58 protein-coding genes, 2 tRNA genes and 1 pseudogene (1 of these 61 only partly in view) are annotated in these 54,993 nt (G+C 69.0%); 33 read left to right on the top strand and 28 right to left on the bottom strand.

Annotated elements, in window-relative coordinates; translation table 11 throughout:
- Positions 1-1,290: the 3' portion of a protein kinase domain-containing protein gene (locus AC4NN1_RS13040; protein ID WP_491955546.1), read on the top strand. It extends 549 nt beyond the left edge of the window; the window shows 1,290 of its 1,839 coding nt (coding positions 550-1,839); the start codon falls outside the window, past its left edge; it ends in the stop codon at positions 1,288-1,290.
- An 88-nt stretch (positions 1,291-1,378) separates the two neighbouring features.
- Entirely contained in the window at positions 1,379-3,076 is a 1,698-nt protein-coding gene (pknB, locus tag AC4NN1_RS13035) for a Stk1 family PASTA domain-containing Ser/Thr kinase (protein WP_311859563.1), read from the top strand.
- A 10-nt stretch (positions 3,077-3,086) separates the two neighbouring features.
- Here pknB and AC4NN1_RS13030 read toward each other — a convergent pair whose 3' ends face one another.
- The 3 genes from AC4NN1_RS13030 to AC4NN1_RS13020 are packed head-to-tail and all read right to left on the bottom strand — an operon-like array spanning position 3,087 to position 4,674.
- Entirely contained in the window at positions 3,087-3,725 is a 639-nt protein-coding gene (locus tag AC4NN1_RS13030; protein ID WP_491955545.1) for an anthranilate synthase component II, read from the bottom strand.
- The gene (locus AC4NN1_RS13025) at positions 3,722-3,889 is read right to left on the bottom strand and encodes a hypothetical protein (protein ID WP_020097610.1); all 168 of its coding nucleotides are present in this window, start codon (positions 3,887-3,889) and stop codon (positions 3,722-3,724) included. The genes AC4NN1_RS13030 and AC4NN1_RS13025 overlap by 4 nt, the downstream gene beginning before the upstream one ends.
- Positions 3,889-4,674 carry a class E sortase gene (locus tag AC4NN1_RS13020; RefSeq protein ID WP_363455767.1) on the bottom strand — a complete coding sequence of 262 codons (786 nt, stop codon included), beginning with the start codon at positions 4,672-4,674 and terminating at the stop codon, positions 3,889-3,891. The genes AC4NN1_RS13025 and AC4NN1_RS13020 overlap by 1 nt, the downstream gene beginning before the upstream one ends.
- A gap of 55 nt (positions 4,675-4,729) precedes the next feature.
- Here AC4NN1_RS13020 and AC4NN1_RS13015 point away from each other — a divergent pair, with 55 nt between their 5' ends.
- Positions 4,730-4,966: a cell division protein CrgA gene (locus AC4NN1_RS13015; protein ID WP_018187816.1), complete on the top strand. Its 237-nt coding sequence runs from the start codon at positions 4,730-4,732 to the stop codon at positions 4,964-4,966.
- Between the two features lie 73 nt (positions 4,967-5,039).
- Here the strand turns inward: AC4NN1_RS13015 and AC4NN1_RS13010 are convergent, their stop codons facing one another.
- Together AC4NN1_RS13010 and AC4NN1_RS13005 are read right to left on the bottom strand one after the other, a co-directional pair.
- Positions 5,040-5,915: a rhomboid family intramembrane serine protease gene (locus AC4NN1_RS13010; protein ID WP_336125405.1), complete on the bottom strand. Its 876-nt coding sequence runs from the start codon at positions 5,913-5,915 to the stop codon at positions 5,040-5,042.
- Positions 5,916-5,922: 7 nt separating this feature from the next.
- Positions 5,923-6,480 (bottom strand): peptidylprolyl isomerase, encoded by a 558-nt coding sequence (locus tag AC4NN1_RS13005; RefSeq protein WP_018187813.1) that lies wholly within the window; start codon positions 6,478-6,480, stop codon positions 5,923-5,925.
- A gap of 100 nt (positions 6,481-6,580) precedes the next feature.
- Here AC4NN1_RS13005 and AC4NN1_RS13000 point away from each other — a divergent pair, with 100 nt between their 5' ends.
- The 3 genes from AC4NN1_RS13000 (at position 6,581) to AC4NN1_RS12990 (ending at position 8,364) form a co-directional block, all read left to right on the top strand.
- Positions 6,581-7,147: a hypothetical protein gene (locus AC4NN1_RS13000; protein ID WP_018187812.1), complete on the top strand. Its 567-nt coding sequence runs from the start codon at positions 6,581-6,583 to the stop codon at positions 7,145-7,147.
- Positions 7,140-7,637, top strand: coding sequence for an aminoacyl-tRNA deacylase (locus tag AC4NN1_RS12995; RefSeq protein ID WP_491955544.1), 498 nt, complete (start codon positions 7,140-7,142; stop codon positions 7,635-7,637). The genes AC4NN1_RS13000 and AC4NN1_RS12995 overlap by 8 nt, the downstream gene beginning before the upstream one ends.
- A gap of 73 nt (positions 7,638-7,710) precedes the next feature.
- The gene (locus tag AC4NN1_RS12990; protein WP_018187810.1) at positions 7,711-8,364 is read left to right on the top strand and encodes a hypothetical protein; all 654 of its coding nucleotides are present in this window, start codon (positions 7,711-7,713) and stop codon (positions 8,362-8,364) included.
- A gap of 16 nt (positions 8,365-8,380) precedes the next feature.
- On the opposite strand, the gene AC4NN1_RS12985 is transcribed toward AC4NN1_RS12990, so the two are convergent.
- The 3 genes from AC4NN1_RS12985 to AC4NN1_RS12975 form a co-directional block, all read right to left on the bottom strand.
- Positions 8,381-8,800 carry an NUDIX hydrolase gene (locus tag AC4NN1_RS12985; protein ID WP_018187809.1) on the bottom strand — a complete coding sequence of 140 codons (420 nt, stop codon included), beginning with the start codon at positions 8,798-8,800 and terminating at the stop codon, positions 8,381-8,383.
- Positions 8,801-9,096: 296 nt separating this feature from the next.
- Positions 9,097-9,169, bottom strand: a tRNA-Ala gene (locus tag AC4NN1_RS12980).
- A 14-nt stretch (positions 9,170-9,183) separates the two neighbouring features.
- A tRNA-Ile gene (locus AC4NN1_RS12975) sits at positions 9,184-9,257 on the bottom strand.
- A gap of 114 nt (positions 9,258-9,371) precedes the next feature.
- On the opposite strand from AC4NN1_RS12975, the gene AC4NN1_RS12970 reads away from it, so the two are divergent.
- On the top strand, positions 9,372-10,082 hold the full coding sequence (locus AC4NN1_RS12970; protein ID WP_116227800.1) for a VIT1/CCC1 transporter family protein: 711 nt from the start codon (positions 9,372-9,374) through the stop codon (positions 10,080-10,082).
- A 21-nt stretch (positions 10,083-10,103) separates the two neighbouring features.
- Here the strand turns inward: AC4NN1_RS12970 and AC4NN1_RS12965 are convergent, their stop codons facing one another.
- The 7 genes from AC4NN1_RS12965 to dnaA form a co-directional block, all read right to left on the bottom strand.
- Positions 10,104-10,511, bottom strand: coding sequence for a DUF3566 domain-containing protein (locus AC4NN1_RS12965; protein ID WP_018187807.1), 408 nt, complete (start codon positions 10,509-10,511; stop codon positions 10,104-10,106).
- A complete protein-coding gene (gene gyrA / locus AC4NN1_RS12960; RefSeq protein WP_116227799.1) occupies positions 10,508-13,084 on the bottom strand; it encodes a DNA gyrase subunit A in 2,577 nt (858 codons plus the stop codon). The genes AC4NN1_RS12965 and gyrA overlap by 4 nt, the downstream gene beginning before the upstream one ends.
- Positions 13,085-13,138: 54 nt before the next feature.
- Positions 13,139-15,181 (bottom strand): DNA topoisomerase (ATP-hydrolyzing) subunit B, encoded by a 2,043-nt coding sequence (gyrB, locus tag AC4NN1_RS12955; RefSeq protein WP_026302949.1) that lies wholly within the window; start codon positions 15,179-15,181, stop codon positions 13,139-13,141.
- A gap of 124 nt (positions 15,182-15,305) precedes the next feature.
- Positions 15,306-15,800 carry a DciA family protein gene (locus AC4NN1_RS12950; RefSeq protein ID WP_018187804.1) on the bottom strand — a complete coding sequence of 165 codons (495 nt, stop codon included), beginning with the start codon at positions 15,798-15,800 and terminating at the stop codon, positions 15,306-15,308.
- Positions 15,787-16,953, bottom strand: coding sequence for a DNA replication/repair protein RecF (recF, locus tag AC4NN1_RS12945; RefSeq protein WP_018187803.1), 1,167 nt, complete (start codon positions 16,951-16,953; stop codon positions 15,787-15,789). Before recF ends, AC4NN1_RS12950 begins: the two co-directional genes overlap by 14 nt.
- 54 nt (positions 16,954-17,007) lie before the next feature.
- Positions 17,008-18,150, bottom strand: coding sequence for a DNA polymerase III subunit beta (gene dnaN, locus AC4NN1_RS12940; RefSeq protein ID WP_018187802.1), 1,143 nt, complete (start codon positions 18,148-18,150; stop codon positions 17,008-17,010).
- 452 nt (positions 18,151-18,602) lie between these two features.
- Complete coding sequence (gene dnaA, locus AC4NN1_RS12935; RefSeq protein WP_018187801.1) at positions 18,603-20,027, bottom strand: chromosomal replication initiator protein DnaA; 1,425 nt, start codon at positions 20,025-20,027, stop codon at positions 18,603-18,605.
- A 304-nt stretch (positions 20,028-20,331) separates the two neighbouring features.
- Between dnaA and rpmH the strand changes: the two genes are divergently transcribed.
- From rpmH to AC4NN1_RS12885, 10 genes are all read left to right on the top strand, one after another.
- Positions 20,332-20,469 carry a 50S ribosomal protein L34 gene (gene rpmH, locus AC4NN1_RS12930; RefSeq protein ID WP_026302947.1) on the top strand — a complete coding sequence of 46 codons (138 nt, stop codon included), beginning with the start codon at positions 20,332-20,334 and terminating at the stop codon, positions 20,467-20,469.
- Between the two features lie 9 nt (positions 20,470-20,478).
- Positions 20,479-20,817, top strand: a complete 339-nt coding sequence (gene rnpA / locus AC4NN1_RS12925) for a ribonuclease P protein component (RefSeq protein ID WP_026302946.1) — start codon at positions 20,479-20,481, stop codon at positions 20,815-20,817.
- A 41-nt stretch (positions 20,818-20,858) separates the two neighbouring features.
- The gene (gene yidD, locus AC4NN1_RS12920) at positions 20,859-21,170 is read left to right on the top strand and encodes a membrane protein insertion efficiency factor YidD (RefSeq protein WP_018187798.1); all 312 of its coding nucleotides are present in this window, start codon (positions 20,859-20,861) and stop codon (positions 21,168-21,170) included.
- Between the two features lie 6 nt (positions 21,171-21,176).
- Complete coding sequence (gene yidC / locus AC4NN1_RS12915) at positions 21,177-22,274, top strand: membrane protein insertase YidC (protein WP_020097604.1); 1,098 nt, start codon at positions 21,177-21,179, stop codon at positions 22,272-22,274.
- 18 nt (positions 22,275-22,292) lie between these two features.
- Positions 22,293-22,799, top strand: a complete 507-nt coding sequence (locus AC4NN1_RS12910; protein ID WP_018187796.1) for a Jag family protein — start codon at positions 22,293-22,295, stop codon at positions 22,797-22,799.
- Positions 22,765-23,436 (top strand): 16S rRNA (guanine(527)-N(7))-methyltransferase RsmG, encoded by a 672-nt coding sequence (rsmG, locus tag AC4NN1_RS12905; protein WP_311858435.1) that lies wholly within the window; start codon positions 22,765-22,767, stop codon positions 23,434-23,436. Before AC4NN1_RS12910 ends, rsmG begins: the two co-directional genes overlap by 35 nt.
- A gap of 169 nt (positions 23,437-23,605) precedes the next feature.
- On the top strand, positions 23,606-24,535 hold the full coding sequence (locus AC4NN1_RS12900) for a ParA family protein (protein WP_018187794.1): 930 nt from the start codon (positions 23,606-23,608) through the stop codon (positions 24,533-24,535).
- Positions 24,535-25,518 carry a ParB/RepB/Spo0J family partition protein gene (locus AC4NN1_RS12895; RefSeq protein WP_028497429.1) on the top strand — a complete coding sequence of 328 codons (984 nt, stop codon included), beginning with the start codon at positions 24,535-24,537 and terminating at the stop codon, positions 25,516-25,518. The genes AC4NN1_RS12900 and AC4NN1_RS12895 overlap by 1 nt, the downstream gene beginning before the upstream one ends.
- 50 nt (positions 25,519-25,568) lie before the next feature.
- Positions 25,569-25,904: a tryptophan synthase subunit alpha gene (locus tag AC4NN1_RS12890; protein ID WP_491955543.1), complete on the top strand. Its 336-nt coding sequence runs from the start codon at positions 25,569-25,571 to the stop codon at positions 25,902-25,904.
- 50 nt (positions 25,905-25,954) lie between these two features.
- On the top strand, positions 25,955-26,962 hold the full coding sequence (locus AC4NN1_RS12885) for a hypothetical protein (protein WP_491955542.1): 1,008 nt from the start codon (positions 25,955-25,957) through the stop codon (positions 26,960-26,962).
- 62 nt (positions 26,963-27,024) lie between these two features.
- On the opposite strand, the gene trxA is transcribed toward AC4NN1_RS12885, so the two are convergent.
- The 4 genes from trxA to AC4NN1_RS12865 all read right to left on the bottom strand — a co-directional run bounded on the left by trxA (position 27,025) and on the right by AC4NN1_RS12865 (position 32,219).
- Complete coding sequence (gene trxA, locus AC4NN1_RS12880) at positions 27,025-27,348, bottom strand: thioredoxin (RefSeq protein WP_018187790.1); 324 nt, start codon at positions 27,346-27,348, stop codon at positions 27,025-27,027.
- 74 nt (positions 27,349-27,422) lie between these two features.
- Entirely contained in the window at positions 27,423-28,403 is a 981-nt protein-coding gene (gene trxB, locus AC4NN1_RS12875) for a thioredoxin-disulfide reductase (protein WP_028497428.1), read from the bottom strand.
- 100 nt (positions 28,404-28,503) lie between these two features.
- A complete protein-coding gene (murJ, locus tag AC4NN1_RS12870; RefSeq protein WP_491955541.1) occupies positions 28,504-30,120 on the bottom strand; it encodes a murein biosynthesis integral membrane protein MurJ in 1,617 nt (538 codons plus the stop codon).
- Positions 30,120-32,219, bottom strand: coding sequence for a DUF6049 family protein (locus AC4NN1_RS12865; RefSeq protein ID WP_491955540.1), 2,100 nt, complete (start codon positions 32,217-32,219; stop codon positions 30,120-30,122). Before AC4NN1_RS12865 ends, murJ begins: the two co-directional genes overlap by 1 nt.
- An 80-nt stretch (positions 32,220-32,299) precedes the next feature.
- Between AC4NN1_RS12865 and AC4NN1_RS12860 the strand changes: the two genes are divergently transcribed.
- Both AC4NN1_RS12860 and AC4NN1_RS12855 read left to right on the top strand, forming a co-directional pair.
- Entirely contained in the window at positions 32,300-33,823 is a 1,524-nt protein-coding gene (locus AC4NN1_RS12860; protein WP_491955539.1) for a DUF7059 domain-containing protein, read from the top strand.
- Between the two features lie 66 nt (positions 33,824-33,889).
- Positions 33,890-35,317, top strand: coding sequence for a CCA tRNA nucleotidyltransferase (locus AC4NN1_RS12855; RefSeq protein ID WP_018187785.1), 1,428 nt, complete (start codon positions 33,890-33,892; stop codon positions 35,315-35,317).
- 1 nt (position 35,318) lies between these two features.
- Here AC4NN1_RS12855 and AC4NN1_RS12850 read toward each other — a convergent pair whose 3' ends face one another.
- The 4 genes from AC4NN1_RS12850 to AC4NN1_RS12835 form a co-directional block, all read right to left on the bottom strand.
- A complete protein-coding gene (locus tag AC4NN1_RS12850) occupies positions 35,319-35,519 on the bottom strand; it encodes a helix-turn-helix transcriptional regulator (protein ID WP_020097595.1) in 201 nt (66 codons plus the stop codon).
- 2 nt (positions 35,520-35,521) lie between these two features.
- Complete coding sequence (locus tag AC4NN1_RS12845) at positions 35,522-35,998, bottom strand: hypothetical protein (RefSeq protein WP_116227790.1); 477 nt, start codon at positions 35,996-35,998, stop codon at positions 35,522-35,524.
- A gap of 78 nt (positions 35,999-36,076) precedes the next feature.
- Positions 36,077-36,469, bottom strand: a complete 393-nt coding sequence (locus tag AC4NN1_RS12840; RefSeq protein ID WP_116227789.1) for a DUF6992 family protein — start codon at positions 36,467-36,469, stop codon at positions 36,077-36,079.
- A gap of 93 nt (positions 36,470-36,562) precedes the next feature.
- Positions 36,563-37,210 (bottom strand): FMN-dependent NADH-azoreductase, encoded by a 648-nt coding sequence (locus AC4NN1_RS12835; protein WP_491955538.1) that lies wholly within the window; start codon positions 37,208-37,210, stop codon positions 36,563-36,565.
- A gap of 72 nt (positions 37,211-37,282) precedes the next feature.
- Between AC4NN1_RS12835 and AC4NN1_RS12830 the strand changes: the two genes are divergently transcribed.
- The 4 genes from AC4NN1_RS12830 (at position 37,283) to AC4NN1_RS12815 (ending at position 41,167) form a co-directional block, all read left to right on the top strand.
- Entirely contained in the window at positions 37,283-37,612 is a 330-nt protein-coding gene (locus tag AC4NN1_RS12830) for a winged helix-turn-helix transcriptional regulator (RefSeq protein ID WP_018187780.1), read from the top strand.
- A 68-nt stretch (positions 37,613-37,680) separates the two neighbouring features.
- Positions 37,681-38,991 (top strand): GAF domain-containing protein, encoded by a 1,311-nt coding sequence (locus tag AC4NN1_RS12825; RefSeq protein ID WP_491955537.1) that lies wholly within the window; start codon positions 37,681-37,683, stop codon positions 38,989-38,991.
- 228 nt (positions 38,992-39,219) lie between these two features.
- Complete coding sequence (exaC, locus tag AC4NN1_RS12820; RefSeq protein WP_311858423.1) at positions 39,220-40,770, top strand: acetaldehyde dehydrogenase ExaC; 1,551 nt, start codon at positions 39,220-39,222, stop codon at positions 40,768-40,770.
- A 10-nt stretch (positions 40,771-40,780) separates the two neighbouring features.
- The gene (locus AC4NN1_RS12815) at positions 40,781-41,167 is read left to right on the top strand and encodes a DUF779 domain-containing protein (protein WP_018187777.1); all 387 of its coding nucleotides are present in this window, start codon (positions 40,781-40,783) and stop codon (positions 41,165-41,167) included.
- Positions 41,168-41,218: 51 nt separating this feature from the next.
- Here AC4NN1_RS12815 and AC4NN1_RS12810 read toward each other — a convergent pair whose 3' ends face one another.
- Positions 41,219-41,761, bottom strand: a complete 543-nt coding sequence (locus tag AC4NN1_RS12810; RefSeq protein WP_018187776.1) for a hypothetical protein — start codon at positions 41,759-41,761, stop codon at positions 41,219-41,221.
- 198 nt (positions 41,762-41,959) lie between these two features.
- Here AC4NN1_RS12810 and AC4NN1_RS12805 point away from each other — a divergent pair, with 198 nt between their 5' ends.
- From AC4NN1_RS12805 to AC4NN1_RS12785, 5 genes are all read left to right on the top strand, one after another.
- Positions 41,960-42,937, top strand: a complete 978-nt coding sequence (locus AC4NN1_RS12805; RefSeq protein ID WP_231370911.1) for a glycosyltransferase family 2 protein — start codon at positions 41,960-41,962, stop codon at positions 42,935-42,937.
- A complete protein-coding gene (locus tag AC4NN1_RS12800) occupies positions 42,934-44,286 on the top strand; it encodes a polysialyltransferase family glycosyltransferase (protein ID WP_491955536.1) in 1,353 nt (450 codons plus the stop codon). The genes AC4NN1_RS12805 and AC4NN1_RS12800 overlap by 4 nt, the downstream gene beginning before the upstream one ends.
- Positions 44,283-45,449, top strand: a complete 1,167-nt coding sequence (locus tag AC4NN1_RS12795; protein ID WP_491955535.1) for a cytidylyltransferase domain-containing protein — start codon at positions 44,283-44,285, stop codon at positions 45,447-45,449. The genes AC4NN1_RS12800 and AC4NN1_RS12795 overlap by 4 nt, the downstream gene beginning before the upstream one ends.
- Positions 45,450-45,554: 105 nt before the next feature.
- Complete coding sequence (locus AC4NN1_RS12790) at positions 45,555-46,427, top strand: N-acetylneuraminate synthase family protein (RefSeq protein WP_018187772.1); 873 nt, start codon at positions 45,555-45,557, stop codon at positions 46,425-46,427.
- A complete protein-coding gene (locus AC4NN1_RS12785; RefSeq protein ID WP_491955534.1) occupies positions 46,424-47,770 on the top strand; it encodes a DUF6716 putative glycosyltransferase in 1,347 nt (448 codons plus the stop codon). Before AC4NN1_RS12790 ends, AC4NN1_RS12785 begins: the two co-directional genes overlap by 4 nt.
- Here AC4NN1_RS12785 and AC4NN1_RS12780 read toward each other — a convergent pair.
- Both AC4NN1_RS12780 and AC4NN1_RS12775 read right to left on the bottom strand, forming a co-directional pair.
- Complete coding sequence (locus tag AC4NN1_RS12780) at positions 47,760-48,932, bottom strand: hypothetical protein (RefSeq protein ID WP_491955533.1); 1,173 nt, start codon at positions 48,930-48,932, stop codon at positions 47,760-47,762. The two genes, AC4NN1_RS12785 and AC4NN1_RS12780, sit on opposite strands and share 11 nt — an antisense overlap.
- A 79-nt stretch (positions 48,933-49,011) precedes the next feature.
- Positions 49,012-49,476 carry a VOC family protein gene (locus tag AC4NN1_RS12775; RefSeq protein WP_116227780.1) on the bottom strand — a complete coding sequence of 155 codons (465 nt, stop codon included), beginning with the start codon at positions 49,474-49,476 and terminating at the stop codon, positions 49,012-49,014.
- 90 nt (positions 49,477-49,566) lie between these two features.
- Here AC4NN1_RS12775 and AC4NN1_RS12770 point away from each other — a divergent pair, with 90 nt between their 5' ends.
- The 5 genes from AC4NN1_RS12770 to rplI all read left to right on the top strand — a co-directional run bounded on the left by AC4NN1_RS12770 (position 49,567) and on the right by rplI (position 52,303).
- Positions 49,567-50,520 (top strand): helix-turn-helix transcriptional regulator, encoded by a 954-nt coding sequence (locus tag AC4NN1_RS12770; RefSeq protein WP_491955532.1) that lies wholly within the window; start codon positions 49,567-49,569, stop codon positions 50,518-50,520.
- Positions 50,521-50,632: 112 nt separating this feature from the next.
- Positions 50,633-50,998 (top strand): 30S ribosomal protein S6, encoded by a 366-nt coding sequence (rpsF, locus tag AC4NN1_RS12765; RefSeq protein ID WP_018187768.1) that lies wholly within the window; start codon positions 50,633-50,635, stop codon positions 50,996-50,998.
- A gap of 5 nt (positions 50,999-51,003) precedes the next feature.
- On the top strand, positions 51,004-51,531 hold the full coding sequence (locus tag AC4NN1_RS12760; protein WP_018187767.1) for a single-stranded DNA-binding protein: 528 nt from the start codon (positions 51,004-51,006) through the stop codon (positions 51,529-51,531).
- A 53-nt stretch (positions 51,532-51,584) separates the two neighbouring features.
- On the top strand, positions 51,585-51,839 hold the full coding sequence (gene rpsR, locus AC4NN1_RS12755; RefSeq protein WP_005054609.1) for a 30S ribosomal protein S18: 255 nt from the start codon (positions 51,585-51,587) through the stop codon (positions 51,837-51,839).
- A gap of 11 nt (positions 51,840-51,850) precedes the next feature.
- Positions 51,851-52,303 (top strand): 50S ribosomal protein L9, encoded by a 453-nt coding sequence (gene rplI, locus AC4NN1_RS12750; RefSeq protein ID WP_018187766.1) that lies wholly within the window; start codon positions 51,851-51,853, stop codon positions 52,301-52,303.
- 264 nt (positions 52,304-52,567) lie between these two features.
- Here rplI and AC4NN1_RS12745 read toward each other — a convergent pair whose 3' ends face one another.
- The gene (locus AC4NN1_RS12745) at positions 52,568-54,256 is read right to left on the bottom strand and encodes an LPXTG cell wall anchor domain-containing protein (RefSeq protein ID WP_491955531.1); all 1,689 of its coding nucleotides are present in this window, start codon (positions 54,254-54,256) and stop codon (positions 52,568-52,570) included.
- 97 nt (positions 54,257-54,353) lie between these two features.
- Positions 54,354-54,993 (bottom strand): annotated as a pseudogene (locus AC4NN1_RS12740) (hypothetical protein); the annotation flags it as partial.

Below are 54,993 nucleotides of genomic sequence, written 5' to 3'. Positions count from 1 at the left end.
GCGTCGGGTCACGCGGCATCCCCGTCGACCGACATCTACTCGCTCGGCATCGTCGCGTACGAGCTGCTGGCCGGCCGACGCCCGTTCACGGGCGAATCGCAGGTCGCGATCGCGATGGCGCAGATCAACGACACCCCGCCGCCGCTTCCCGACACGATCTCGGAGCCCGTGCAGCGCTTCGTGATGAGCATGATCGCGAAGAAGCCCGACGAGCGTCCGGCGTCGACCTCGGCCGTCGCCCGCGCTGCAGGTGCACTCCGCCGCGGCGATGTCGCCGGCGCGGCCGCAATCGTTCCGGCGATCGCCGGCGCCGTGTCACCGGATGCCTTCACGCAGCTCCTGACGTCCAACAACGGCACCGACGCGACGACCCGCCTGCTCCCCTCTGCGGGCGCGGCCGGAGCAGCCGCCGGCGTCGGCGCAGCGGCAGGCGTCGGGACCGGGACAGCCGCCCTCGCTACCGAGCAGCCCGCTCGCCAGCAGCCCGCCAAGAAGAAGCGCAGCCCGTGGACCTGGCCCCTCGTGGCCCTCATCGTCCTGCTGGCCGTCGTGCTGATCGGTGCCCTCGTCACCCTCTTCCAACCGACCGGCGAGACGGGACCGGCCACGCCGCCGCCCAGCAGCCCGGCCCCGGTCTCCAGCCCGCCGCCGTCCTCGCCGCCGCCGTCGACGCCCGCGGCGCCGACCTCGGCCGATCCCGAGTCCTTCGACATCGAGGGCAAGTCGTGCGAAGACGCGAGGCAGATCCTCAACGACAACGGATTCGCCAACGTCGTCTGCGAGCGCGGCGACCAGGCGAACACCGACGACCAGGTCGGCACGGTCTACAGCATCAACCCCACGGGCAACGTGCAGTTCGATCGTGAGATCACCCTGCTGTACTACGACAAGACGGCTCAGATGGAGACGCCCGCAGCGCCGAGCATCCAGGGCGGCAACGACGACGGAACCGTCACCGCCGGGTCGACCGTGCGGATCATGTGGGACAGCTACACCTGCCCCGCCGGCGCACCGCAGGCCACGAGCTACACGATGACCCTCTCGGGGGGCGTCTTCCAGAAGAACGGCGAGTCGACCGCGAGCTTCGCGATCGGCGACCGTCCGCAGGAGGTCGTCGTCGGCACGAACAGTCAGGCCCTTTCGGTCACCTACAACGTCACCTGCAACGGCGAGGGCACCGAACGGGTCTCGGGAGAGTCGTCGGAGGCCGCGGCATCCATCGTCCCCGCTCAGGAGGAGACCCCTCCCGCTGACGGTGGCGACGGCGGCGGCAACGGCAGCGACGGCTGATCACGACCGCATTCAGCAGGCTTTCGAACACGGTCGGATAGGCTGTCCGGGTTCCATTCCGGGGAGTGAATTGTCCGTTACGTCACGCGTGCTGTCGGGCCGCTACCGAGTCGATGACCTCATCGGCCGGGGTGGCATGGCTTCCGTGTACCGCGGACAGGACCTGACCCTCGGTCGTCCGGTCGCCATCAAGATCCTCGAGGCCGACCTGGCCGCAGACAGCGCCTTCCGCACGCGGTTCCGGCTCGAGGCGCAGTCGGCGTCGCGCATGTCGCACCCCGCGATCGTCCGTGTCTACGACGCCGGCGAGGAGACGAGGATGGATGCCGCGGGCCAGCCGCATCCCGAGCCGTACATCGTCATGGAGCTCGTCACCGGGCACCTGCTGAAGGACATCATCAGCGACGGCCCGGTTCCGCTCGAGGACGCGCTGCGGTACACCGACGGCATCCTCGAGGCGCTCGAGTACTCGCATCGCGCCGGCGTCGTCCACCGCGACATCAAACCCGGCAACGTCATGGTGACGGATGCCGGTCAGGTGAAGGTCATGGACTTCGGCATCGCGCGCGCGGTGTCGGACTCGTCGTCGACGGTCGCCGAGACCACGGCGATCATCGGGACCGCGTCGTACTTCTCGCCCGAGATGGCCAAGGGCGACCCGGTCGACGCCCGCGCAGACATCTACTCGGCGGGGATCGTCCTGTACGAGCTGCTCACCGGGCAGCCGCCGTTCCGCGGCGAGAACCCGATCGCCGTCGCGTACCAGCACGTCTCCGAGGCTCCCGTTCCGCCGTCCGAGCTGGTCGACACCGTCCCGCGCTCGCTCGACGCCCTGGTGCTCCGCGCGCTCGCGAAGGATCCGTTCCAGCGTCCGCAGACGGCCGTCGCGTTCCGCGACGCCCTTGCGGCCGCGACCGGACGCAAGGCTCCGAGCAAGCGCCGCGTCGAATCGCTCAGCAACGAGCTCTACGGCCCCGATCCGAAGCAGGCCGCCGAGACGGCGCGGTCGCTGCGTCAGCTCACGAGCGACGACACGATGCGCCGCACCCAGTCGGGACCGCCGGTCGCGTGGGTGTGGGCGGGCATCGCGATGCTCGCGGTGCTGCTGGTCTCCGTCTTCATCTGGGTGAACACGCTCCGACCCGACGAGGGCACGGTCACGCCCAACGCCCTGACGGTGCCCGACGTCGTCACCATGACCTGGGACCGCGCGGAGCAGGTGATCGACAAGGCCAAACTCGTTCCGCAGCAGGTCGACGAGACGAGCGCCGACGTGCCCGAAGGCGCCGTCGTCCGCACCGATCCCGTTGCAGGGACCACGGTCGCACCCGGCGAGCAGGTGACGGTCTACGTGTCGCAGGGCGTCGAGAAGGCAGCCGTCCCCGCGCTCGCGAATCTCACCGTCTCGGAGGTCACCTCCTCGCTCGAGCAGGCCGGCCTGAAGCTCGGCTCGATCACCCGGCGCAACGATCCGCGGCTGGCGGCCGACGTTGTGATCAGCGGGTCGGTGAACGGCGCCGCGGTGACCGACGGGCAGGAGATCCCGAAGGGGAGCGCGGTCGACCTGGTCGTCGCCACCGGCACGGTCACCGTCGAGGACTTCGCGCTCAACTACACGGTCGACAAGGCCGTCGAGATCCTCGAGTCCGACCAGTACAACCTCGATCCGGTGGTGCAGGAGGATCCGTCGTGCCCCGCGACCGACCCGCGGATGGTGAAGGTGCAGTCCGCGATCGGCGAGGTGCCGGTCGGGTCCGAGATCACCCTCACGACCTGCAGCGGCTGACCGCTCAGGCTCAGCCGACCGCCCGATGCGGGCTCAAGCTCGCACCCCGACGCGCGGCATCCGGCAGTCCGACGCCCTCCAGCCAGGTACCGAGCAGCTGGTAACCGCCTTCGGTGAGGACGCTCTCGGGGTGGAACTGCACCCCCTCGATCGGCAGTGACCGATGGGCCAGGCCCATGACGGTGCCGGAGTCGGTCCACGCCGTGACCCGCAGGTCGACGGGCAGCGACGCGCGCCCCACGGCGAGCGAGTGGTACCGAGTGGCGGTGAACGGCCGCGGCAGACCCGAGAAGACACCGGAACCGTCGTGGTGCACGAGCGACGTCCGCCCGTGCATCAGATCGGCCGCATGCGAGACGACCCCGCCGAAGGCGACCGCGATCGCCTGGTGTCCCAGGCACACCCCGAGGAGCGGGGTGGCCGTGCTCGCGCACCGCTCCACGATGGCGATCGACGCGCCCGCACCCTCGGGGGTACCGGGACCGGGAGAGATGAGCACGGCGTCGGCTGCACCGACGCGGTCGACGGCATCGGCGGCATCCGACTCGACCATGTCGACCTCGGCCCCGAGCTCTGCGAGGTAGCCGATCAGGGTGTGGACGAAACTGTCGTGGTTGTCGACGACCAGTACCCGGATGCCGCCGCTCACCCGCCGCCGCCGACGGTGGACTCCTCGCTGGGCCACACCGTCTGGAACACCCAGGGGAAGACGTAGAAGTAGAGCAGATACAAGATGATGGCCGCGAGGACCAGCAGGATCAGCACCCGTACCCACCACGGACCCGGGAGCACCCGCCACAATGCCGCGTACATCAGGCACCCACCCCGGCCGTCAGCGCGGCCGGCGGACCGGCGGCCGTGGGAGTGAACTCGTCGAAGACGGCGTAGGCGATGATGCGCTCCAGGGAGTTCAGCTTCGGCGCGCAGCTCGTGAGCGTCAGGTAACGACCGTTCGCGGCGACGCCTTCTTTGTTGGGGACAGGCAGGAGCACCTGGATCTGGGTGTCCTGCACGTATTCGAGGGACCGGAAGCGGTACGTGTACCAGCCGGCCTTGGTCTGGATGACGATGGCGTCGCCGATGACGAGCCGGTCGATCGGATCGAACGGCGCACCCGAGGTCCAGCGGTGCGCGGCGTAGACCGTGTTGCCCTCCGCGCCGGGCATGGCGGTGTCGGGGTAATGCCCGATCTCACCGCGGTCGAGGATGTCGGGGCGCGAGATGCCGGAGGCGATCTTGAACTGCCAGTCCTTGCCGAAGCGCGGCACCTTCATGATGCCGAACACCTCGGCGTGCTTCTGATCGCCCAGGATCGGGATCGCCGCCGGGTCGTCCGGCGCCGGCGTCGCGGGGGCCGAAGCGCCGGGGGTCGGGTCACCCTCGGCGGCCCACTGATCAGCCAGCGCCTGCGCGGCCGCATGCTGTTCGCCCTGCACGATCGCGTCACCGATCCACGTGTGCCACGTGACGTAGAGGAGGGTCACGACACCCAGCGTCAGCAGGATCTCACCGACAACGCTCAGGACGGTGGTGCGTGGGCGAGGACGGTTCCGACGAGTGCGTCGGGTCTGGTGCTCCGTGGGCGAGGAGGCGGTCACGATCGGAGTTTAGCCAGCGCAGGCTGAAACAGGGCTGGCAGGTAGACTTCTCGCCATGGCACGTGGAGACAAGGACGAGGACCGACTGGTCCAGCCCGAGGGCGACGCCGCCCCCAACCCGGTCTGGTTCAAGCCGATCATGATCGGGCTGATGCTCATCGGCCTCGTCTGGATCATCGTCTTCTACCTGAGCGGCCAGGCCTTCCCGATCCCCGACATCGGTCCGTGGAACCTCGCGATCGGTTTCGGCATCGCCTTCGTCGGCTTCTTGATGACGACGCGCTGGCGCTGAGCCGCGGCATCCCACCGACAGAAATTACACCGGTGTGATTCATCCCCAGCCTGGGGATGAATCTGTGGATAACTCAGAGGTACAGCAGAGCCGGCACCGTTGCGGTCAGCGCGACGAGACCCACACCGACAGCGACGAGCAGTGCTGCCTGCAACGGCTGACGCTTCTGCGCGCGCGTCCTCGAGAAGATGAACCCGATGAGCAGGCCCACCAGGCCGCCGCCGATGTGCGACTGCCAGGAAACACCGGAGCCCACGAACGAGAAGACCAGGTTGATCCCGAGCAGGATCGCGATCGGCAGGATGTTCACGCCGAGGTTGCGACCGATGATCAGCATCGCGGTGAGAAGCCCCCACACGGCACCCGACGCGCCGACGACGAAGGTACCCGGCGCGATGAGTGCGACCAGGGCAGAACCACCGATCGCACTGAGTGCGTAGAGCGCGACGAAGCGCGCCTTGCCGAGCAGCGGCTCGAGACTCCGGCCGAGCGCCCACAGCGCCAACATGTTGAGCGCGACGTGGAAGGGGAGCGGGGTCGAATGGACGAAGGCGACCGTGAGCATCCGCCACGGCTCGTACGGCAGACCCGTCCCCGGCACCGAGTAAGCGGGCACGAACGCGAGCGCACTCGTGACCGTCCCTCCCACGACCGGGATGAGCTGCACGAGGTACATCGCGATCGTGAAGATGACGATCGCGTAGGTGACGACGGGGCGGTCGCTGCGCATCTTGCGCGCGAACCGCCCCGGCATCCGCTTCACCTCAGCCGACCGCGCCCCCTTCTGCTGCTCCGCCAGGCACTCCGGGCAGATGACGCCGACGGGAAGCGGCGTCTGGCACTCGGGGCAGATGGTGCGGAGGCACCGCTGGCAGAGCACGAAGCTCTGACGGTCGGGATGCCGGTAGCAGAAGTTGTCCGGATTGGTCCGGGGGTCGGCTGAGGTCACGAAGGGGTCAGGCCTCGGTGATGTCGATCGACGAGATCACGACGGGCTCGACCGGACGGTCCTGCGCTCCGGTCGGAACGGCGGCGATGGCGTCGACCACGGCGCGCGAGGCGTCGTCGGCGACCTCACCGAAGATCGTGTGCTTGCCGTTGAGCCACGGAGTCGGGTCGGTCGTGATGAAGAACTGCGAGCCGTTGGTGCCCTCGGCCTTGCCGGTGATGGCGTTGCGGCGGAGGCCCGCGTTCGCCATGGCGAGGAGGTAGGGCGTGCCGAAGGTCAGCTCGGGGCTGATCTCGTCGTCGAAGTTGTATCCGGGTCCGCCGACGCCCTGACCGAGCGGGTCGCCGCCCTGGATCATGAAGCCGGGGATGATGCGGTGGAAGATCACATCGGTGTACAGGGGGCCCTCGCCGGGCTTGCCCGTGGCGGGGTGCGTCCAGGCCTGGGATCCGTCGGCCAGACCGATGAAGTTCTTGACGGTGCGCGGCGCCTGATCGCCGAACAGGTTGACGACGATGTCGCCGTGGTTGGTGTGCAGTGTTGCGACAGCGGAGTGAATCGGCATACTCATCATCCTCTCACTTGCAACCCCCCGCGCCGCCTGAATGCGTCTGGCAGTATGGACCCACTACGTCCCCGGATGAACCCCGAAAAGGGAGGGCCCCGTGAGCCTCAACCGCAAGACCAAGAAGGAACTCCGCAAGCTGCAGAAGCAGGCTGCGAACCTGTGGGAGTCACAGCAGGTGCTCGTCGGTCAGGCCGGTGACGTCGCCCGCGAGGCGGGTCGCCAGCTCGGCAAGTACAACCACGACCACGTCGTGCCTGCCGCCAAGGACTCCTACGAGCGCTACGCCGCACCGTACGTCGACCGTGGCGTCGAGACCGGCCGCAAGGTGCTGAACGGCGCGATCGTTCCCGCCGCCGGCGCGGTCGTCGGCACCGCGATGTCGGTGTGGGATGTCGCCAACGACCAGCGCCACCGCCTCTCCAAGGGCAAGGGCCTGGGAGGGTTCGATGCCGACTCGTTCCGCAAGAACGCTGCCAAGGCCGGCAAGAAGGCCACCAAGAAGCTGTCGGTCCCCGAGAAGAAGGGCCTCGGCGCCGGTGGCGTCCTCGCCATCATCTTCGGTGTCGCCGCCACGGCCGGTGTCCTCTACGCCGCGTGGCAGACGCTTCGTGCTGACGACGAGCTGTGGGTGGCGGACGACCCGCTGCGCGCACCGGATGCCTGAATCCACGCCCGTACCGTCGGAGCGCGTCGCTGAAGCGGCGCGCTCCCGGTCTTTGTCGGTGGAGTTCGTGGCTCGTCCGGCGGCGGAGAGCCTCGACGAGGCCGCGGAGCTTCTCGGACTCGCGGCATCCGACATCGTCAAGACCCTCGTCGTGAAACGCAGCGACGACACGTATCTGTTCGCCCTCATCCCGGGGGACCGCGCCATCTCCTGGCCGAAGCTGCGCGCCGTCGTCGGGGTGAACAAGCTGAGACTCCCCGAACCCGATCTGGCGCTTGCCGCGACGGGATTCGAGCGCGGGACCATCACACCGGTCGGCAGCACGACCGCCTGGCCGGTCTACGCCGATGCGAGCATCGTCGGCAAACGGATCGCGATGGGCGCCGGAGCGCACGGGTTCAGTCTCTTCGTCGACGCGGATGACCTCATCCGCTCTTATGACGCCCTCGTCGACGACATCTCGCAGCCGATGAGCGAACGACGGGCCTGACCCCTCTTTAGGGGACGCGGGGTGCCCGGCGCCAGCCTTTATCTTCAGCGGGGGCGTGCACCAGCATGAAGTCATGACTTCCGCCGTCTCGCGCAGCCTGTTGCCCGCCCTCGCCGTGATCGTGACCGCGCTCACCCTGGTCGGTTGTTCCGGCGCTCCGACGGCGACGGGTCCGGCTGCCGGCACGACGGCGTCCCCGTCGGCGTCGCCGTCGTCCACTCCCACACCGACGGTGTCGGCAGAAGACGCCGCCTTCACGGCCGAGGTCACGGCGAAGCTGCCCGAGGCCGACATGGAGACGCTCATCCCGATGGTGCATCAGCTCTGCGAGGACCTGTACGACGACGACAAGGGCTACATCTTGGGGTACGGGGTCTTCAACGACAAGATCCGGAAGCAGTACGGCGAAGACGCGGTGGACATCATCGTGACGCCCGCCGTCGAGACGTATTGTCCGGGAGACGAGCCCAAGCTCGTCGAGGCCTTCAAGCAGTACACGGCCAAGGAGTTCCCCGACGTCGACATCACCAAGGCCCTCGCGATCTCGCGGGAGTTGTGCGCAGACCTCGAGACCCTGCCGATGAAGGATGCGATCGACAACTTCATCGTCACGGCCGGCACATTCCTCGACAGCGAGAGCGCGTCCGGGATGGTCGGGATGGGGCCGGTCACGTTCTGCCCCGAGCGCGTGGACGACGTGCTCGCCTACATCAAGACGATTCAGTGACCCGGCCGGGTCGCGGTCAGGCGCCCAGGCCCGCCATCCGCATCGCCGTGTCGACGAGCCCGACCCGTGTGAGGGAGGGGACGTCGCTGAGGGGGAACCATGCGGCCTCGTCCGTCGAGCCGTCCTCTTCATTCCGGAGCGCGCCACCGACGACGTGCGCGCGGTAGACGATCCGCAGCGCCTGGATCGGTCCGCTGCCGTGGAATCGGTCCTTCTCGGCGATCACCTGCGAGTCCGTCCCCAGGATCCCGTCGAGTTCCACGTGGAACCCCGTCTCCTCCAGGACCTCCCGCACCGCGGCATCCATCGGATCCTCACCGGGATCCAATCCGCCGCCCGGCATCGTCCACGCGGGACGCGTGGGGCTGTTCCAATGGGCGAGAAGGATGCGGTCTCCGTCGGTGATGACGGCGTAGGCAGCGACGCGGATGTCCACGCGTTCACCCTAGTGGGAGCGGATGCCGGTGGGCGCGCGACTGCCTGGAGCGCGGGCTCCCCAGCCACGCGCCCCAGGCGAATGTCGCGAACACGATCCGCGTCCCCCGCGGGAGCCTGTGCTCATCGAAGGATCCGAGATTCGGGTCATCGGTTCTTTCGGCGACACGATCATCGTCGCCGCCTCGGCGCAACGAAGGCGCAAGGCCACCGCAAGAAAGCCGCAAGATCCGGCAACGAAACGATCACAGAACGACAGAACGCCGGCATCCGATGCGGATTCCGGCGTTCGTACTGTGGAGCCTAGGAGATTCGAACTCCTGACATCCTGCTTGCAAAGCAGGCGCTCTACCAACTGAGCTAAGGCCCCCGGTGCGGTGACGGTGGGGCTACCAGGACTTGAACCTGGGACCTCTTCATTATCAGTGAAGCGCTCTAACCGCCTGAGCTATAGCCCCGTCGTTGCCGGCTCACGCCTGCAACCTCCAAGACTTTACCCGACGATGGGCCTGTTTGACGAATCCGAGCGACGGGTGGGCCGCGGCATCCGCTCGTTCTGATTCACTGGGCTCATGAGCACGACGTTCCACACCGAACCGCAGGGCGCTGGCCTCGGGCAGCGCCTGAACTGGTTGCGCGCCGGAGTACTCGGCGCGAACGACGGGATCGTCTCCGTCGCGGCCGTCGCCGTCGGCGTCGCCGGCGCCACGACCGACCTCGGTCCCATCATCACGGCCTCCTCGGCGGCGCTCGTCGGTGGGGCGATCTCGATGGCACTCGGCGAGTACGTCTCGGTGAGCAGCCAGCGCGACACCGAGCGCGCCCTCATCGAGAAGGAGAAGCGCGAGCTGGCCGAGATGCCCGAGCAGGAATTGGCAGAACTCGCGGAGCTGTACCGCGAGAAGGGACTGTCAGAGGAGACGGCGCTGAAGGTGGCCGAAGAGCTCACCGCGCACGACGCGCTGGGCGCTCACCTCGACATCGAGCTCGGCATCGACCCGGATGACCTCACGAGCCCGTGGCAGGCCGCCCTGTCGTCGGCGATCGCGTTCACGCTGGGCGCCCTGCTGCCGTTCCTCGCGATCATCCTCCCGCCGGCGGAATGGCGCGTCCCTACGACGTTCGTCGCCGTGCTCATCGCGCTCGCGTTGACCGGGACGATCTCGGCCCGCCTCGGCGGCGCCGGCAAGCGTCGCGCCGTCACCCGCCTCGTCGTCGGCGGGGCGCTCGCCCTCGCCGTCACGTGGGCGCTGGGTCTGCTGCTGGGCACCTCCGTCGCGTGACGGGATGCCGCGGCATCCGACTCAGTTCGAGGTGAAGCCGACCAGCAGGCCGCCGGTGACCTTGACCATGAGGTTGTAGATCCCGGCCATGACCGCGCCCAGCACCGTCACGACGATGAGGTTGAGGATCGCCACGACGGCAGCGAACGCCATCACCTGCGGAAGGTTGATCACCGACGACAGGGTGAAGGAGTTCTCACCGTTGACGGCACCGAGGAGCTGGTCGACCTGGCCGATCAGGTTCGTCGAGCTGATCACGAGGTAGATCAGCAGCGTCGAGACCACCGTGACGATCGCGAGGGCAACCGCAGCGAGGAACGACAGCTTCACAGCCGACCAGAAGTCGACGTAGACGAGACGGAGGCGAACCTGCTTGGCGGTCGTCCGGCTCGAGGACTTCTTGGCGAGTTTGTCGGCAACAGAGCTCATGCGTCACTCTCTTCGGTGGTCTCAGGAGCCGAGGCGGCTGCGGGATCGGCCGGGGCTTCCGCGTCGGCCGCGGCTTCGGCCAGTCCACGCTCGCCGTTGCGGGCGATCGCGAGGATCCGGTCGTCGTCGTCGGGCCGGGCGAAGACCACGCCCATCGTGTCGCGGCCCTTGGCAGGCACCTCAGCAACGGCCGAGCGTACCACCTTGCCGCTGGCAAGAACCACGAGGACCTCGTCGTCCGCGCTGACGATCAGCCCGCCGGCGAGCTCGCCGCGATCGTCGTGCAGCTTGGCGACCTTGATGCCGAGGCCACCACGGCCCTGCACGCGGTACTGATCGACCGCCGTGCGCTTGGCGTACCCGCCCTGGGTGACGACGAAGACGAAGCCCTCATCACGGACGACGGATGCCGACAGCAGGCTGTCGCCGTCGCGGAAGGACATGCCCTTCACACCCTCCGTCGAGCGACCCATGGGACGCAGGGACTCGTCGCTCGCCGTGAAGCGCAGCGACATGCCGAGCCGCGAGACGAGCAGCAGGTCGTCGGTCGAGTCGACGAGCATCGCGCTGACGAGCTCGTCGCCGTTCTCCTCGTCCTGACCGCGCAGACGGATCGCGATGATGCCGCCCTGACGGTTGGTGTCGTACTCGGTGAGGGCCGTCTTCTTGATCTTGCCGTCGCGTGTGGCGAGCACGAGGTACTCGGCGGCGGCGTAGTCGCGGATGTCGAGGATCTGCGCGACGTCCTCACCCGGCTGGAGCGCCAGGAGGTTGGCGACGTGCTGACCCTTCGCGTCGCGCCCGCCCTCGGGGAGCTCGTAGCCCTTCGCGCGATAGACGCGACCCTTGGTCGTGAAGAACAGCAGCCAGTGGTGCGTTGTCGACACGAAGAAGTGCTCGACGATGTCGTCGGCGCGCAGCTGCGCACCCTTCACTCCCTTGCCGCCGCGGTGCTGCGAGCGGTAGTTGTCGCTGCGTGTGCGCTTGACGTACCCGTTGCGCGTGACGGTGACGACGATCTCCTCTTCGGGGATCAGGTCCTCCATCGACATGTCGCCGTCGTATCCGTGCAGGATGTGCGTGCGGCGCTCGTCGCCGAACTTCGCGACGATCTCGCCGAGCTCGTCGCCGATGATCGCGCTCTGGCGGTCGCGCGAGGCGAGGATGTCGTTGAGGTCGGCGATCTTGAGCTCAAGCTCGGTCGCCTCGTCGACGATCTTCTGGCGCTCGAGGGCCGCCAGTCGGCGCAGCTGCATCGTGAGGATCGCATCGGCCTGCGCGTCGTCGACATCGAGGAGCGACTTCAGTCCCTCGCGCGCCTCGTCGACCGTGGGGGAGCGGCGGATGAGGGCGATGACCTCGTCGAGCGCATCGAGCGCCTTGAGGTAGCCGCGCAGGATGTGCATGCGCTTCTCGGCCTCGCGCAACCGGTAGCGGGTGCGACGGACGATGACCTCGAACTGGTGCGTCAGCCAGTAGCTGATGAAACCGTCGATCGGCAGCGTGCGGGGCACGCCGTCGACGATCGCGAGCATGTTCGCGCCGAAGTTCTCCTGCAGCTGGGTGTGCTTGTACAGGTTGTTGAGGACGACCTTCGCGACGGCATCCCGCTTCAACACGATGACGAGCCGCTGACCCGTGCGGTCGCTCGTCTCGTCGCGGATGTCGGCGATGCCGCTGAGCTTGCCCTCGCGCACGAGTGCGGTGATCTTCGCCGCGACGTTGTCGGGGTTGACCTGGTACGGGAGCTCCGTGATCACCAGGCACGTGCGGTTCTGGATCTCCTCGACGTTCACGACGGCGCGCATCGTGATCGATCCGCGGCCGGTGCGGTACGCCTCGCGGATGCCCTTGGTGCCGAGGATCTGCGCACCGGTGGGGAAGTCGGGCCCGGGGATGCGCTCGATGAGCGCATCGAGGAGCTCTTCGCGGGAGGCATCCGGGTTCTGCAGCGCCCACATCACGCCGTCGGCCACCTCGCGAAGGTTGTGCGGCGGGATGTTCGTGGCCATGCCGACCGCGATGCCGACCGAGCCGTTGACCAGCAGGTTCGGGAAACGCGAGGGGAGGACGACCGGCTCGCGCGTGCGACCGTCGTAGTTGTCCTCGAAGTCGACGGTGTCCTCGTCGATGTCGCGCACCATCTCGAGCGCGAGCTGAGCCATCTTCGTCTCGGTGTACCGCGGGGCGGCGGCACCCATGTTGCCGGGGGAGCCGAAGTTGCCCTGACCGTCGGCGAGCGGGTAGCGCAGCGACCACGGCTGGACGAGGCGGACGAGGGCGTCGTAGATCGCGCTGTCACCGTGCGGGTGGTACTGACCCATGACCTCGCCGACGACGCGAGCGCACTTCGAGTAGCTCTTGTCGGGACGGTAACCGCCGTCGTACATGCCGTAGATGACACGGCGGTGGACGGGCTTGAGGCCGTCCTCGACGCGCGGCAGCGCACGCCCCACGATCACGCTCATCGCGTAGTCGAGGTAGCTCCGCTGCATCTCGACCTGGAGGTCGACCTGGTCGATGTTGCCGTGCTGGTAGCCGGCAGTCGGGTCGGGACGCTCTTCGTCAGCCATGTTCTCTCAGTCTTCGTTCGTCGTCGTCGGAGTGCAGGGGCGGATGCAGCGGACTCAGATGTCCAGGAACCGCACGTCCTTGGCGTTGCGCTGGATGAACCCGCGCCGCGCCTCGACGTCCTCGCCCATCAGCACGGAGAAGATCTCGTCGGCCGCCGCGGCGTCGTCGATGGTGACCTGACGCAGCGTGCGCGTCTCGGGGTCCATCGTCGTCTCCCACAGCTCCTTGGCGTTCATCTCGCCGAGACCCTTGTAGCGCTGCACGCCGTTGTCCTTCGGGATGCGGCGGCCCGCCGCCAGCCCGTCGCGCATCAGCGCGTCGCGCTCGGCGTCGCTGTACACGTACTCGTGAGGAGCGTTCGACCACTTCAAGCGGTACAGCGGCGGCTGCGCCAGGTAGACGTAGCCTGCCTCGACCAGTCCGCGCATGTAGCGGAAAAGCAGCGTCAAGAGCAGCGTCGTGATGTGCTGGCCGTCGACGTCGGCATCCGCCATCAGGACGACCTTGTGGTACCGGGCCTTCGCGATGTCGAAGTCCGGACCGATGCCGGCGCCGAACGCCTGGATCATCGCCTGGATCTCGGCGTTGCCCAACGCGCGATCGAGGCGCGCCTTCTCGACGTTGAGGATCTTGCCGCGCAGCGACAGGATCGCCTGCCGCTCCGGGTCGCGACCCGAGACCGCCGAGCCGCCGGCCGAGTCACCCTCCACGAGGAAGATCTCGCTGATGGACGGGTCCTTGCTCGTGCAGTCCTTGAGCTTCTCGGGCATGGATGCCGACTCGAAGACGCTCTTGCGACGCGCGGTCTCGCGCGCCTTGCGGGCGGCCATGCGCGCCGTGGCGGCTTCGATCGCCTTCGTGATGATGAGCTTGGCCTGCTGCGGGTTGCGGTCGAGCCAGTCCATGAGCTGGTCGCCGACGACCTTCTGCACGAAGGCCTTCGCCTCGGTGTTGCCGAGCTTGGTCTTCGTCTGGCCCTCGAACTGCGGCTCGGCGAGCTTCACGGAGATGACCGCGGTGAGTCCTTCGCGGATGTCCTCACCGGCGAGGTTCTCGTCCTTCTCCTTGAGAAGGCCCTTCTCCTTCGCGTAGCGGTTGATGTACATCGTCATCGCGGCGCGGAAACCCTCTTCGTGGGTACCGCCCTCGTGCGTGTTGATCGTGTTCGCGAAGGTGAAGACGTTCTCGGTGTATCCCGCGGTCCACTGCATCGCGAGCTCGAGCGAGATGTGGCGGACGGTGTCCTCGGACTCGATCTCGATGATCTCGTCATTGATCACCTCGGCCTTGCGGACCTTGTTGAGGTACTCGACGTAGTCGACGAGGCCGCGCTCGTACAGGAAGTCGTCGTGGCGCTGGGCCGTCTCGGACCCGCCCTCGGGCAGGTCGACGACGTCGAGGGCCTCGGGACGCTCGTCCGTGAGGGTGATGCGGAGGCCCTTGTTGAGGAACGCGGTCTGCTGGAAGCGCGTGCGCAGCGTGTTGTAGTCGAAGTCCGTCGCCTCGAAGATCGACCCGTCCGGCCAGAACGTGATGGTCGTGCCGGTCTTGTCGCTCTCCTCGCCCTTCGCCAACGGCGCCTCGGGCTTGCCGCCGCCCGAGAAGGTCTGACGCCACACGTGACCCTGGCGCGCGATCTCGACCTCGAACCGCGTCGACAGGGCGTTCACGACAGAGGAGCCGACGCCGTGGAGACCACCGGAGACCGCGTATCCGCCGCCACCGAACTTGCCGCCGGCGTGGAGGACGGTGAGCACGACCTCCACGGTCGACTTGCTCGGGTCGGACGAGTGCGGGTCGACGGGGATGCCGCGACCGTTGTCGACGACGCGGAGCCCGCCGTCTTCGAGGATCGTCACGTGGATCGTGTCGCAGTAGCCCGCGAGGGCTTCATCGACCGAGTTGTCGACGATTTCGTACACGAGGTGGTGGAGGCCGCGCTCACCGGTCGATCCGATGTACATGCCGGGCCGCTTGCGAACCGCTTCGAGACCCTCGAGCACCTGAATCTCGGAGGCGCCGTATTCGGCGGGAATCCGGGGTTCGGCGGGAGTTTCGGGTTCTTCGGGAACGGTGTCGGGGGTTTCTGACGTCATCGGTTTCGTGCGCTCCACATCCATCGTTCAGGCCTTCTCCCCAGTCTATCGGAAAGGGGGCGCGATGAGCGGCTGAACGGCGCTGTGAGCGCGTGAAAGCTTCCCGGATGGTGCGGGACGTGCCTCACCCGTAGGTATCGCGAGGGCCCCGCCCTGGAACGGCTCTGGGGCCCCATTTCCATGAGGGGACGTCCGGCCCCACGAAACGCACCGATTCGACGCCGGCCTCGGGGAATCGTCGGATGAGCTCCGTGACGATGGTCGACCGCATGAGGTGCAGGTTCTTCGCCCACGCCGTCGAATCGCACTGCACGGTGAGGACGCCGTCGCTGAGCGCGACGGGATCCGCGTGACGGGCGGTCTCTTCGCCGGCGACCTGGGCCCACTGGAGGACGAGGTCCTCCTTCGCGAGCTGCGCATCCCACCCGGACTGACGGGTCAGGTCCGCGAGCAGGTCGCCGACCCCCTTCGGATCGCGTCCCGACGTGAACGGCTGGTTCTCGTCGTCGTCGTTCCGGCGGCGCTTGCGGCGCTTCTTGGCGGCCGACGGCTCGAGTCCGCGCAGGCGCATGTACGTCGCGACCGTCTCCGGGATGCCGGCGGGATCAGACATCGGCATCCGTCACGATCGTGCCCGCTTCGACTCGGACGGTCCGCACTCGGAGCGCTTCGGGGACGTCGCCTTCGACGGCGGCCGTCACGATGACCTGCTCGAAATCCGCCACCACGCCGGCCAATCGCGCGCGTCGATCCGCGTCGAGTTCGGCGAAGACGTCGTCGAGGATGACGATCGGGTCGCCGAGCCGCAACTGGTCGCGCAGGAGCTGCGCGGACGACAACCGCAACGACAGTGCGGTCGACCACGATTCGCCGTGCGACGCGTAGCCCTTCACCGGCAGACCGCGCAGCCGAAGCAGGAGATCGTCACGGTGCGGCCCGACGAGCGTCACTCCACGCTCGAGCTCCTGCGAGCGCTTGGCAGTGAGTCCTGCGCGGAAGGATGCCGCGATCGCCTCGGCGCCGACGGCGGAACCGGCTTGTCCGACAGCGGATGCGTCGTCCTCGGGATCCGCGCCCTCGACGGTGAGCACCCACTCGAGCTTCGGGTCGTGATCCGCACCGGCGATCGCCTCGTAGGCGTCCCGCATGGGCTGCGCCAGATCCTCCGCCAGTCGCAGCCGAGCGAGGATGATCTCGGTGCCGAGCGAGATCAGTTTGTCGTCCCATACGTCGAGCGTCGTGAGCTGCTCGGCCTTGAGCCCACGGGCCCGCGCGGATTTCAGGAGTGCGGTTCGCTGCTTCAGCACGCGGTCGTAGTCGCCGAGCACGCCGCTCATGCGGGGCGAGCGTTGCACGAGCAACTGATCGGCGAACCTGCGGCGGGCCGACGGGTCACCTCGAACGATCTGCAGGTCCTCGGGCGCGAAGAGGACGACCTGCGCATAGCGCGGGAGTTCGGAGGTACGCACGGACGAGCCGTTGACACGCGCCTTGTTCGATCCGGAGCGGTTCAGCTGCGCTTCGAGCTGGATGCGCCGGTCGCCGTAGCCGAGACGCGCGCGGACGAAGGCGGCATCCGCTCCGTACCGGACCATCGGTGCATCCTGCGAGACGCGGTGCGAGCCGAGGGTGGCGAAATAACCGATCGCCTCGGCCAGGTTGGTCTTACCCTGACCGTTCCGACCGACGAAGACGTTGGGGCCGGCGACGAGGCTCACTTCGGCCGACGCGTAATTGCGGAAGTCGACGAGACTCAGATGCTCCACGATCATCAGATCACCCTCCTTCGAGGCACCGACACGCCTCGAGGTGGACGGACGACGGGGTCAGCGCAGCAGCAGGTTCGGCTGCAGCAGGTACTTGAACGTCTCGGGCGTGCCCGAGGTCTGCGGCGTGATGAGAACCGGGCTGAGCTTGTTGGCGTTCTCGCTCGAGGTGAACGTCACACGTGTGAACTCGCTCTTCACCGCGCCGAGGGCCTCGAGCAGGTACTGCGGGTTCAGACCCAGCGTGACCTCGTCACCGGCGAGCGTCGCATCGACCGATTCGGTCGCGCGTGCCTGCTCGGTGCCGGCGGCATCCATCGACACACCCTCGTCGGAGAACGTGAAACGCAGCGGCGCGGAACGGTCGAGCACGAGCGAGACGCGACGGACGGCCTCGGCGAGGTCGGCGGTGTTGACGACGGCGTAGTGCTCGGTCTGCGCGGGGAAAAGCCGCCGGACCGGGGGGAAGTTGCCCTTGATCAGGAGCGACGTGACGGTCTTGTTGCCCGCCGTGAAGGCGATGATCTCGCGGTCGCCCGACCCCGAGAACGACACCTGGATGTCGCCGGAGTGGGCGAAGGTCTTGCCGACCTCGGTCAGCGTGCGAGCCGGCACGAGTGCGGTGGTCGCCTCTTCGCGGGCGACGGCTCCACTGTCGAAGTTGATCTCGCGGAGCGCGACACGGTAGCGGTCGGTCGCGACGAGGCTCAGCTCGTTGCCCGTCACCTCGAGCTGGACGCCGGTGAGCACGGGGGTGACGTCGTCACGGGATGCCGCGAAGGCGACCTGCGCGATCGCGGTCGAGAAGTCGTCGCCCGGGACGAGTCCGGATTCTCCCGACACCTCCGGGATCGCCGGGTATTCGGCCACCGGCATCGCCGACAGCGTGAAGCGCGCGGATCCGCAGGTCAGGACGATCTCACCGTCGGCATCCTGCGTGATCTGGATCGGGGCGTTGGGAAGACGGCTGGCGATCTCGGAGAGCAGGCGGCCGTGGACGAGGATCGTGCCCGGCTCGTCGACGGTGGCGTCGATACGGGTACGGGCGGATGCCTCGTAATCGAATGCGGCCAGCGAGAGGCCTTCGTCACTGGCCTCGATGAGGACACCAGCCAGGATCGGCTGAGGGTTCCGCTGCGGGAGCAGTTTCACGACGAACGACACGGCTTCGCTGAATACATCGCGGTTGACGTGGAACTTCACTGATGCTCCCTTGACGGCGAGATGGGCCCTCTCATGCTAGTGCCCACGAGGAGCGGGTCCGGAAGCACCGATGACGAGCCGTCGGCCGCCGACCGCTCCCCGTGGGTGTGATCGGATCTGGCTCTCATTAGATAGTTCTCTGTCTTCTTGTTAACAGTTGTGGAAACTGTGGATAAGTCGGTGGATCCCAGTCGTCGAGCCGGAACCACATCCGTGTAACTTGTGCAGAGACTGCGGAAACACGCGGGAGAACGTTGGGGCCGTCGATGCTCGGTTCAGATCGTCATCCACAGGTTGTCGCCGTTCGTTCACATTCGAGGGCCGCCACCGCACAGTTATCCACAGGCTTTCCACACTGTGGGAAACCGCATTGTGAGGGTCTGCCCGGAGGCGTGTCAAGTACGCCGGAACACTCGGGCGTGTGCGAGCTTCAGCGTGGGTGTGTGCGAGCGTCAGCGTGCCGAACGGCCGAGCTGCGAGGTGATCTCTGACACCTGGTTGTAGATCGAGCGCCGCTCCTTCATGAGCTCGCTGATCTTCTTGTAGGCGTACATCACCGTCGTGTGGTCCCGGTTGCCGAAGAGCTGACCGATCTTCGGCAACGACAGGCTCGTGCGCTCACGGCACAGGTACATGGCGATCTGGCGGGCGGTCGCGACCGACTGCGAGCGGCTCGAGCCGTAGAGGTCGTCGACGGTGAGGCGGAAGTACTGCGCTGTGGCGGAGATGATGTCGGTCGGCGAGATGACGTTCGCGTCATCCTGGTCGACGATGTCGCGGAGGACGGTCTGCGCGAGGGAGATGTCGAGGTTCGACCGGTTGAGACTCGCGAACGCCGAGACACGGATGAGGGCGCCCTCGAGCTCGCGGATGTTGCTCGACACCTTCGTCGCGATGTACTCGAGCACTTCGTCGGGGACCTGCAGGCGTTCGGACTGCGCCTTCTTCCGGAGGATCGCAATACGGGTCTCGAGGTCGGGAGCCTGCACGTCGGTGATGAGGCCCCACTCGAAGCGGCTCCGCATCCGGTCCTCGAACCCGGTGAGGTGTCGCGGCGGCACATCGCTCGTGATCACGACCTGCTTGTCGTGGTCGTGCAGCTGGTTGAAGGTGTGGAAGAACGCCTCCTGCGTCTCGGCGCGACCCTGCAGGAACTGGATGTCATCGATCAGGAGGATGTCGACATCCCGGTAGCGGGCCTGGAACGCGGAGGCGCGGTTGTTCACGATTGAGTTGATGAAGTCGTTCGTGAACTCCTCGCTCGAGACGTACCGGACCTTGATGCCCGTGTAGAGGTTGATGGCGTAATCGCCGATCGCGTGCAGCAGGTGGGTCTTCCCGAGCCCCGAGTCTCCGTAGATGAAGAGCGGGTTGTAGGCCTTGGCGGGCGCCTCGGCGACCGCGACGGCGGCGGCGTGGGCGAAGCGGTTGGACTGCCCGATGACGAAGCTGTCGAACGTGTACTTCGGGTTCAGTCGGGTGTCGTTGCGGGATGCCGGGGCCGCCTGCTCCGCGTAGTCGTCCGCTCCGGGCCGCGTCGGCGCCGAGGGTGTCGGCGCGAGCGCCGACTGGACGGGGACCGGGGCGGTGAGGTGCGCGTCACCCAGTTCGGGATTGACCACGACACGGAATGTGCTCGCCGCCGGCTCGGCATCCACCTGGGCAAGGGCCTCCATGATCGGCCCGCGCAGACGCTTGTTGAACTGACCCGCGGTCAGATCGTTCGGCACATCGAGGTAGAGGGTGCCGCTCATCACGCCCTGCGCGACGGCGAGGTTCACGAACCCGTGCAGCTGCGGTGTCACGCGGTCGTCCTGGGCCAGCACGTCGAGCACAGCGCTCCAGACGGGGACATCTGGAAGTTCGTGCTCGGACATGACCCTCCCGGGGTGTGGACAATGGTGTGTACGGGTCTGTGCACAACCTGTGGATAAGTGTCCGGATCACGCTAGTCATCAGGGCTCCGCAAGGCAAAACCCACTGTAGAACCGGCCCGCGTGTCGTCGCCAGGGCGCTTCCGGCCTCGGTGGATAATGGCCGGTCGGCGTCCCGGTTTGGGATCTCAGGAATCTCGACGTATCCTAGGTCGGTTGACTTGCGCCTTTTCGGCGTGGGTCCCCCATGTACCTGTGTCCCCGGTCTCGAGCGTTCGGGTGACCCCGCCTTCCCGGAGTGATCTTCATGAGCAAGCGCACGTTCCAGCCCAACAACCGCCGCCGCGCCAAGAAGCACGGCTTCCGCGCCCGCATGCACACGCGCGCCGGCCGCGCCATCCTCTCGGCTCGTCGCGCCAAGGGGCGCACCGAGCTCTCGGCCTGACGCCACACGGTGCTGGCGCGCGGGAATCGCATCACCCGCGGGGCGGACTACCGTTCCGTCGTCCGCGGAGGTTCTCGCTGTGCGGCAGCGCACACCGTGACCCATGTGGTCAGCACGTCTGAGCAGCGCCCCCCACGCTTCGGCTTCATCGTGAGCAAGCGCGTGGGGGGCGCTGTCGTGCGCAATACCGTCCGGCGCCGCCTGAAAGCGATCTGCGCTGAGGCTCTCGCGGACGTGCGACCGGGTGCCGACGTGGTGATCCGCGTGCTGCCGTCCGCGGCATCCGCCGACTATTCGGATCTCCGAACCGAAGTGGTCCGGTGCCTCGAGCGGAAGGCCGCCGCGTGAGCTCCGCACCACTCCCCTCGTACACACGAGGAGAAGCGGTGATGGATGCCGCGGCACTGCCGGCATCCGTTCTGCTTCTCCCCCGCAACGCCGTCATCGGGTTTTTGCACGGATACCGGGCCACCATCTCCCAGGTGTACGGCGACGTGTGCAAGTACTATCCGTCGTGTTCGGCCTACGCGCTCGGCGCGGTGCAACAGCACGGTGTGATCAAGGGCTCGGCTCTCGCAGCCTCCCGCCTCGCGCGATGCCACCCGTGGGCAGCGGGCGGCATCGACGACGTTCCCGCCCACACGCACTTCCGGCACGACCTGACTTCGCACGGCTTCGTCGTGCCCCGCAGAAAGGACTGATCCTTGGTGGATCTCTTCGCCGCCGCGGCGACCCTGCCTCCGCTTCCGAACCCGACGACCCCGAAACCGGGCGGACTGGACTTCTTCAGCACCATCCTCTGGCCGTTCAAGTTCGTCGTCGAGGCGATCCTCGTCTTCTGGCACTGGGTCTTCACGTCGATCGGGCTGCAGCCGGATGCCGGTCTGACCTGGGTTTTGTCCATCGTCGGCCTCGTCATCGTGGTGCGTGCCGCGCTGATCCCGCTCTTCGTTCGGCAGATCAAGAGCCAGCGGAAGATGATGGAACTCGCGCCCGAGATGCGCAAGATCCAGGAGCGCTACCGGGGTAAGCGCGACCAGCTCTCTCGCGAGGCCATGAGTCGCGAGACCATGGCGATGTACAAGAAGCACGGCACGTCACCGTTGTCGAGCTGTCTTCCCCTGCTCGTGCAGATGCCCATCCTCCTCGGCATGTTCTACACGCTCAGTGAGGTCAAGCGACACGCGGAGTGGGGCGTCGGCGGCACCGGGCTGCTCAACCCCGTCCTGACGCGCGAGTTCTACAACGCCGAACTCTTCGGTGTGGCACCGCTGCACGTCAACATGATCGATGCGATCAACACGAATCAGACCGCGACGGTCGTGATCCTCGTGATCCTCGTCATCCTGATGATCCTGTCGCAGTTCTTCACGCAGCTGCAGATCATCTCGAAGAACCTCTCCCCCGAGGCCAAGACCGGCCAGGCGTACCAGATGCAGCGCATCATGCTCTACGTCCTCCCCCTCGCCTTCATCTTCTCGGGTGTCTTCTTCCCCCTCGGCGTGGTCATGTACTGGTTCACGTCGAACATCTGGACCATGGTCCAGCAGTTCATCGTCATCCGTAACCTTCCGACGCCGGGCTCGGAGGCCGCCAAGGCCCGCGAGGAGCGCCTGGCCAAGAAGGGGAAGGCGCTCGACGCCACCGGCAAGGTCATCCCGATGGCCAAGTACGAGGCCGAGCAGCAGCGACTGCTCGAAGAGGCGGAGCGCGCGAAGGCGGCAGCCCCCAAGCGGCAGCAGCCCGTGAGCAAGAACCGTGCGAAGAAGCAGGCTCAGAAGGGCAAGCAGGACGGCACGTCCTGACGGAAGCGAAGGATCACGATGATGACGACCACTGAACAGAACCCCAGCGCGCGTCCTGAGCCCACCGTCGACGAGCTCGAGCAGGAAGGCGACATCGCGGCGGACTTCGTCGAGGGGATCCTCGACATCGCCGACATCGATGGCGACCTGACTCTCGACGTTCGCGCCGGCCGTGCCTACGTGTCGGTCGAGAACGAGCAGGCCGACGCACTGTCGCTGCTCGCCGACCCCGACACGGTCCAGGCTCTGCAGGAGCTCACCCGCATCGCCGTGCAGACGAAGACCGGACGCTTCTCGCGACTGATCCTCGACGTCGGCGGTTCGCGTGATGCACGTCGCGGTCAGCTGCAGAAGCTCGTCGAACGAGCGGTCGAGCGTCTCGATGACGGTGCGTCGCAGGCATCCCTTCCGCCCATGTCCAGCTATGAGCGCAAGCTGATCCACGACATCGCCGCCGAGCACGGTCTGGTGTCGGAGTCGTACGGCGAGGGTGCAGACCGTCACACGGTTCTCCGTCGTGGCTGACGTTTCACGTGAAACACCCGAGATAGAGCCGGCAGGCGCGGCATCCGTCTTCGGTGAACGCCTCGACCTGGCACGGCGGTTCACCGACGCGCTGATCGCGCAGGGTGAAGAGCGTGGGCTCATCGGCCCGCTCGAACTCCCCCGCATCTGGACGCGCCACATTCTGAACAGTGCGGTCGCCGCACCCCTGTTCACGGCCGGCGCTCGAGTCGGTGACATCGGATCGGGTGCGGGACTGCCCGGCCTCGTCCTCGCGATCGCACGGCCGGATGTGCGCTGGGTTCTCATCGAGCCGATGGAACGTCGTATCGCGTGGCTGACTGAGCAGACGGACGATCTGCACCTCGACAACGTCGAGATCGTTCGTGGCCGCGGCGAGGATTGGGCGGAAGGTCCGGTCTTGGATGCCGTCACTGCACGCGCGGTCAGCGCGTTCCGCACGCTCATCCCGATCACTGCACCGTTGGTCCGTGATGGCGGCGAGCTCATCCTTCTGAAGGGTGCGAATGCTGCGAATGAGATCACGGCGGCCGAGAAAGTGATCCGGAAGTTCCGGCTCTCCCACGTCCGGATCGAGCCGGTCGGCGATGGGGTTGTCGATGAGCCCACCCGCGTCATCCGCGCCACCGTGCGCTGACACGACGTTTCACGTGGAACATCACGGCCCGGCGCGGTGACTGGATTCCGTTTCACGTGAAACACACTCGGATCGAACCGGCTCGTTTCACGTGAAACATCATGACCGTCCGCGGTCGGGGGAGGCCTCGACTACAGTGGGATGGTCCTCGACACGACAGGAGTAACAGGTGCCGGATTCGGAGAACAAGACCTCTCCCGCACCCTTCTCTTTCGACGACAGCCCGATCGCGCGTGAACTCGCAGATCTCACGTCGCGTCGGAAAGCGCTGGCAGACGTGCACGTCGAGTTCGACGGCACGACCCGCGTCCTGACGGTGTCGAACCAGAAGGGTGGCGTGGGAAAGACCACGACCACCGTCAACCTCGCTGCGGGGCTGGCTTCAGTCGGCGCCCGTGTGCTCGTGATCGACCTGGATCCGCAGGGGAACGCCTCGACGGCACTCGGCATCCCGCACAGCGCCGACGTTGCGAGTATCTACGACGTCCTCATCGATGAGGAGCCGCTCGCCGACGTCATCCAGACGAGTCCGGAATCGCCCAACCTCCTGTGCGCGCCCTCCACGATCAACCTCGCGGGCGCCGAGATCGAGTTGGTGTCCAAGGTGGCACGCGAACATCGTCTGCGGACGGCTCTGGACACGTACCTGCGCGACAACCACGTGGATTTCATCTTCATCGACTGCCCGCCGTCGCTCGGACTCCTCACGATCAACGCCTTCACGGCTGCGACGGAGGTCCTCATCCCGATCCAGTGCGAGTATTACGCGCTCGAAGGACTGAGCCAGCTGCTCGGCAGTGTGACGATGATCCAGAAGCATCTGAACACGTCACTGCACCTGTCGACGATCCTGCTGACGATGTACGACGGTCGCACCCGCCTGGCACAGCAGGTGGCGGATGAAGTGCGCACTCATTTCCCCGAGACGGTGCTCACCACGGTCATCCCGCGTTCGGTCCGCATCTCCGAGGCGCCGAGCTTCGGTCAGACAGTCATCGCCTATGACGGCCAGTCCGTCGGTGCGGTCGCGTATCGCGAGGCCGCCGTCGAGATCGTTCGGCGCGGTCACCAGCAGAAATCAGACGAAGGAGCCCACTGATGGCTAAGAGAACCGGATTGGGCCGCGGCATCGGTGCCCTCATCCCCACCCAGGACTCCTCAGAAGCGCGACCCGTGGACGTGTTCTTCCCGGGCGCATCCCTGTCGGATGCCGCGGCGACGAAGACTGAGTCGGGGACGGATGCCGCCGCCGCATCGCCGGCCGATGACCTGGTGGCGGTCCCCGGTACGCGCCTCATCGAGGTCGATCCGAACGCCATCGTCCCGAACCCGCGTCAGCCGCGTACCAACTTCGATGCGGATGATCTCGCGGAGCTGGTCCACAGTGTTCGCGAGTTCGGTGTGCTCCAGCCCGTGGTCGTTCGCCGCAACGACGACGGTGAGTTCGAGCTCATCATGGGCGAGCGGCGCACGCGCGCTGCTCGCGAGGCAGGACTGACCGCGATTCCGGCTGTCCTGCGCGAGACGGAGGATGAGAACCTCCTTCGTGACGCGCTGTTGGAGAACCTCCACCGGTCCCAGCTGAATCCTCTGGAAGAGGCATCCGCGTATCAGCAGCTGCTCGAGGACTTCGGGATCACCCAGGAGGAGCTCGCGACGCGCATCGGACGATCGCGTCCGCAGATCAGCAACACGATCCGTCTGCTGAAGCTGCCGGTCCCGGTGCAGCAGCGTGTGGCCGCCGGTGTTCTCAGCGCGGGACATGCCCGCGCCATCCTGTCGGTCGAGGACACTGACACCATGGCCCGGCTCGCCGACAAGATCGTCAACGAGGATCTGTCGGTTCGCGCCGCCGAGGCGGCGGCTAAGACGATCGGCAACCGGGTGCGGCCGCTCCCGAAGGCGGGAACGCGTCGCGCGCACCTCGACGACGTGGCAGAGCGGCTGGGGGACCGACTCAACACCAAGGTGAAGATCTCGCTGTCTGCGCGAAAAGGGCAGATCAGCATTGATTTCGCCACCATCCAGGACCTGAACAGAATCCTCGGCGAACTGGGTGAAACGGAGTTCGGCGGAGCCTGATCCGCAGGTGAGCGGCCCTCCTTCCCAGGGGTCGAGCGTAGGCTGGATGAGTGAGTGACAGCCCGAACCTCCCTCGTCGCGCCAGCCTCGAGGTGTTGCGTGCCGAAGCCGCGGACGAGCTCTCTGTGCTCGTCGAAGAGCGTCTTCGCGACGGTGAGGATCCCTGGGCCTTCATGGAGGACCTCCCCACGGTCGACGAGCTGGTCGTCCTGACACTTCGGGCGGAGAACATCGCCTCCGATGGTGGTCAGCCGCCGACGCAGGCGCGCAACTACCGGGTTCTGCGCCAGATCGCACTGGATTACCCTGCGCTGAGCCCGGCTGTGTGGCGACTTCTCGGCAGCGAGCCGCACCGCACCTGGGATCTGTCCGTCCGCGCGTCCTGACCGTTCCACGTGAAACATCGCCGTTCACCGGCGATACGTAGGCTTGGGCCGTGCCACGCGACATCCGGATCGCCTCTCTCGATATCCGAGCCTCCGATGACATCACGGTCGACGTCGTTGCCGATTCACTCGCCCGTCGCGGTGTGCTCGGCGTGGTGGGTGTGGTGGAGGGGCGGACGGCCGCCCGGGCGGCGGTGAACGACGCCGGCGACGTCCTCGTCTCGATCGAGGGGCGACAGCCGACGGTGGAATCCGCCTCAGGAGTCGTCGAATCGCTCGCGGGCGAGTGGTCGGCGGACGTCACGCTCGAATCAGACGTGTGTTTCGTGGCGGCATCCGCTCGACCGGAGCCGACGCGCGACGCGGAGATGCCGCCGCGGCGGCGTGTGTACGTGATCGGCGGTGGCGTGACGGGGGACCCGGCGCGACGGCCTGATTTCGCCGCGCAACTCGAGGCCTCTGTCAGCGTCATCGCGATCGATGGGCGGTGGGTTCTGCAGGCACACGGGGAACCGCAGGACTACTGGCCGAGTGCGCAGCGTCCGGTCGTCGCCGTCACCGCTGTCGGCGACTCGCTGACGGTGGAGCTCTGGAGCCGCGACGCGATGCGCGGTGCGGTCGGGTCGCCCGACGCTCAGATGCTCGGCATCCCGAATCTCACGTTCAGCTGGCAGGCGCGATGGCGACCGGTGTCCGATGCACGCGGCCAGATCGCGGACATCGAACGGATGCTGGGGCGCGGCCGGCAGTCGTCGTCGAGCGCCCTCGGACGAACGGTCGACCGGGATGCTGCGCTCGCAGAACTCGGAGCGGAGCGGAACGAGATCGAGGAGACGCTCACGCGGGACAACGACGACGTACTGATCGACGCCGTTGTCGGAGCGTTCCGGCTGCCCACCGAGGTGGGCCGGATCGTTCGGGGGACCGTCGACATCGACGCTCTGCCCGGTGCCGAGCACGTCGAGCGAACTCCGGCCGGCCGGATGGTGTGGCGGCAGTTGCACCCGGCCCGCCGGGACTCGGTTTGGGCGCGATGGCGTCGGCGTTTCTCGCGTTGACCGGGTGAAACGACGAAGGACCCGGCGACCGGGGTCGCGCGGGTCCTTCGTGAAGCGGTGTCTCAGCCGATGTAGTCGGCGAGGTCCTGCTGAAGGGCGAACTTCGGCTTCGCACCGATGATCGTCTTCTCGACCTCACCCTTGTTGAAGACCTTCATCGCCGGGATCGACGTGATCTGGTACTGCATGGCGAGCTGCGGGTTCTCGTCGACGTTGAGCTTCAGAACCGTGATCTTCTCGGGGTTCTCGGTCTGGATCTCGTCGAGGATGGGCCCGACCATGCGACAGGGTCCGCACCACTCGGCCCAGAAGTCCACCAGAACGGGGCCTTCGGCGTCGATGACGTCCTGCTGCCAGGTGCTCTCGCTCGTTGCCTTGGCGGTCATATGTCTGTCTCCTTAGGGGTCGACACGATCGTGTCAGGTGTGAAAACGCGGCGGATGCCGGAATTGTTCCGCGGTCAGGCCGGGGTCGGCAGGCCGTCGATGATCGAGGCGTCCTCGGCAGGGGCCCCGGCGTCACCCCGGGCGGCGAGGTAGTGCTCGAGGTCGAGGGCGGCGACCGTACCGCTGCCGGCGGCGGTGACCGCCTGGCGGTAGGTCGGGTCGATGACGTCGCCCGCGGCGAAGACACCGGCGACCGACGTCTTCGAGGTGCGGCCGTCGACCCAGACCGTGCCGTGCTCGGTGATGTCGAGGACGTTGTGCACGAGGTGGGTGCGGGGGTCGTAGCCGATGGCGACGAACACGCCGTCGAGGGCCAGGTCGCGCTCGGAGCCGTCGACGGTGTCACGGAGGCGCACGCCGGTCACGGCATCCTCACCCAGCACGTCGATGACCTCGCTGTTCCAGACGAACTCGATCTTCTCGTTCGCCTTCGCGCGGTCCTGCATGATCTTCGAGGCGCGGAGCTCGCCGCGACGGTGGATCACGTAGACCTTCGAGGCGAACTTGGTGAGGAACGTCGCCTCTTCCATCGCGGAGTCGCCGCCGCCGACGACGGCGATGACCTTCTCGCGGAAGAAGAAGCCGTCGCACGTCGCGCAGTACGAGACGCCGCGGCCCGACAGACGGGTCTCGCCCTCGATGCCGATCTTGCGGGGAGCGGAGCCGGTGGCGAAGACGATCGCCTCAGCCTCGTGGGTCTCGCCGCGTCCGAGGGTGACGCTCTTGATGTCGCCGGAGACGTCGAGCGAGACGACGTCGTCGTAGACGACCTCGGCGCCGAACTTCTCGGCCTGCTCCTGCATCTTGGCCATGAGGTCCGGGCCCATGACACCCTCGGGGAACCCGGGGAAGTTCTCGACCTCGGTGGTGTTCATCAGCTCACCGCCGGCCTCGACCGAACTCGCCACCACGAGGGGCGACAGGTTCGCGCGGGCTGCGTAGATGGCCGCGGTGTACCCCGCGGGGCCCGAGCCGATGATGATGACCTTGCGCACGATGAATCCCTTCTCCATCGGGGCGAAATTCCTCGCCCCGACACGTCCAACCAATGCTAGTCGCGTGGCATTCCACGTCGCCTGGGGACGCGGGCCCGTGTCAGCGGCCGGGCAGGAAACGTCGGAGCGCGCGGCCCGCCGTGGCGAGCTCGGGAGTGCGGAACGCCGCGAGGATGGCGGCGTACACGACGAGGGTGGTGCCGCCGATGAGTGCGGCGCCGAGGAAGCCGAGGAAGCGGTCGGAGACGGTCCAGCCGTGCACGCCGCCGAAGAGAAGGAAGACGCCCCACCCGGCCGCCGCGGCGGGGACCGCCGCGAGCAGGAAGCGCAGGATGCCGCGGAACGCACCGCCGAGCCCGAGCGGGCCGATCTTGCGTCGCAGAAGTGACACGGCGAGAGCGAACTGCACGATGTTGGCGATCGACTGCCCGAGGGCGATGGCGACAGCGAGCCACGTGAGTGGCAGGATGCCGGCCTTCAGTAGGGCGGAGGCGGTCACGGCCGTGGCGATGACCATCGCGGCCTGCACCAGCGTGTAGAAGAACGGCGTGCGCGTGTCTTTCAGGGCGTAGAACGTGCGCTGGATGCCGAACTGGAACGACAGGGGCAGGAGGGCGATGAGATAGGCCCCGAGCACGAAGGCGAAGGCGATCGCCTTCTCGGGCGTAGGGGTGAACAGACGCGAGAGCGGCACGGCGGCGACGGACATGGCGGCGAGGATGCCGACCATGAAGATGCCGACCGTGCGGGTGAGGGAGGACAGGTCGGCGGTGACGGCATCCGTCCGTCCCTCTGCCACGTGCTCGCTGAGCTTCGTGTAGTACGGCGTGCCCAGCGACAAAACGATCACGGAGAACGGGAGCATGAACAGCAGCCAGGCGTTCTGCAGGGTCGCTCCGGCGGCTGCGGGGCCCGACGCGGCGCCCACGATGTTGACCTGGAACGCCCCGGCGACCTGGCCGACGACGACCATGAGGAAGGTCCAGCCGGCCAGTCGGCCGATCTGGCGGAGACCGATGCCCCGCCACCGGAAGTCAGGCCGTACGTGGAGGCCTGCGCGTCGCCAGAACAGGAAGAGGATGCCGGCCTGCACGACGATGCCGAGGGTCGCGGTGCCACCCATCAACGCGATCATCCCCGCGGTCCAGCCCGTGGCGGCTTCGTACGTGCCGAAGAGCGCGATGAAGACACCGAAGCCGGCGATGGAGATCACGTTGTTCACGATCGGAGACCACGCGAACGGGCCGAAGACGCGGTTCGCATTGAGGATCTCGCCGACGAGCGCGTACAAGCCGTAGAAGAGCAGTTGCGGGAGGCACCAGTACGCGAGCGCGAGAGTCAGGGTCTTCGCCTCTTCCGTGAACTCGCCCGCGTAGATCTCGACCAGCAGGGGGGCGGCGACCACGGCGACCGCCGTGACGACCAGCAGGGCGAGCACGCCCAGCGTCAGGAGCTTCGACACGAAGGCGTCGCCCCGGTCGTCGTGGGTCTTCACCGCCTTGACGATCTGCGGGACGATCACCCCGGCGAGCAGCCCGGAGGAGATGAGCGCGAAGACGGAGTTCGGCAGCTGGTTCGCGATGGCGAAGGAGTCGGCCGCCTTCGCTCCGACGGTGCCTACCGCGATGGTCAGGACGATGTTGCGGATGAGGCCGGTGATCCGGGACGCCATGGTCCCGGCGGCGACGGTGGCGCTCGCGCGGCCGAGCCCGGCCATCAGGCGTCCACCGGCATCCGTCGGCGTCGTCGGATGGTGCGGACGACACCGAAGACGAGGAGGACGCTGACGAGGGTGCTGAGGATGATGACGGAGACCGCCTCCCATTCGGCACGCACCGAGACGCGGATCGTTTCACCGGGACCGATGTCGACACCGGCGCGGGTGCGCAGCTGGAGCTGCACCGAGGACTCGCCGCTGCCGACGAGGGCCGAGACGGGGATCGCGACGCGACTGGTCTGCTGGGCGCCGATCTCCACCTCGGTGCGGGATTCGATCACCAGGCGGGCGTCGCCCGGCGAGGCGAGCAGGTCGAGACGGGCCGGCCACGGCAGATCGTTGCGGACCGTGAAGACGAGCGGTGCGGACGAGCCCGCGAGCGTGATGGGACCGCCGGGGACGAGGGCGACGCCGTCGGTCCAGGTCGCGATGCGTTCGCGCTGCGTCTGGATCGCGGCATCCCACCCCTCACGATCACCGAGCCACGCGTTGCCGAGCAACTGCAGCTCTGTCGCCCGTTCGGAAGAAGCGAGGAGCGAGGGATCCTCGAGGACGCCGGCGATGCGCGAGAGGCCGGTCTGCGCGTCGCGGAACTCGGTGATCACCGCGACGCGGTCGGCGTCGGGGGCGACGGAGGTCAGGGCGACGGCCGTCGGATCGGTGGCGAGCAGAGCGCCGAGGTCGGTGGTGGACCACGAGGGGAGCGCCGTCGCCGCGCGGATCGCGTCGCGGAGCGCCGCTTCGGAGCGGCCCGTCGCGCGATCCACGGTGACCAGGAGCGGGCCGGCGGGCGCCGTCAGTGCGGCGCGCGCCGTGTATTCCGCGAGGATGTCGGCACGTTCGGCGGCGTCTGCCGTGGTCGACGCCTGCGCGAGGAGCGACGAGAGCCCCTCGTCGTAGACGAGCAGATCGGCGCCTCCGGCGGTGGCGTGGGCCGCGGCATCCGATCCGACCACCGAGCTCGGCAGCAGCGTGACGGGGGCGTCGTCGGTGCCGGTCAGGGCGCCCAGGGCGGCGGCGGTCTCGGCGCCGGCCGTTCCGGTCGCGGGCCAGAACACGGAACCGCGGTCGGCTCCGACGTCGAGGAGCTCGTCGAGAGTGGGCACCACGGGTGCGCCGGGAGTCGGGCTGGGGGCGGGCGTCGCTCCGCCGGCGCCGGTGTCGGCCTCGAAGTTGGCGGCGTCGAGGTAGGCCGAGTACGAGGTCAGCCGCGCCGGGGCCGTCGCTCCCGCGCCGACCTGCGCGGCGAGGTCGGCATCGCCGTACTGCAGTGCGAAACGGTCGTTCGGAAGGGCCATCAACTCATCGAGCCACGTCACGGCATCGGCGGGCGCGGCCTTGCCGAGCGCGCGGATCGACGCGGTGATGGCGGGGTCGACGGCGAGGATCGCGTCGGTTCCGGACACGGCGTCGAGCTGCTGACGCAGATCGCCGTCCTCCGCCGTCAGTTCGCGAAGGGCATCGGCGCCGAGCGCGCCGGTCGCCTGCGGCCCGGCCGTGATCGGGACGAGGACACCCGCGCGACGCGCCGGCTCGCCCGTCCGCGGCACGACGACGACCGTCTGCGCGCGGAGGGTCTCGTCGCCGGTGCGGTAGACGACACGAGCCGGGTAGACACCTGGGGCGAGGTCCTGGACCGCGGGCTCGTCGGGGTCGACGGTGACCGACACCGAGGTCGACTGCTGTCCGGCGACGGCCGGCACGTCGGTCTCGCCGACCGCGTCGAACGGCACCGCCGCAGCGCCGCGTTCGAGCCAGGAGTCGAGGGTGTCGCTCGTGGTCAGCGCGCGCGTGCCGATCTCGAACGTCGCCTGGCCGGCCGCGAGGGCGTCCGTGCCGGCGTTGTCGGCGGAGAGGGTGAGTGTGAGTGGGGCGGATGCCGAGAGCACACCGTCGTTCGCCGGCGCCAGGACTGCGGTCGCCGTCTCATCGTCCCCGGCACCGTCCACCGCGGCGAAGGCGGCCGGGGCGGGAGCAGCGAGGGCGATGGCCGCGCTCGCCGCTGTCGCCGCACGCAGCCAGCGCGGTCGGCGCGGCGGACGTCGGCCCGGAACAGGCGAGATGAAGGTCATGAAGAGGTCGATTCCCGTGCGATCCATGACCGCACCATCGGGAGCGATTCTAGGGTCACTGCCCTGCAGAGCCCCTGATTGCGTGCGAGGGCCGGTTGAATGGGTGGGTGAGCGACTCCCGGCATCCCGACCCGTCTTCGATCGTCGCGCTTCGCGCGGACCTCGCCGCGGCGGGCTACACGGCCGACGCGGTGCGGGCGGCGTGGGGGGCGATCGCCGACGACGCGATCGGCCGCGGGCTGCTCGCTCCCGCCCGCCGGGGCCTCGCGGACCGCGCCGACGCGCTCGCGGTGCTGTGCCGACTCCTCTTCCTCGGTGACCCGGCGTCCGTCACCGACGTCGACGCCGCCCTGCCCACGGCCGGGGCGGCGGGCCTCGAGCGGCTGGGTCTCGTGCGGCTCGGCGCCGACACGGTCACCCCGACCGCGCTGCTGCGCCCGCAGGGGTACGCGGATGCCGGGGGTTCCGGTCAGTGGTGGATCGTGAGCGACCTCGACGAGGCGGCGCTCGGCGGCGCCCTGCCGACGGGACACGTGCTGGGGGTCGGAGGCGCCTCGCTCACGCTCGCGGGACTGCAGCTCGACACCCCCGCGCAGCGCGTGCTCGATCTGGGGACCGGATGCGGCATCCAGGCCCTGCGTGCTCGGCGGAGCGCACCGCGCGTCGTCGCCACGGACGTCTCGGAGCGCGCGCTGCAGTTCACCCTGCTCAATGCAGCCCTCAACGACGTCGACGGGGTCGAGGTGCGCCACGGCAGCCTGTTCGAACCGGTCGCCGGCGAGGAGTTCGACCGCGTCGTCTCGAACCCGCCGTTCGTCATCACCCCGCGCGTCGCCGGGGTGCCCGAGTACGAGTACCGCGATGCCGGTTTCGCGGGCGACGACCTCGTCGCCGCGTTCGTCTCGGGCGTGGGCGACGTCCTCGCCCCCGGCGGCACGGCGCAGCTGCTCGGCAACTGGGAGTACAGGGAGGATGCCGACGGTCTCGAGCGCGTGCGGGCGTGGGTCGCGGCATCCGCTCACCCGCTCGACGCGTGGATCGTGGAACGCGAGCGCCTCGACCCGCTCGCGTACGCGGAGCTGTGGGTGCGGGACGGCGGCACGACCCCCGGCAGCCCCGACTACGCGCGCCTGATCGACGCGTGGCTCGCCGACTTCGCGGAACGCGGCGTGACCTCCGTCGGGTTCGGGTACCTGCTGCTGCGGCGCACGCCGATCGGGATGCCGTCCCTCGCCCGCTACGAGCGGGTCACCCAGCCGGTGGGCGGGGCTCTCGGGACGCACCTCGGTGAGGCGCTCGCCGCGTGGGACCGGCTCGGACTGCTCGACGACGACGCGCTCGCCGACACGACCGTCATCGTGGGCCCGGACGTCACCGAGGCGCGTCACCACCGCCCGGGCGCGGAGGAGCCGTCGGTCATCGAGCTGCACCAGGGCGGCGGGTTCGGGCGCGCGCTGAACGTCGACCCGGCGCTCGCGGCCCTCGTGGGGGCATCCGACGGCGACCTGCCGCTGGGCGTGCTGATCGACGCGATCGCTGACCTGCTCGAGGTGGATGCCGGGGCTCTCCGCGCCGACACCCTGCCGCGCGTGCGCGAGCTCGTGTTCACCGGGTTCCTGCGCCTGGTCTGACCGGCGGGCGCGCGGGGCGGGGCGCACCCACCGGAGCCCCCGGCGACGCTCGGTAGGCTCGTAGGCATGCTGAACATGGCCGAGGGTCTCGCGCGCCTGGGCGCGCTCGCGGAGGCTCCCGTGTCGGCCGCGCTGGCCCGTGCGTTCGCGGATGCCGGGTACGAGCTCGCGATCGTCGGCGGACCCGTCCGCGACGCGCTGCTCGGCCGCAGGGTGAACGACCTCGACTACACGACGAACGCGCGCCCCGACGACATCCTGCGCATCGTGAAACCCCTCTCGACGGCGACGTGGGACATCGGTCGCGCATTCGGCACGATCGGTGCGAAGGTCCGCGGCGAGCAGGTCGAGATCACGACGTACCGGGCCGACAGCTACGACGGCACGACCCGCAAGCCCACCGTCGAGTTCGGCGACACGCTCGAGCAAGACCTGGTCAGGCGTGATTTCACGGTCAACGCGATGGCGCTGCGGATCCCCGGTCCCTCCCTCGTCGACCCGACCGGCGGCGTCGAGGACCTCGTCGGCGAGTCGCTCCGCACCCCGACCGACCCCGACGTCAGCTTCGGCGACGACCCGCTCCGGATGCTGCGCGCGGCGCGCTTCGCGAGCCAGCTCGGCATGGACGTGCATCCGGCCACCCTCGAGGCCATGACCCGCCTGGCACCGAGCCTGTCGATCGTGAGCCCCGAGCGCGTGCAGGGCGAGCTGGTGAAGCTTCTCGCGACCGACGCGCCGGACCGCGGCATCCGTCTGCTCGTCGATACCGGCCTCATGGAACTGTTCCTGCCCGAGGTCCCCGCGTTGCGGCTCGAGGTCGACGAGCACCACCACCACAAGGACGTCTACGAGCACTCGCTCACGGTGCTCGCGCAGGCGATCGACCTCGAGAAGCAGCGGCACCCGGGCGCGGCGCCCGACGTGACGCTGCGCCTCGCGGCGCTCCTGCACGACATCGGCAAGCCGGCGACGCGCAAGCTCGAGCCGGGCGGCGCCGTCAGCTTCCATCACCACGACGTCAAGGGCGCCCGCATGGCACGCAAGCGCCTGCAGGCCCTCAAGTTCGACGGCGCGACGACGGACGCCGTGTGTCAGCTCATCGAGCAGCACCTGCGCTTCTTCGGGTACGCCGAGGGCGCCTGGACCGATTCGGCCGTCCGCCGCTACGTCCGCGACGCGGGTGAGCAGCTCGAACGGCTGCACATCCTCACGCGGGCAGACGTGACCACGCGGAACAAGCGCAAGGCGGGTCGGCTGCGCTCGGCCTACGACGACATCGAGACGCGGATCGCGCAGCTCGCCGAGCAGGAGCAGCTCGAGGCGATGCGCCCGGCGCTGGACGGCAACCGGATCCAGGAGGTCCTCGGCATCCGCCCCGGTCGCGAGGTGGGCGAGGCGTACCGGTTCCTGCTCGACATCCGCCTCGATGAGGGCGTCGTCGAGCCGGAGGTCGCCGAGCAGCGCCTGCGCGACTGGTGGGCCGCGCGAGCCTGACTCAGTCGGCGTCGTCGGGCTCGAACACGGTCTCGATCGACGTCTCGAACAGACGCGCGATGCGGAACGCGAGCGGCAGGCTCGGGTCGAATCGGCCGCGTTCGATCGAGATGATCGTCTGACGCGAGACGCCGAGCTCGTCCGCGAGGCGTTGCTGCGACCAGCCGCGGTCCTGTCGCAGCGCAGGCAGTGTGTTCCGCACCCTCAGCCCCGGCGCCGCGCGACGAGGTAGCGGACGGTGAAGCTGCCCATCGCGATGAGAAGGACGCCGATGAGGGCGATGAGCACGTCGATCCGGGTGCCGGTGATGGCGAGGAACGCCGTGCCGAGCCCGACGATGAGGAGGATGTCCGAGAAGGCACCCTGCGCGGCCTTGTCGTACCAGGCGCCTTCGACGGACTCCTCGGGCCGGTCGATCGCGCCGCGCAGCGTGTTGCGATCGACCAGGAACGCCCAGACCAGGCCGACGAGCGCGGGGAGGGTGACGACCGTGAAGCCGATGCCCACGACGACGGGCGGGGTGGGGGCATCCCACATCGCGGCGGCGATGACGCCGACCAGGACGGCGAGGACGAGGCCGGCCGGGATCGCGATCACCATCGCGGGAGTGCTGCTGCCACCGCGGAGGCGTCCCCAGCGGGTGCGGTCGATGTTCGGCACGGTCCCGTCGGTGTTCGTCATGATGCTCTCCCAGGTGTCAAGGTCGCTTTACTGTAAAGCAACCTTGACACGGCCGGGGTGAGCGGCGCAAGGGTCGTGTCAGAGGCGCCGGGCCGCCGTCAGGTCGATGACGAACAGAGCCGCGCCCTGGATGACGATCGCCAGGCCGTGTCCGCGGGCATCGGCCGCGCCCAGGCGACCGCCGAACGAAGGGGTCCGCGCGGCGAGGTGCGCGCCGGTCGCGACGTAGCCCACGTCGAGCGCCGCGTTCACGAGCAGGATGCGGCGCAGCATCCGCTTCTTCGGGACGGTCTGCTGCCGGCGGGTGAACGCCGCGAGACCCGCGTCGATGGCCCCCCACATCAGCGTCTGCACGCCGAACGCGCGGGTCCGGGGGACCAGCGCGAGCGCGCCGCCGACGAGGACGGATGCCGTGCCCCACCGGGTGAGGCGACGGACGACGGTGCCGGTGACGCTCTTCGCGGATGCCATGCGTCCATGATGCGGGAGCGGCGGCACCGTGGGGTCGTTCGCCCGTCACGATCTGCACCGCCGTGCGGCGAGTCGTGACGGGCGAGGGTCGTCTCAGGCCGCGCGGGATGCCGCGAGGGCGCGACCGGCGTCGACCGCGGCCTGCTCCGCGCCGGCCTTGAGCTCGGCCGCGGCGTCGGTGAAGGCATCGAGCGCCGGGTTGACGCCCACCAGTGTGAAGGGGCGGTGGACGACGGTGAGCTCGAGACCCCAGACGTCCTCGAAGACACGGCGGAGCCACCCGGTCGAGTGGTCCCAGCCCTCGCGCGGGCTGCCGGGCGCGTAGTTGCCGCCGAGGACGGTCACCAGGGTCGCCGGCTTGCTGCGCAGCGCCGTCCCCTGCGGGTCGATCCGGGGATCCGTGTAGGCGAGGTCGAACCAGGTCTTCACGTGCTGCGAGACGCCGTAGTTGTAGAGGGGCACGGTGAACAGTAGCGCATCGGCGTCGATCAGCTCGTCGGCGAGACGCGTGCGGAGCGCGATCGCCTCACGCTGTCCGTCGGTCAGCTCCTCGACCGGCGTGAAGCCGGAGGTCACCGAGTCCCGCCAGGCGGTCGCGACGATCGGGTCGGCGGCGACATCGCGCCGCACGACGGTGGAGGACGGGTGGGCGGCGAGCCACTCCGCCTCGACGAGGTCGCCGAGCTCGCGGCTGGCGGACGTGGCGGGCAGGATGCTGGCATCGAGACGGAACAGGGTCATGTGCTTCTCCGATCAGAGTGACTATGGAAAACATAGCGGCTTCGTGAACGCTAGCACGCCTACGATGTATCCATGGCCGATGATCACGACGCGCGACAGTGCGACGCCGCGGTCTCGCACGCGTTCTCGATCCTCGGCAAACGCTGGAACGGCATGATCCTCGACGTCCTCGGTGAGGGCGAGCTCTCGTTCTCGGGAGTGCGCCGTGCCGTCTCGGGCATCAGCGACGCCGTCCTGTCGGACCGACTCACCGAGCTCTCCGACGCCGGCCTGATCGCGCGCCAGGTCGAACCAGGCCCGCCGGTCGCGGTCACGTACGCGCTGACCGAGGCGGGGTGCCGCCTGGCACCGATCCTGACCCAGCTCGGCGAATGGGCAGACGGCAACCTCCTCCGTCGCTGAGCCTGTCGCCGCGCGGCAGCCCGACCTAGACTGGCCGGCATCGCTCCTTCGACGATGATCGGAGCCCCATGAGCTCGCCGTGGTCCGCCCGGACCGAGGTCGCACCCGCCACCTCGCGCCTGCTGATCGAGCGCGCTCACGAAGAGCTCCTCGCGGGGAACACCGGGGATCCGCGTCTCGCCGACGTCCGTCCGCTGGTCCGCGAGTCGTGGCGTCGCTCGCTCGCCTCGGATGCCGCCGCCGAAGGCCTGCCGCGGCTCGACATGACCGCCGACGAACTCGAGGCGTACCGACGCGCGCACCCCCTGGCGGGTGTCATGGAGATGGTGCGCTCGCTGCTGCTCCCCGGCTCCGCAGAGGACTCCGGCGTCGTCGTCGCGGTCGGGGATGCCTCGGGCCGCCTCCTCTGGGTCGAGGGCGACCGCGGCATCCGCACGCTCACCGGCGACATGGGTTTCGTCGCGGGTGCGGATTGGGCCGAGGCATCCGTCGGCACCTCCGCGCCGGGAACGGCCCTCGCCCTCGACCGCGCCGTGCAGATCCGACAGGCGGAGCACTTCAACCGGTACGTGCAGCCGTGGTCGTGCACGGCGGCACCCGTGCACGACCCCGAGACGCAGCGTCTGCTCGGCGTCATCGACGTCACCGGCGGGTCGGAGGCCGTGACCCCTCAGGCGCAGCTGCTCGTCGACGCGACGGCCCGCGCCATCGAGAGCGAACTGCTCGTCGGACGCCTGCGCTCCCGGGCGGCGACGCCCAGGCGCCGGGCGACGCGCCCCGCGACGCGCCCCCACGCGACCCTGCGGGTGCTCGGGCGCGACCGTGCCCTGCTCGAGACGGCGGGGGATGCCGCGGCATCCGTCGTCGAGCTCAGTGCCCGGCACGCCGAGATCCTGCTCATGCTCGCGACCCACCGGGAGGGGCTGTCGGCCGACGCCCTGGCGGGGCTCGTCTACGGCGAGCCGGCCGTCGAGACCCTGCGACCCGAGATGGTGCGGCTGCGGAAGGTGCTCGAGAAGCGCGCGCCTCACCTCGTGCCGCTGTCGCGCCCCTACCGGCTGCCCGCCGAGCTCGAGACCGACGTGCAGCACGTCGTGTCGCTCCTCGGGCGCGGTGCGCACCGGGTCGCGCTCGCCGCCTACCCGGGCGCCGTCCTGCCCGAGTCCTTCGCCCCCGGGGTGGACGCGCTCCGCGAATCCGTCCGCGCGACCCTGCGCGAGACGCTCCTCACCGAGGCGGGCGTGGACGTCCTCCTCGCCTACGCCGACACGGCCGAGGGATCCGAGGATGCCGAGGTGCTGCGCCTCTGCCTCGGGATGCTGCCGGCCCGGTCGCCGCGCCGCGCTGGCCTCGTCGCCCGCATCGAAGCGCTGGGCTGACGCGCTCCGCGGGGCTGGCGCGCTTGCGGGTGTCCGCGGATGCAAGGGATCCGACGCGACACGCCGGGATCGGATGCCGGGGCGCGGCGTGTCGCGCGAGATCTATTGCATCCGCGCACGGTCGCCCCGCCCGGCCCGCGCAACCCGATGCAACCTCGGGCGGCGTAGCGTGCGGGCAATCCGATCCGCGGCGAGGACGCCGCATCCATGTCCGTCGAAGGAGACAGCATGACCATCGTCGAAGAGGGCGTCTCGAGCGCCTACGCCGCACCCGGCCAGCGGGGCTCGGTCGCCGAGTACCGTGCGCGCTACGGCCACTACATCGGGGGCGAGTTCGTCGAGCCCGTGAAGGGCCAGTACTTCGAGAACATCACCCCCGTCACCGGCAAGCCGTTCTGCGAGGTCGGCCGCGGCACCGTCGAGGACATCGACCGTGCCGTCGAGGTCGCCTGGCAGGCGTTCGCGTCGTGGCGGAAGACGACGCCCGCCGAGCGCGCCGTCATCCTCAACAAGATCGCCGACCGCATCGAGCAGAACCTCGAGAAGATCGCCGTCGCCGAGACGTGGGAGAACGGCAAGCCCGTCCGCGAGACGCTGGCCGCCGACATCCCGCTCGCCGCCGACCACTTCCGCTACTTCGCGGGCGTTCTGCGGGCCCAGGAGGGCACGCTCAGCCAGCTCGACGAGGACACGGTGGCCTATCACTTCCACGAGCCGCTGGGAGTGGTGGGGCAGATCATCCCCTGGAACTTCCCGATCCTCATGGCCACGTGGAAGCTCGCCCCCGCCCTCGCGGCGGGCAACTGCGTCGTGCTGAAGCCGGCCGAGCAGACCCCGGCATCCATCCTGTTCCTCTTCGAGATCATCGGCGACCTGCTGCCCGCGGGCGTCGTGAACATCGTCAACGGGTTCGGCATCGAAGCGGGCGCCCCGCTCGCCTCGCACAAGCGCATCCGCAAGATCGCGTTCACCGGTGAGACGACGACCGGGCGCCTCATCATGCAGTACGCCTCGCAGAACCTGATCCCCGTCACCCTCGAGCTCGGAGGCAAGAGCCCGAACCTGTTCTTCGAGGACGTCGCCAGCCGCACCGACGACGCGTACTACGACAAGGCGCTCGAGGGCTTCACGATGTTCGCCCTCAACCAGGGCGAGGTCTGCACGTGTCCGTCTCGGTCGCTCATCCAACGCTCGATCTACGACTCGTTCCTCTCGGACGGTCTCGAGCGCGTCGGCAAGGTCGTGCAGGGCAATCCCCTCGACCCGGCCACGATGATCGGAGCCCAGGCATCCAACGATCAGCTCGAGAAGATCCTCAGCTACATCGACATCGGCAAGCAGGGCGGCGCGAAGCTGCTCACCGGCGGCGAGCGGGTCGACCTCGGCGGCGAGCTCAGCGGCGGGTACTACGTCGCGCCGACCGTGTTCGAGGGCACGAACGACATGCGCATCTTCCAGGAGGAGATCTTCGGCCCGGTGCTCTCGGTGACGAGCTTCGACGACTTCGACGACGCCATCTCGATCGCCAACGACACCCTGTACGGCCTCGGTGCGGGCGTCTGGAGCCGCTCCGGCGCCACCGCCTACCGTGCGGGACGGGCGATCGAGGCGGGTCGCGTCTGGACGAACACGTATCACCAGTACCCCGCGCACGCCGCGTTCGGCGGGTACAAGCAGTCCGGCATCGGTCGCGAGAACCACCTCAAGATGCTCGACCACTACCAGCAGACGAAGAACCTGCTCGTGTCCTACGCCGAGGGCGCGATGGGCTTCTTCTGAGCCGACCCCCATGACCGACACCACCTACAGCAGGGTCGCCGTCTCGGACGAGGCGGCGGCTCTGCTGCGCACCCTCACCGCGCAGCACGGACCCCTGATGTTCCATCAGTCCGGCGGATGCTGCGACGGCAGCAGTCCCATGTGCTTCCCGATCGGGATGTTCCTCACCGGACCGGGAGACGTGAAGCTCGGCGACATCGACGCGGGCATCGACGATCCGATCGAGGTCTACATGTCGGCATCCCAGTTCGAGTACTGGAAGTACACGCATCTCACGATCGATGTCGTGCCCGGGCGCGGCGCGGGGTTCAGCGTCGAAGGACCGACCGGGATGCGGTTCCTCATCCGGTCCCGGATGCTGACCGCCGACGAGCTCGTCGCCTTCGGGCTCGCCTGACGCACGGCGCCCCCCGTCCGAGGGACGAGGGGCGCCGTGCGAACAGGGGACTCAGCCGTTGCAGGCTTCGCCGATCTTGCCTGCGGCGTCGGTGAACGCCGTGACGCCCGTGTTGATGTCGCCGGCGGCGGACTGCAGCGCAGCCTGGTCCTTGGCGTCGACCGCGTCGCTGATCTCGGCGAAGGTCTTCTCGAAGCTGCCCCAGGCCGTGGCGTACGCGTCGAACGCCTCGGAGACCTCGGGGTTGGTGATCTTGCCCGAGACGTCGTCGATCTTCCCGCCGATCTCGGAGAGGGTGTCGCGGACGGCGCTCGTGTCGCCGGACTGGATCGCGCTGTTGACCTCGCCGCTCGCGGCGTTGATCTCGCTCGACAGGTCGGTCATGTCGGACTGCAGGATGGAGCAGGCCTCGGCCGTGGTCTGGTCGCCGGTAGGCGCCTCGGCGTCAGCGGACGGGGACTGGGCGGCGGGAGCGGAGCTGACCGGCGCGGGGTTGGTGGTGGTGCCCGATTCGGCCGAGCCGCACCCGGTCAGGGCGAACAGTGCCAGCGTTGCGACGGCGAAGCCGGCGGAGATGGTGTGCGTACGTGACATGTGGGTCTCCTTGGTCTGCGGTGTGCGAGGACACGCACCATGACGACGCGCCCCCCGACGATCGACAACGGTAGCCGAGGAGTCCGAGCAGCTCGAACCGTGGACCGAGGGGTACTGCTGTGCTACGACGCGAACGAGGTCAGCGACCGTTCACCCGGGAGCAACCTCCCGGTCACGACCACTTGTTTGTATCGCGACGTGTCCTCTCCGATCGTGACCGTCATCCTTCCGGCGAAAGACGCGGGTCCCTACATCGGCACGACCGTCACGACTCTCGGACGCCAGTTCCAGGACCCCGGCCGGCTACGGCTGGTGGTCATCGACGACGGCTCGACGGACGACACCCGTGTGCAGGTCCAGCACTTCGCCCGCGACATGCCCCACGTGGAGATCATCTCCAACCCGCAGCCCGTCGGACTCGCCGCCGCCCGCAACCAGGGACTCGAGCGCGTGGACACCGAGTTCTTCTGCTTCGTCGACGGCGACGACTGGATGCATCCCGAGCGCCTCGAGAGCCTCATCGCCTCGATGCGCCGGCTGGAATGCGACTTCGTACGCACCGACCACGTGACCGACACGGACGGCCGCCGCCGGTTGATGAGGGCGCCGCACGCGTGGCGCGGACGGGCGGTGTCGCCGCGCGAGGCGATCCTGCCCGCGGACGAGACCACCATGGTCGACTACCCCTATGCCTGGGCGGGAATGTTCCATCGCCGCATCCTGGATCAGGGTCTCGCCCACTTCGAGCCCGGACTGTTCACGGCGGAGGACCGACCGTGGATCTGGCGGCTCCATCTGCGGGCGGCATCATTCGCCGTCGTCGACGCGCCCGCCATCCTGTACCGCCGCGGCGTCACGACCTCGCTGACCCAGGTCCTCGACCGCCGCCAACTCGACTTCCTCCCTGCCTTCGCCGAGGCGATCCGTGTCGTCGAAGACGACCACGACGCCGACAGGTTCCTGCCGAAGATCGCCACCACGACGATGTCGGTCTGCGCGTACCACCTGTTCCGCGCGCGGGCGATGTCGACCGCCGACCGCACGGCGCTGCGCAGCGGCATCCGCGATCTCCTCCGCGCCATCCCCGCGGACCAGATCGACCCCGCCCTGTCGCGCCTGTCGGATCGGCGACGCCGCATCCTTGCGCGCCTCGTGCGCGAGGTCCGCAGCGCATGACCCAGATCTTCGTCCTCAACTCGGCATACGGTCTCATGACGGCGGTGGCCGCGATGGATGCCGGTGCCCTCCCCGCCTCGTCGTCGGGTCGCATCCTGGTCGCCGTCAACGCCGCGATCATTCCCGAGGCCGGCGACGGCATCGTCGACGCCCCGCATCTGGCGGCGTTGCGGTCCCGCTTCGACCGCGTGATCGACCTCAACGAACTGCTCGCGCCGGAGCGGCCGCCGCACTGGCGGGTCACCGTCGGTGAGGCGCCCGTGCTCGAGCGGCTGCTCCGACAGGCCTGGGGGATCGGCGACCACGCGGTCGAGCTGTTCCTGCAGAGCCCTCAGGTCGCGCCGTCGCGCGTGTTCATCGACGTCTTCATGGGCGCGCCCGTGTCGATCGTCGGCGACGGTCTGATGACCTATTCGCCCATCCGCAACCGGTGGCCGCACACGGTCGCCGGTCGTGTGGTCGGCGTCGTCTACGCCGACACCGTCCCCGGGGTCGAGCCGCTGCTGTTCGCCGGCACCGACCGGTTGCCCGTCCCGGCGACGGCTCTCCGCGCCGTCGTCGACGAGGTGGCCGCCGCGACCGACGATCCCGCCATCGACGCGCTCGGCGATCTCGATCGGCCCGCGCTCGTCCTGGGCCAATACCTCTCGGCGCTGAAGCTCATCACCGCCGACGAGGAACTGCAGATGCAGTGCGACATGATCGACCGCGCGCTCGAGTGGACGCCCGGCGCGATCGTGTTCAAGCCGCATCCGTCCGCCGCACCCGCGCTGATCGACGACCTCGCCGCGCACGCGGAGAGTCGCGGCGTGCGGTTCACCGTGTTCCGCGGCGGCACCCCCGCCGAGGTCCTGGCGCTGCGAGCCCCGTTCGTCGGCGCGGTCGCGGGATTCTCGACCGCCCTCCCGACACTGCAGGCGCTGACCGGACTCCCCATCGCCGCCGTCGGCACCGAGCTGCTGCTGCAGCGGCTCACGCCCTATGAGAACGGCAACCGCATCCCGGTCACGATCATCGACGCGCTCACCCGCGCCGATTCGCCGTACCGGGGAGAGCGGATGCAGCACCTCGTCGACGCGGTCGGCTTCGCGATGCAGCCGGTGATCGCCGCGCACCTGCGCGCTCGCGCAGAGGAGTTCCTCACCGAGGCGCCCGCCGACGAGCGGCACCGCTACTTCGCCCGCACCCGGCTGAGCTCGCTCGGCCTGCCGGGCGGTGCCCGGCCCGGACTGTTCGCCCGCGCCCTCGGGGCGCAGAGTGGCGCGAGTCGGATCACCGAGATCCAGCTCGCCCTCCGCGGCGCTCGCCGCCGCGGCAAGCGGGCCTGGAAGGCCCTTCGAGGAGGATGACCGTGGCAGGCACCGTCGAGACGATCGCGATCATCCCTGCCCGAGGTGGGTCGAAAGGGGTGCCGGGCAAGAACGTGGCGCGCGTGGGCGGGGTGCCGCTCGTCGTCCGTGCCGTGCGAGCGGCGCACGCGTCCGGAGCCGTCGACCTCGTCGTGGTCTCCACCGACGACGAGGCGATCGCGGCCGCCGCACGCGACGCAGGCGCCCGCGTCATCGCCCGCCCGGCCGACATCTCGGGCGACACGGCGAGCTCCGAGAGTGCACTCCTGCACGCCCTCGACGTCCTCGCCGACGACGGCATCGCGCCGCGGGTGACGGCGTTCCTGCAGGCGACGAGCCCCTTCATCCCGGCCGATGCGCTGCGCGACGGGCTCGCCGCGGTCCGGAGCGGGCGCGCCGACAGCGCCTTCTCGGCGCGGGAGAGTTACGAGTTCGTCTGGCGGCGGGATGCCGACGGTGCCGCATCCGCTCTCGGTCACGACGCGGCGCACCGTCCCCGCCGGCAGGAGCGGGAACCGCACTACGTCGAGACCGGCGCGTTCTACGTCTTCACGACCGACGGTTTCCGTCGCGCGCGGCACCGTTTCTTCGGCCGCACCGAGATCGTCGAAGTGCCCGAGGCGACGTCGATCGAGATCGACGACCCCGCCCAGCTGCGGACCGCCCAGGCGCTCGCCCACCTCGTGGCGCCCGCCGAGCCGATCGCCGCGACGGTGGTCGTGACGGACTTCGACGGTGTGCACACCGACGACTCCGCATGGGTGGATGCCGCCGGCACCGAGCACGTGAGGGTGAGCCGCTCCGACGGCATGGGCGTCGCGCTGTTGCGCCGTGCGGGGGTGCCGATCCTGATCCTCTCGACGGAGCAGAACGCCGTGGTGCGGGCGCGGGCCGAGAAGCTGCAGGTCGAGGTCGTCCACGGCGTGGCGGACAAGGCATCCGTGCTGCGGCAGTGGGCCGATGACCGCGGGGTCGACCTCGCCGAGACGGCGTACCTCGGCAACGACGTGAACGACCTCGCTGCGATGGCGCTCGTCGGCTGGCCGATCGCGGTCGCCGATGCGCAGCCCGAGGTCGTGGCGGCCGCACGCATCGTCCTGATGCGCCGCGGTGGCGACGGTGCGGTGCGGGAACTCGCCGATCGTGTGCTCGCCGCGCGCTGACCGCACGCATCCGACAGCCAGTCGTCCGGTCCTCGCCATCGGGGGTTCATCCGTCATTCACGGTCGGAACCCACCCTGAGAGGAGTAACGACGAAAGGACTCGCCATGACGGTGACCATCGGAAACCACGTGCTCGGCGGCGGACACCCCGTGTACGTCATCGCCGAGATCGGCCTCAACCACAACGGCGACGTCGAGCTCGCCAAGCGGCTGATCGACGTCGCCGCCGACGCCGGCGCGGACGCCGTCAAGTTCCAGAAGCGCACGCCCGAGATCGCCACCCCGGCGCACATGCGCGACACTCTGCGCGAGACGCCGTGGGGCACCATGACCTACCTCGAGTACCGCTACCGCGTCGAATTCGACCGCGACCAGTACGTCGAGATTGGCGACCACGCCACGATGCGCGGGCTGGACTGGTTCGCGTCGCCGTGGGACGTGCCGAGCGTCGACTTCCTCGAGGACCTCGGGGTCGTCGCCCACAAGGTCGCCTCCGCGAGCCTCACCGACATCGAGCTCCTCGAGGCGCTCCGCGCCACGGGCAAGCCGGTCATCCTGTCGACCGGGATGTCGACCATCGATCAGATCGACCGTGCACTCGAGGTGCTCGGCACCGACCGCACCGTGCTGATGCACGCCACGTCGACCTACCCGATGGAGCCCGAAGAGGCGAACATCAAGATGATCGCCTCGCTCCGCGACCGGTACGCCGGTATCCCCATCGGCTACTCCGGTCACGAGCGGGGCCTGCAGATCTCCCTCGCCGCCGTCGCTCTCGGCGCCGTCGCGGTGGAGCGTCACATCACTCTCGACCGCACGATGTGGGGCTCGGACCACGCGGCATCGCTCGAGCCGACCGGCCTCGAGCACCTGGTCCGCGACATCCGTGTCATCGAGACGGCTCTCGGAGATGGCGTCAAGCGCATCTACGACGGCGAGCTGGCTCCGATGGCGAAGCTGCGCCGCGTCCCGGCATGATCATGCGCGGTGACCGTCCGGGACGCCTGCGCGTCGTCGCGATCGCCGACGCCGACTCCTTCGTGAAGTGGTCGGCGGCGCTCATCGACTCCGCGCCGTCCGCCGATCCGCACCTGCTGCTCGTGCAGACCCCGCTCGTGGTGAGCGTGACGCAGGAGCATGCGGCGTTGGCGGGCACCGGCATCCGTCCCGAGGCGGTCACCCGCGTGGTCTACGACGACATCGCCGCCTGGCTGGCGAAGGACCGCCCCGACGTCGTCGTCATCGGCGGCCGCGGTCCGTTCGTGCGCCTCGTGATGCGTCAGATCGACCGGGTCACGCCGCGCCCGGTGGTCGTCTCGGGTCTGCCCGGGATGTCGATCCCGGCCCAGCGGGGCGCGGCGCTCTATCGCCGGCACTGCGACCTGATGGTCGTGCACTCGAAGCGCGAGCTGCGCGCGTTCCGGCAGCTGGCGGACCGGCTCGGGCTCACGATGCGCTTCGGTCTGGCCACCCTGCCGTTCGCCCGCCCCGCCCACGAGGCCATGGGCGGTACGGACCTCGTCTTCGCCGCGCAGGCGATCGTGCCGCGCGAGCCCGAGGAACGGCGCCAGCTCGCCGAGATCCTCCGCGCCGCAGCTCTGGCAGACCCTACCCGGCGCGTGGTCCTCAAGCTGCGCAGTCGGCCCGACCTCGGCGAGGCCGAGACGCACTTCGAGCGCACCGAGCTGACCGATCTCCTGCGCGATCGGCCCGACAACCTCGTCTTCTCGCACGAGCCGATGTCTCGGGCGCTCGAGACCGCGGAAGGGCTCGTCACGGTCAGTTCCACGGCCGCGATCGAGGCGATGGCGATGGGCGTGCCCGTCATCGCGCTCACGACGTTCGGGGTCTCGAAGAGCCACCTCAACACCGTCTTCAGTCGGAGCGGCGTGCAGGGGGGCGCCGACGATGTGATCGCTCGGCGGTTCCGGCATCCCCACACCGCATGGCTGGCCGACAACTACTTCCACGACGCGACCGAATCGACGTGGTGGTCGGACGTCGAACGGCTCGTCGACATGCGCCGCCGGGGTGCGCTCGCGCCGCGCGTCGTGCCGATCGCCCGCGGCGGGCGCCTTCACGAGGCGTGGCAGCGCAAGGCCGTCCTCGGCGCGGAAGATCACTCGGTCCTCGGAGCCGTCGCGCTCGCCGTCGGCGCCCCTCTCGTCTGGGGCATCCTGACGGCCCGCAAGGTGCTCGGCCGGCGCGGCGCCGAGTCGTGGTCCGACGCGGGCAGCGACATCACGGTGACGCCCGCGCGCTATCAGGACCCCATCGTGCGCCCGCGCCGATCCGTCCTGGCGACCGCCGTCATCGACTGAAGATCGCCCCGAACACCCCGCTCTGCAGCGCGAACCAGACGATCACGATCGCTCCGCCGATCAGGATGGTCGCCCACGGCACGGTCGTCTTCAGTCGGCGACCGCTCGGGGCGACGCCCGGCGGCGGGCGGAGCGCCTCGACCGGCGGCGCGAACGGGAGGGCGCCCGCCACCCCGTCGGGCGATGTTCCGCTCGCGGCGCCGCCGACGACACCGGATGCCGCTGCGCCGGCGGCGGGCATCGCCAACCGGTCGTCCCGCCACCGCTCCCACTGCGCGAGCTTGTCCATCAGTGCACCGACGACGGAGAACAGCCAACCCCACGTCCGCGGATCGAGGGTGGAGAAGTCGCGCTTGCCGTACAGGAACAGCCAGTCGTCGACGATCTCGACATCGAGCTGCGCGGCGTTGTCGATGAACCTCGCCATGATGTCGGGCGTGAAGAGGTAGAGCGCGTCCTGCTCGTAGCCCTCCGGGCAGTAGAGCGAGAAGTATTTGTCGAAGTCGCCCTCGAGGCTGAGCCGCTGGTGCTTGTCGAACGTCTGCGGCAGGTTCGTGCCCAGGAAGGTGTTGTTGCCCTCGGCATCCAGCACGATGTGGGGCAGCGGGGTGCCGAGACGTATCGCGACGTAGCCCCAGCGGTGGGTGGTGCGGTTCTTGCCCGACCCGGTCGTGTACCGGTAGTTCCCGAACTCGACCAGGCGGGGCTGCTCGCCGCGGAGGATGTCCGTCGCCGTGCGCGAACTGCCGAGCGAGAAGATCATCCCCGGCAGCGGCGGGTTGGATGCCTGCGGGTACCAGGTCATGCCGTTCGCCCGGGCGAACTGGTCGAGTCGGTACCAGCGCACGCCGCCGTTGCGGTACGCCTTCACGATGAGGGCGGTCAGGCCGGCGGCGATGAGGCCGACCACGAGGATGATCGCGATCGACCCGGCGCCCTCGGGCGGTGACCCCTCGAAGAACGGGGCGAACACGAGTCGGAAGACGAGGTTGACGACGACGAGGCCGAAGACCCCGACGACGGCGACGATGAGGCATCCCGCGGCCCAACCAGCGGTCTTCGGCGCGCGCCCCGTCGACAGGAGGTGCTTGCGGTACGCCCGCGCCGTGGCCGCGTCGACGGGGTCGGTCAGAGGTCGCGCGTCGAAGGCGGGGGTGCTCATGCGGCCACGGTACCGAAAGCGCCACCCCGCGAGAGATCCTGCTCGCGGGGTGGCGTCGGGTGCACGTTCTGTGCCTGTGTCAGCCGGCGTGGGCCGCGCGCACGTCGACGACCCACGTCACTCCGAAGCGGTCGGTGAGCATGCCGAAGCCGGCGCTCCACGGCGACGCGGCGAGCGGCTCGATGACCGTCGCGCCGTCGGCGAGGGATTCCCAGCGCGCGGCGACCTCGTCGAGGGTGTCGCCCTGCAGCGAGACGAAGAAGGCCCGGTCGGTGATCGTGGCGCCGTTCTCGCGGCGGGTCGAACCGGCCACGGCCTCGGCGCCCCGCGTCTCGCCCGGGACGTCGTACGCCATGAGCCGGAAGCCGTCCGCCGCGAGGAGGATGCCGAACACGACCTTCTCGGCGCCGGGCGCCTCGGCGGGCATGCCGACCTGCGCGTACGTCGTCACCGAGACGGTGCCGTCGAACACGCGGCCGTAGAACTCGAGCGCGGCGCGGGCGTCGCCGTGGAAGTTGAGGTGCGTGGTGGTGGAGAGGGTCATGGTGGTCCTTCGGTCGGTGGCTGTCTGTCGGGATCCACTCTTCGCCGCATAGAGGACCGTTTCTGTCCGCTTCTCGAGCAGGATGGAGGAATGTCGTCGCCGTCGCACCGGATGTTGGATCTGCTGTCCGTCCTGCAGTCGCGCCGCGACTGGGGAGGTCAGGAACTCGCCGACCGGCTCGGGGTGACCGTCCGCACGGTCCGTCGGGACGTCGACCGGCTGCGGGAGCTCGGTTACGCGATCACGGCGGCGAAGGGCCCGTACGGCGGGTACCGACTGAGCCCGGGCGACGAACTGCCACCCCTTCTCTTCGACGACGAGCAGGCCGTGGCCATCGCCGTCGCGTTGCAGTCGGCATCCGGAGTCGACATCACGGATGCCGCGGCCCGAGCCCTCGCGACGCTGCGGCAGGTCATGCCGTCGCACCTGCGCCACCGCATCGACGGGATCCGGTTCGAGGCGGGGCCGCCGGCCGAGCAGGTCGCGACCGCCGCGCTCGAAGCGGTGAGCGTCGCCGCACGCGAGCGCCGGACGCTCCGCTTCGACTACGGCGACGACGCCGATCGGCCCACCCGGCACGCGGAACCGCACGCCGTCGTCGCTCGCGACGGACGCTGGTACGTGGTCGCGTGGGACAGGGATGCCGCGGACTGGCGCATCCTCCGGCTCGACCGGCTGCGGCCCCGCCAGGGCGGCGGGGTCCCGTTCGAGCCGCGCGAGATCCCGACGGGGGATGCGCAGACGTATCTCACGGCCAGGTTCAAGGGATCCGAGACGGCGGACCGGTGGCCCGTGACGGGAGAGATCGCCCTGCCGCTGCCGGCTCGGCGGATCGCGCCGTGGCTCGGCGACGCCGAGCTCGCGGAGCGCCCGGACGGCACGTGCGTCGTGCGGGTCGGGTCGTGGTCGTGGGCGGGGGTGCTCGCCTGGGCACTGCGGTTCGATGTGCCGTTCGAGGTCGTCGGCCCACCGGAGTTGGCCGCCGCGGCGGCGGGGGCGGGGAGCTGGATGGCGGCGTCCGTGACCGGGCCGGTCATCCGCTAGACTGTTGTGGTTGTCCGTCTGCGCTCATGCGCGGAATCAGCGGACACGTGCATCAACCCTCCTGATGCCGGGAAATGCTCGGCATCCGTTCTAGTCCGAAGGAGGTGGGTTAGTGACGCACATCCACCAGTACGAACTCATGGTCATCCTCGACCCCGAGATCGACGAGCGCCAGGTCGCTCCCAAGCTCGACGGTTTCCTCAAGGTCATCACCGCAGACGGTGGCACCATTGACAACGTCGACGTCTGGGGCAAGCGCCGTCTCGCCTACGAGATCCAGAAGAAGAACGAGGGCATCTACGCCGTCGTCAACTTCACCGGCACGAGCGACGCCACGAAGGAGCTCGACCGTCAGCTCAAGCTGAACGAGCAGATCATGCGTACCAAGGTCCTCCGCGCCGAGGAGGCGATCGCTCAGGTCGCCGCCGAGAAGGAGCGCGCTGAGGCCAAGGCCGCCCGCAAGGCTGCGAAGGCCTAAGGCTCATGGCCGGCGAGACCATCATCACGGTCGTGGGAAACCTCACGGCGGACCCCGAGCTGCGCTACACGCAGAACGGCCTGCCCGTCGCGAACTTCACGATCGCATCGACGCCGCGCAGCTTCGACCGTCAAGCCAACGAGTGGAAGGACGGCGAAGCGCTGTTCATGCGCGCGTCGGTCTGGCGCGAGTTCGCTGAGCATGTCGCAGGCTCGCTCACCAAGGGCATGCGGGTCGTCGCGACCGGCCGCCTGAAGCAGCGCTCCTACCAGGACCGCGAAGGCAACAACCGCACGGCGATCGAGCTGGAGGTCGACGAGATCGGCCCCTCGCTCCGCTACGCGACCGCACAGGTCACCCGCGCCGCGTCCAGCGGTGGCAATGGTGGCGGCGGTGGCGGCAGCTTCGGCGGCGGTCAGCAGCAGTCGCGTCCGCAGGTGCAGGCAGACGAGCCCTGGGCGACGCCCGGGTCTTCGGCCCCTGACGCCTGGAGCGCGCCCGGGACGAGCTACGGCGACGACACCCCGTTCTGATTCGAATTCCGGATGCCGCGGGCTGCGGCATCCACCTCTCTTAAGGAAGACACATGGCTGGAAAGGCAACCGGCGATCGCCGCAAGCCGCGGAAGGGCGCGAAGAACGCCGCTCCCGCGAAGGCGATCCGCGTCGGCGTCATCGACTACAAGGATGTCGCGACGCTTCGCAAGTTCATCTCGGAGCGTGGAAAGATTCGCGCCCGTCGTATCACCGGAGTCTCGGTGCAGGAGCAGCGTCTGATCGCCAAGGCGATCAAGAACGCCCGTGAAATGGCGCTCCTGCCCTACGCCGGCGCTGGCCGGTAAGGAGTACCGACATGGCAAAGCTGATTCTCACGAACGAGGTCGCCGGGCTCGGTAGCGCAGGCGACGTCATCGAGGTCAAGAACGGGTACGCCCGTAACTACCTCATCCCCCAGGGCTTCGCTGTGGCCTGGACCCGCGGTGGCGAGAAGCAGGTGGCGTCTATCCGCGCCGCTCGCGAGTCCCGCGCGATCCACGACCACGAAGAGGCTGTGGCGCTCAAGAACACGCTCGAGTCGAACACGGTCAAGCTGGCCGTCAAGGCCGGCGCAGAAGGCCGTCTGTTCGGTTCGGTGAAGACCGCCGACGTGGCCGACGCCGTCAAGGCCGCTGGTTTCGGTGACCTCGACAAGCGCAAGATCCACATCACCTCGCCGATCAAGGCCGTGGGTGAGCACGAGGCGACCATTCGCCTGCGTGACGACCTCACCGCCGTGATCACCCTGCAGGTGGTCGCCGCCAAGTAACCCTGGCGCGCGGTTCGGATGCCGCGGTTCCCTCCCTTCGGGGCGGGGGCCGCGGCATCCGGCGTTTGGGGGCGTGTGTGCGGGCGCGCGGGTGTGTGCGGGTGTTCGCGTGTTTGCGGGTGTTCGCGGATGCAAGGGTTTCGGGGCGACACGCCGGGCTGAGGGGCTCGGGGTCGGGGTGTCGCTCGCGATCTCCTGCATCGGCGCACGGGTGGGACGGATGCCGCGGGTCGAGGCTCGCGGCATCCGCCCCCTCGGGGGAGATCAGACGGTGCGGCGTCGCAGAGTGAGCAGTGCTCCCGCCGCGATCAGGGCGACGGCCGCGATCGGCAGCCAGGTCAGGGGGATGCCGCCGGTCTGTGCCAGCATGCTCGCCCCGTCGGTGTCGCTCGCGGCGGTCACGGGAGCCGTCGGAGCGGCGCCGGGGCCGGGGATCTGGTCGTCCGTGCCCATGCCCGGAGTGTCACCGGGGACCGTGCCCGGGTTCGCCGGGATGGTGCCCGGGTCCGTCGGGTCCACGGGGTCGGTCGGGTCGACGGGGTCGACCGGGTCGGTCGGGTCCGTGCCGGGGTCGGTCACCGTGCTGTCGCCGATGATGGAGACCGCGGTGTCGCCGATGGTGACGGGGATGTCGATCGGCAGCAGGATCTGCGTACCGCTGCCGACCCCGTTTTCGCCCGAGGTGACCGGGGCGCCGGGCGTTGTGCCCGTGCCAGGCGTGCCGGCCGTGCCGCCGCCGACGGTGGTGCTGTCGCCGATGACGGAGATGGCGGTGTCGTCGACGGTCACCGGGAGGGTGACCGGGGCGACCACCTGGGTGCCTGAGCCGATGCCGTCGGTTCCGTCGGTGGACGGCGTTCCGGTGGTGCCGGTGGCGGGTGCGGCCGGGGTGGCTGCATCCGTGCTTTCGGTGGTGCTGTCTCCGATGATGGAGACGGCGGTGTCGTCGATGGTCACCGGGAGGGTGACTGGGGCGACCACCTGGGTGCCTGAGCCGATGCCGTCGGTTCCGTCGGTGGACGGCGTTCCGGTGGTGCCGGTGGCGGGTGCGGCCGGGGTGGCTGCATCCGTGCTTTCGGTGGTGCTGTCTCCGATGACGGAGATCGCGACGTCCTCGACCGTCACGGGGACGGTGATGGGCGCGACGACCTGCGTTCCGGAGACGGCGCCGTCGGAGCCGTCGGTGGTGGCCGACGGTGCGGGCGACGACGGTGCGGCCGGGGCCGCGGCATCCGTGCTCTCGGTCTTGCTGTCGCCGATGACCGAGACCGCGGTGTCCTTGACGGTCACCGGAGCCTTCACGGGGGCGACGACCTGCGTGCCGGACGCGATGCCGTCGGACCCGCTGGTCGACGCGGCGGGAGTCGTGGCGGGCTCCTTTGCCGATGCGGCGGGTGCGGCATCCGTGGACTCGGTCTTGCTGTCACCGATGACCGACACCGCGGTGTCCTTGCCGGTCACCGGAGCCTTGACGGGGCCGACGACCTGGGTGCCGGAGCCGACGCCGTCAGACCCGCTGGTCGACGCTGCGGGAGCCGTGGCGGGCTCCTTTGCGGGTGCGGCGGGTGCGGCGTCCGTGCTCTTGGTCGAGCTGTCGCCGATGACCGAGACCGCCGTGTCCTTCACGGTGACGGGGACGGACACGTCGATGATCGCCTGCGATCCGGAGGCAGCACCGTTGGACCCGCTGGTGGAGGCGGAGCCGGAGTCGCGCGACGGAGCCGCAGAGGACCCCTTGTCGCTCGAGCTCGTGGACGAGTCGCCGATCAGCGAGATCGCCGTGTCGCCGACGCTGATGGGGACATCGACGTTGAGGAGCGCCTGGGTGCCCGAAAGCAGCCCGTCCTCTCCAGAGGTGGTCGGTTCTGCAGCCTGTGCGGCTGCCGCGCCGAAGAGGGTGATCCCCCCGGCGACAAGCGTGCCCAGCAGGGCGCGCGACAACATGGTGTTCATTTCTCTCTCTCCTGGAACATGACTGGGGATGGCGCGAGTGCGCCGTCACGCGGGACGTGCGGGATGCGTGCCGCGAAGATGCGCGGCAGAGTCCCCGTCAGTCGGGAGAGACGTCGGTGTCGAAGAAGGGCGCGGGCAGGCCGTGCTCATCGTTCGGCCGTCCCCGCCGCGCCCAGGCACGGTGCGCGACGGGGAGACCGAACGGAAGCAGGGCGAACAACCCGGCAGCTCCTCCGGATGAAGCAGAAGTCAACGAACCTGTTCCCGCCAGAGGCGCCGCGGGCGCGGGCGGGGCGGTGTCGGGCGTGAGGGATGCTGCACGCTCAGCAGCGGCCGACGATACGTCGGCGGCCGAACCAGCCGCCACGGCCGCACGGAAGGCGTCGCGCGTCGCGAGCGCCGCGGGGGTCGCCGGGGCGGCCGACGTGGAGGTCGAATCTGCACCCACCACGGGGGCGGCGGGCGTTGCGCCGGCTTCGACGCGAGGGGCAGAACTGTCGCTCCCCGGCGCTGCAGGCGAACTCGGCGAGGACACTCCGGGCGTGACGCCGAAGCCAGGTGCCGCGGGCACCGTGACGGGCTCGACGTCGTCGACGAGGGGGGGAAGCTCGGTCTCGATCACCGGGTCGACCGCATCCACTACCGGGTCGACGACCGGGCGGACCGCCTCCACGACGGGCACGACGACTCCGTCAGTGATCGGCGTGACGACGCCGATCACGGGCGGTAGAACGGTG

The organism is Microbacterium sp. MDV22-iso44 (assembly GCF_058629135.1).
The sequence above is the reverse complement of the archived record's forward strand: the minus strand, read 5'-3'. Positions and strand labels throughout refer to the sequence as shown.

What these genes read in the sequence shown, in the direction of transcription:
- AC4NN1_RS13025 (WP_020097610.1), bottom strand. Translation starts at nt 3,889, where the DNA reads ATGTACGCGGCATTGTGGCGGGTGCTCCCGGGTCCGTGGTGGGTACGG.
- AC4NN1_RS13015 (WP_018187816.1), top strand. Translation starts at nt 4,730, where the DNA reads ATGGCACGTGGAGACAAGGACGAGGACCGACTGGTCCAGCCCGAGGGC.
- AC4NN1_RS13005 (WP_018187813.1), bottom strand. Translation starts at nt 6,480, where the DNA reads ATGCCGATTCACTCCGCTGTCGCAACACTGCACACCAACCACGGCGAC.
- AC4NN1_RS12995 (WP_491955544.1), top strand. Translation starts at nt 7,140, where the DNA reads ATGCCTGAATCCACGCCCGTACCGTCGGAGCGCGTCGCTGAAGCGGCG.
- AC4NN1_RS12990 (WP_018187810.1), top strand. Translation starts at nt 7,711, where the DNA reads ATGACTTCCGCCGTCTCGCGCAGCCTGTTGCCCGCCCTCGCCGTGATC.
- AC4NN1_RS12970 (WP_116227800.1), top strand. Translation starts at nt 9,372, where the DNA reads ATGAGCACGACGTTCCACACCGAACCGCAGGGCGCTGGCCTCGGGCAG.
- AC4NN1_RS12965 (WP_018187807.1), bottom strand. Translation starts at nt 10,511, where the DNA reads ATGAGCTCTGTTGCCGACAAACTCGCCAAGAAGTCCTCGAGCCGGACG.
- gyrA (WP_116227799.1), bottom strand. Translation starts at nt 13,084, where the DNA reads ATGGCTGACGAAGAGCGTCCCGACCCGACTGCCGGCTACCAGCACGGC.
- gyrB (WP_026302949.1), bottom strand. Translation starts at nt 15,181, where the DNA reads ATGACGTCAGAAACCCCCGACACCGTTCCCGAAGAACCCGAAACTCCC.
- AC4NN1_RS12950 (WP_018187804.1), bottom strand. Translation starts at nt 15,800, where the DNA reads ATGCCGATGTCTGATCCCGCCGGCATCCCGGAGACGGTCGCGACGTAC.
- recF (WP_018187803.1), bottom strand. Translation starts at nt 16,953, where the DNA reads ATGATCGTGGAGCATCTGAGTCTCGTCGACTTCCGCAATTACGCGTCG.
- dnaA (WP_018187801.1), bottom strand. Translation starts at nt 20,027, where the DNA reads ATGTCCGAGCACGAACTTCCAGATGTCCCCGTCTGGAGCGCTGTGCTC.
- rpmH (WP_026302947.1), top strand. Translation starts at nt 20,332, where the DNA reads ATGAGCAAGCGCACGTTCCAGCCCAACAACCGCCGCCGCGCCAAGAAG.
- yidD (WP_018187798.1), top strand. Translation starts at nt 20,859, where the DNA reads ATGGATGCCGCGGCACTGCCGGCATCCGTTCTGCTTCTCCCCCGCAAC.
- AC4NN1_RS12910 (WP_018187796.1), top strand. Translation starts at nt 22,293, where the DNA reads ATGATGACGACCACTGAACAGAACCCCAGCGCGCGTCCTGAGCCCACC.
- AC4NN1_RS12895 (WP_028497429.1), top strand. Translation starts at nt 24,535, where the DNA reads ATGGCTAAGAGAACCGGATTGGGCCGCGGCATCGGTGCCCTCATCCCC.
- trxA (WP_018187790.1), bottom strand. Translation starts at nt 27,348, where the DNA reads ATGACCGCCAAGGCAACGAGCGAGAGCACCTGGCAGCAGGACGTCATC.
- murJ (WP_491955541.1), bottom strand. Translation starts at nt 30,120, where the DNA reads ATGGCCGGGCTCGGCCGCGCGAGCGCCACCGTCGCCGCCGGGACCATG.
- AC4NN1_RS12865 (WP_491955540.1), bottom strand. Translation starts at nt 32,219, where the DNA reads ATGGATCGCACGGGAATCGACCTCTTCATGACCTTCATCTCGCCTGTT.
- AC4NN1_RS12855 (WP_018187785.1), top strand. Translation starts at nt 33,890, where the DNA reads ATGCTGAACATGGCCGAGGGTCTCGCGCGCCTGGGCGCGCTCGCGGAG.
- AC4NN1_RS12845 (WP_116227790.1), bottom strand. Translation starts at nt 35,998, where the DNA reads ATGACGAACACCGACGGGACCGTGCCGAACATCGACCGCACCCGCTGG.
- AC4NN1_RS12840 (WP_116227789.1), bottom strand. Translation starts at nt 36,469, where the DNA reads ATGGCATCCGCGAAGAGCGTCACCGGCACCGTCGTCCGTCGCCTCACC.
- AC4NN1_RS12835 (WP_491955538.1), bottom strand. Translation starts at nt 37,210, where the DNA reads ATGACCCTGTTCCGTCTCGATGCCAGCATCCTGCCCGCCACGTCCGCC.
- AC4NN1_RS12830 (WP_018187780.1), top strand. Translation starts at nt 37,283, where the DNA reads ATGGCCGATGATCACGACGCGCGACAGTGCGACGCCGCGGTCTCGCAC.
- AC4NN1_RS12825 (WP_491955537.1), top strand. Translation starts at nt 37,681, where the DNA reads ATGAGCTCGCCGTGGTCCGCCCGGACCGAGGTCGCACCCGCCACCTCG.
- exaC (WP_311858423.1), top strand. Translation starts at nt 39,220, where the DNA reads ATGACCATCGTCGAAGAGGGCGTCTCGAGCGCCTACGCCGCACCCGGC.
- AC4NN1_RS12815 (WP_018187777.1), top strand. Translation starts at nt 40,781, where the DNA reads ATGACCGACACCACCTACAGCAGGGTCGCCGTCTCGGACGAGGCGGCG.
- AC4NN1_RS12810 (WP_018187776.1), bottom strand. Translation starts at nt 41,761, where the DNA reads ATGTCACGTACGCACACCATCTCCGCCGGCTTCGCCGTCGCAACGCTG.
- AC4NN1_RS12800 (WP_491955536.1), top strand. Translation starts at nt 42,934, where the DNA reads ATGACCCAGATCTTCGTCCTCAACTCGGCATACGGTCTCATGACGGCG.
- AC4NN1_RS12795 (WP_491955535.1), top strand. Translation starts at nt 44,283, where the DNA reads ATGACCGTGGCAGGCACCGTCGAGACGATCGCGATCATCCCTGCCCGA.
- AC4NN1_RS12790 (WP_018187772.1), top strand. Translation starts at nt 45,555, where the DNA reads ATGACGGTGACCATCGGAAACCACGTGCTCGGCGGCGGACACCCCGTG.
- AC4NN1_RS12785 (WP_491955534.1), top strand. Translation starts at nt 46,424, where the DNA reads ATGATCATGCGCGGTGACCGTCCGGGACGCCTGCGCGTCGTCGCGATC.
- AC4NN1_RS12780 (WP_491955533.1), bottom strand. Translation starts at nt 48,932, where the DNA reads ATGAGCACCCCCGCCTTCGACGCGCGACCTCTGACCGACCCCGTCGAC.
- AC4NN1_RS12775 (WP_116227780.1), bottom strand. Translation starts at nt 49,476, where the DNA reads ATGACCCTCTCCACCACCACGCACCTCAACTTCCACGGCGACGCCCGC.
- AC4NN1_RS12770 (WP_491955532.1), top strand. Translation starts at nt 49,567, where the DNA reads ATGTCGTCGCCGTCGCACCGGATGTTGGATCTGCTGTCCGTCCTGCAG.
- AC4NN1_RS12760 (WP_018187767.1), top strand. Translation starts at nt 51,004, where the DNA reads ATGGCCGGCGAGACCATCATCACGGTCGTGGGAAACCTCACGGCGGAC.
- rpsR (WP_005054609.1), top strand. Translation starts at nt 51,585, where the DNA reads ATGGCTGGAAAGGCAACCGGCGATCGCCGCAAGCCGCGGAAGGGCGCG.
- rplI (WP_018187766.1), top strand. Translation starts at nt 51,851, where the DNA reads ATGGCAAAGCTGATTCTCACGAACGAGGTCGCCGGGCTCGGTAGCGCA.
- AC4NN1_RS12745 (WP_491955531.1), bottom strand. Translation starts at nt 54,256, where the DNA reads ATGAACACCATGTTGTCGCGCGCCCTGCTGGGCACGCTTGTCGCCGGG.